Below are 57,671 nucleotides of genomic sequence, written 5' to 3' on the forward strand. Positions count from 1 at the left end.
GCCACCCCCCCCCCCCCCCCCCCCCCCCCCCCCCGCTCCCACATTGGCCTGTGCTAAGCCAGTGGTTCTGACACCACCCAGTTAAACCTGTGGGAGCGGGCTTGCTCGCGAAGAGGCCCTGTCAGGCAATTCATATGCCGACTGACACACCGCCTTCGCGAGCAAGCCCGCTCCCACATTAGCCTGCGCTGAGCCAGTGGTTCTGACACCACCCAATTAAAACTGTGGGAGCGGGCTTGCTCGCGAAGAGGCCGTGTCAGGCACTTCATATGCTGAATGACACACCGCTTTCGCGAGCAAGCCCGCTCCCACATTGGTCGGCGCCGAGCCAGTGGTTCTGACACCACCCAATTAAACCTGTGGGAGCGGGCTTGCTCGCGAAGAGGCCGCGTCAGCCAATTCATATGCTGAAGGACACACCGCCTTCGCGAGCAAGCCCGCTCCCACATTAGCCTGCGCTAAGCCAGTGGCTCTGACACCACTCAATTAAACCTGTGGGAGCGGGCTTGCTCGCGAAGGGGCCGCGTCAGCCAATTCATATGCTGACTGACACACCGCTTTCGCGAGCAAGCCCGCTCCCACATTGGTCTGCGCTCAGCCATTGGCTCTGACACCAATCACAGGGGTTGGGTCTGTGGCTGGCAATAGAAACAGCGCGGGTTATTTGACCAGGCGTTTTTCCTTGGACGGTCGGTAGCCGAAGAACGCGCTGTAGCATTTGCTGAAATGGCTCGGCGAAACGAAACCACACGCCACCAGCACTTCCATCTGCGACAGCTCGGTGTGTTGCAACAGACGCCGGGCTTCGGTGATGCGCAATTCCAGGTAATAGCGCTGCGGCGTGGTGCCCAGTTGCTCCTTGAACAAACGCTCCAGCTGACGCCGCGATCGGCCGGCATACACCGCCAGTTGCTCCAGCTCCAATGGCTCTTCGAGGTTGGCGTCCATCAGTTTCACCACCTCGCGCAAGGGTGCGCTGACGCAGAGGTTTTCGTCCGGTTTGATCCGCCGGTAGCGCGATTCCTCGAACGCCAGAATGTCCTCGATGCCTTCGACCAGCGCCTTGCCGTGCAGGCTCTTGATCCAGTCCAGCGCCATATGAAAAGCCCCCGACGGACTCGACGCCGTGAGCCGGTCGCGATCAATTACATACGGTTCACTGCTGACCTGGGTGGCTTTGGCAATTTCCGTCAGCGCGGGACGATGTTCCGGGTGGATCGCGCAACGATAGCCATCGAGCAATCCGGCGCGGCCGAGAAACCACGCACCATTCCACAATCCGGCCAGACTGACGCCGCGTTCCGCAGCCGCGCGCAGCAGGCTGATCAACTCCTCGCTGGCCTTCAGCTCGGTGCGGTAGCCGCCACACACCACCAGCAGATCCAGCTGCGCAAGACTGCCCAAGTCAATTCGCGCATCCGGACGAATCACCAGCCCCAGATCGCTGATCACCTCCCCCTCGCCCAGCCCGAACGTGCGCGAGCTGAACAACCCGGCGCGCAACAGGTTGGCGGTGATGATGGTGTCCAGCGCCTGAGTGAAGGCCGGCAGCGAAAAGTGTTCCAGCAACAGAAAACCGGTGCGGGTGATGCGGGTCTCGGCAGATTGCTCATTCAGATAGCGGAGGTTTTTGCCCTTCATGCCTCCGCTGAATTGACGTCGTTCGATCAAGGTCTGGCCCATCGGTCATGTTGTTATGCGCCGATAGTTGGCTTGCCGGGCCAAAGAGTCAATCACGCTTGCGGCTGATGACTGGTTACGCAGTGAATCCCGCCGCCACCGGCAGCAATCGCATCGATGTTCAGCAACTCGACTTTGCGCTCCGGATACAGCTTCGACAGCAGGTCGTAAGCCTTCTGGTCGGCGGCCTTGTCGCCGAATTCCGGGGCGATGATCGCGCCGTTGATCACGAAGTAGTTGATGTAACCGGCAGCGAAATCCGGGTTGTCCTGATTGAACTTGCTTGTGCGCGGCTTGAGCGGCGGCGAAATCGTGTGGATCTGCAGTTTGCGACCATCAGCGTCGGTGGCTTTCTTGAGAATCTCCAGGTGCGCCAGCGTGACCTGGTGATCGTAGGATTCAGGGTCGCTGTCGAGGTTGGCGATCACCACACCGGGCTTGATGAACCGCGCATAGAAATCGACGTGAGCGTCGGTGATGTCCTTGCCCTTGATCCCCGGCAGCCAGATGATTTTGCGCAGACCCAGACGCGCCTTCAATTCAGCTTCGACCTCGGCCTTGCTCCAGCCCGGATTGCGGTTGCTGTTGATCCAGCTGCTCTCGGTCATGATCCCGGTGCCGTGACCGTCGACTTCAATGCCGCCGCCCTCGCCCACCAGCTCGCTGCGCAGGTAAGTCGCCTGTGCGTCGGCGGCCACTCGCGCGGCGATTTTTGCATCCTTGCTGTGCCGCTGTTTGTCGCCCCAACCGTTGAAATTGAAGTCCACGGCACCGAGTCCGCCCCTGTCGTCGATGACAAAATTGGCGCCGATGTCACGCATCCAGATGTCGTCGAGCGCGGCGGTCACGTAGGTGACGTTGCGGGTGCCGCAGTACTCTTCGGCGAGACTGCGTTCGCCGCTGCGACAAAACACCGTGAGCGGTTCATAACGGGCAATGGTGCGGGCAATGCGGCCCAGCGCAGCCTGCACATCCGCGGTGAAATCTTCCCAGATCGCATCCTGTGCGCCGAAAGCGATGAAGGCGCGCTCGTGCTTGTCGCCCTCGTCGGGCATGAACCAATCCCCCGCGCTGGCCGCCAGCAATTTGCCCGGCGTCAGGCCAAGGCCCATGACCGCAGCGCTGACACCTGCGGCGACTGATACCTGTTTGATGAACTCTCGACGCGTCGACATATCTGGTTTTCCTGAAAAGGGCCGGCGATCGGGCGCCGGCGGTTGAATCATGGCTGAGTGGCGGTTTTGAATTTGGTCCAGGTGCGCATCCGTGCACGCATATCGGCCTGAGGAATGTCCTTGCCCGGGATCAATCGAGCGTAGGTCACCTCATCGAGGTAGATGTCCGGGTTGTTGCGCATCGCCGCATCGACGCTGGCCCGCGCCTTGACGTTGGAAGTCGGGTAACCGGTGAAGTTACTGATCGCCGCCATGTTCTCCGGGCGCATCACAAAGTTGATGAACGCGTAGGCGTATTCCGGGTGTTTCGCATCGACCGGAATCGCCATCGTGTCCATCCACACCGTGGTGCCTTCGCGGGGGATGCGGTACTCAAATTTCGTGGTCTTGCCAGCGCTGTCCGAGGTGCGCTGGGCCTGGGTCATGTCACCGCTGTAACCCAGCGACAGGCACAGGTTGCCGTTGACCAGATCGGTCACCGGTTGCGACTGGAACTTGCGCACGTAAGGCCGCAGCTTCATCAGCACCTCACTGGCCGCCGCCAGATCCTCCGGTTTCGCGCTGCGCGGATCGCGGCCCAGATAATTCAGCACCACCGCCAGCGCTTCATCCGGCGAGTCAATCAGCGAAATTCCACAGTCGGCGAACTTCGCCGCCAGCTCCGGTTTGAACAGCATGTCCAGGCTGTTGACCGGTGCGTCGGCCATGCGCTGCTGGATCTGCGCCGCGTTGTACGTCAGGCCGATGGTGCCCCAGGTGTAGGGCACGGTGGCCTGGCTGGAGTGTTCGTAATGGCTACGCAATTTCTGCAAACCGGGTTCGATGTCGGCCAGCGCCGTCAGCTTCGATTGATCCAGCGGCAACAGGCTGCCGGCCCGCATCAGGCGCTCGGCCACGGTGTCGCCGGGGAAGATCAGGTCATAGCCGCTGCCACCAGAGAGCATCTTCGCTTCGAGGGTTTCACTGCCGTCCATGACGTCGTAAATCACCTTGATCCCGGTTTCCGCGGTAAAGCGGCTCAGGGTGTCTTCGGCAAAATAATCGGCCCAGTTGTACAGCCGCAGGGTTTTGTCCTCGGCGCGCAGCGACGGGATCACGCATGTCAGCGCCAGACCCAGCGCGCCCAGCAGTCTTTTGTGGTGCGTAGCCATGTTCAAACCCCTTGAGTGTTCCAGCGTGCATGGAGGTGGCGGCCGTCCTGACTGAGCAGCGCGCCGTACATGTCCGGCCGGCGGTCGCGGTAGATGCCCCAGCTCAGGCGCTCTTCGCGCATCGCGTCGAGATCGAGGCGGTGCACCAGCACGCCGCTACTGTCGCGATCGGCTTCGGCGAGCAATCGGCCTTTGTGATCGCTGATAAACGACGAGCCGTAAAAGCTCATTTGCAGCGACGAATCAGTGGTTGCCACTTCTCGCCCGACCCGGTTGGCGGCTACCACCGGCAGCAGGTTGGCGGCAGCATGACCGCGCATGGTCATCTGCCAGTGATCGCGGGAATCCAGCGCCGTGCATCCCGGCTCGGAGCCAATGGCCGTGGGGAACAGCAACACTTCAGCACCCATCAATGCCAGACAGCGTGCGGTCTCGGGGAACCACTGATCCCAGCAGATACCCACGCCGAGGCGACCGAACGCGGTGTCCCAAACGCGGAAACCGCTGTCGCCGGGGCTGAAATATTCCTTCTCCTGATAACCGATGGCGTTGGGGATGTGGGTCTTGCGATACACCCCCGACAGACGCCCGTCGGCATCGGCCACGCTCAACGAATTGAAGAAGGCGTTGCCGGCCCTCTCGAACCAGCTCAGCGGCAACACCACGCCCAGCTCTTTTGCCAGTGCGGCGAAACGCTGCAGCACGCGGCTGTCGCGGTATTCCTCGGCCAGCGCCAGATGCTTGTGGCTCTGTTCGATGCAGAAATACGGCGTGGCGAACAGCTCCTGCAACAGGATCACCTGCGCGCCCTGCGCGGCCGCCTCACGCACCAGTTGCTCGGCCTGATCGAGGTTGCGCGGCAGGTCCCAGGTGCACGGCATCTGGGTGGTGGCGATGGTCAGATGGCTCATCGCTCAACCCTCCACCGGCCAGGCGGGCTGCTGCTGGGTGATGCAATGCACCCCGCCGCCGCCATGGGCCAGATGATTGATGCGCACCGGCACCACTTCGCGTCCGGGGAACGCCTGCGCCAGCACTTTGGCCGCCACCTCGTCGGCCTCGATGCCGTAGGCCGGCATGATGATCGCGCCGTTGGCGATGTAGAAATTGGTGTACGAGGCGCAGAACACTTCGGCTTCGCTGTCCACCGCTTCGCTGGCTTCGAACAGTTCGATCAGCTCGAACTTGCGCCCTTGGGCGTCGGTCGCCAACTCCAATGCGCGGCGATTTTCCCGCACCACTTCGGCGTACACCGAACTCTGATCATGCGTCGCATCCACCAGCAACACGCCGGGACGGGCGAAGGCGCAGACACCATCGACGTGGCCGTCGGTCATGTCGCCGGTGACGTAATCCGGATCGCCCGGCAACCAGATGGTTTTCTTCACGCCCAATAGACGGCGGAAGATTTCTTCCATCTCGACCTTGCCGATCCCCGGGTTGCGATTGGGGTTGAGCAGCACCGATTCGGTGGTGATCAGCGTGCCCTCGCCGTCGACATGAATCGCCCCGCCCTCGTTGCTCAGCGGCGTGCCGAAGCATTCCAGCCCCAGATGATTGAGTGCGCGCCGCGCGAGGCTTTCGTCCAGCTCATGCGCCGACTTGCCGCCCCAGGCATTGAAGCGCCAGCTGACACCGGCCAGCCCTTGTTGCGGGTGGCAGACGAAGCTCGGGCCAGAGTCGCGGCACCAACTGTCGTTGACCGCCAGCGGGATCAGCTCGATGTTCGGCCCGCACAGGGCTTTGGCGCTCGCTAGCGCCGACGGATCAACGACCATTTTCACCGGTTCGAAGCGTGCGATGGCGTTGGCGACCCGGGCGAAATCCTCTTGCACCAGCGGCAAGGTCACGCGCCATCCCGATTCCCACAGCGCCTGGTTATGCGGCCAGACCATCCACGTCGCGGCATGCGTCACCCATTCGGCAGGCATCATCCAAGCGTTGTTGTTATTCTCGTTGCGCGGCATGACAAGCACCTCTCGATTAAGCCATTGTGTTCAATGGAAATTGCCGTGATTTGGCTTGAGATGAATGCTACTGAGCTGAAACCGCGCCAACAAACGATGGATTTAGCGCACAACTGATTAGAGGAACTTATCGATATGCTCAAGCACTGGCCGCCGCTCAGCTCGCTGCGCGGTTTCGAAGCAGCTGCGCGCCTTGGTAGTTTTCACAAGGCGGCCGATGAGTTGAGCCTCACTCAATCGGCGATCAGCCAGCAGATCCGCAGCCTCGAGGCGTACCTCGAACAGCCACTGTTCTTTCGCAACGGTCGCAGCGTCGCACTGACCGACGCCGGCCACGATCTGCTCAGCACCACCCAGGCGATGCTCCAGCAACTGGCGGTCGGCATCCGGCGTCTGGGGCAATATCAGAAGCCCAACCAACTGGTGCTCAACACCACGCCAGCGTTTGCCCGGCACTGGCTGCTGCCGCGTCTGGCGGATTTTCGGCGCCAGCATCCGCAGGTCGATCTGTGGATTTTCAGCACCGATGAAGTGCCGGACATGGCCACGCAAACCATCGATCTGGCGGTGCGCGACGACATCAGCTCCCAGGCTGAATGCAGCTTCAAGGTGCTGCATGCCGACCGCCTGTTTCCGGCGTGTCATCCCAGCGTGTTGGCGCAACCTGCCGCGCAGCGCACCACCCTGCACGGTGAGCGTGAAATGGACTGGAGCCACTGGGCGGTGGAGACCGGCGTCGATGTCGGGCAGCAGGATCAGGGGTTGAATTTTTCCGATCCGGGCTTGTTGCTCGATGCCGCTGCGGCGGGGTTGGGGATTGCGCTGGTCAGTCAGTTGCTCAGCCGTCAGGCGCAGGAAAACGGGCTGCTGCAACCCTTGGTGGAGCAAACCATTCGTGGCCCGAACTGGGCACTGCTGACCCATCGCGACAGCGAGAATGACCCGATGGCGCGATGCTTCAGCGAGTGGCTGATCAAAAAACTCGGCGCTCGATGACCGGTGCATGCTGCGCCATCAGCTCGATGATCCAGTCGATGAACACCCGCAGTTTCAGGCTGACATGCCGGTTCGGCGGATATGCCACATAAAGCGGCATCGGTTCGAGTTGCCAGTCCTCGAACAGCGGCACCAACTCACCCCGGGCCTGATGTGCGTCCGACATATACCTGGGTAACCACAGCACGCCCATGCCGGCCAGACCTGCCGCAAGGTAGGCATTGCCGTCATCGACCGCCAGCACGTGACGCCCCTTGATCTGCAGGTGTTCGCTGTCACGGTGCAAGGCGTATGGCACCGGTTTGCCGGTGCGCGCCCAGAGAAAGCCGACCACCCGATGATGCGAGTCTTCCAGCTCCCGTGGATGCAGCGGCGTGCCGGCGCGGGCCAGATAACTCGGCGCGGCAAATACCCCGAGCTGAAGATCGGCGACCCGCCGCGCCATCAGTGACTGATCGAGCAATTCGCCGCCGCGCACCACGCAATCGACGTTCTCATCGATGATGTCGACGATGCGGTCGCTGACGCCCATGTCGATCTGAATATCCGGGTAACGCGCGTGAAACTCAGGCAACGCCGGCATCAGGATCAGCCTCGCCAGCGGACTTGGCACATCGACGCGTAAGCGCCCTCGGGGTAACGCCGAGGCGCCGGACAGACTGGTTTCAGCGTCGTCCATATCGGCCAATAACTTGATCACTCGCTCGTAGTAAATCGCGCCATCAGCAGTGACGTTGACCTTGCGTGTGGTGCGGTTGAGCAACTTGACCCGCAGCCGTGCCTCCAGTTGCTGCACCAGTTGCGTCACGGTGGTCTTGCTCATGTGCAAGGTCTCGGCAGCCTTGGTGAAGCTGCCCGCCTCGACCACCCGGGCGAACGCCTGCATTGCATCGAAACGGTCCACTTTGCGCCCTCGGATTGTTTGGATTTTGCAAACAGTGAACGCCAAGGTTGCGCGTTTATCGCGGCTGCGCAAGTCCCTAAAGTCACTCCATCGTCAATGACCAAACAATGATGGAGACACCCATGACCCAGCGCGACGTCGTTTTTCCGCCAGCCCGCCATGCGCTTTACGAGCGTCATCGCTATTCGCCGGCGATTCGTTCCAACGGTTTCCTGTTCGTCTCGGGACAAGTCGGTAGCCGTGAAGATGGTTCGCCCGAGCCGGATCTGCAGGACCAGGTGCGCCTGGCCTTCAACAACCTCAATGCGATTCTCGACGCCGCCGGTTGCAGCTTCGCCGACGCGGTCGACGTCACGGTGTTTATGGTCGATCCACAATCGACCTTCGAAACCATCTGGGAAGTGGTGCCGGAGTTCTGGGGCAGCGCGCCGTATCCGACGATCACTGCGGTCGGCGTGACCTGGCTGGCCGGGTTTCAGTTCGAGATCAAGGTAATCGCCAGGCTGCGCGAAACGGCCTGATCGTCTGGCGGATTTGCACCGGGGGTCGGCAGTCTTCAGACTGTCCGACCCGCCTACCCATTTTCCACAACCGCCATGTCAGACCTGTTATTGAAGCCCGCCCTGCCCGGTATCGCCTTGCGACGCTGGCGCCTGCTGCATCGCGTCAAACAGACGCATGCGGCGCAGTTGTTCAACGTCACCCAGTCGACCATTTCTCGCTGGGAAAGCGGTGTGCAGGCGCTGGAGCCTGTCGCGCAGCAACAGCTGGAGCGCTTGCTGGCTGCGCGCCTGGACAGCGCCGCCGATCAGGTATTGGCGCGTCTGGTCGGGGAAAGTCAGCGGCCGATGCACCTGATCTGCGACCTCACCCACCGTTTGCTGGCCTGCTCTCCTGCGCGTGCTGCCGAGTTCACCCAGCCCTTGAGTACGTTGCTGGGACAGTCGCTGTGGCGCTTCGCAACGCCGGAAATTGTGCTTAGAGAGTCGGCCCTGACGAGCAATGGCTGGCACGAGATTCAGGCGCCGCCGGCCGTGGAATTCAGCACCGGCAGCAATGCCTCCGACCTCGTGCCGATTCGTCCCAGCCTGTGCCGCTGGACGCGCATTGCGCTGTCTGACGGTAGCGCCGCGCGTCTGGTGGAAACCCTCTGAACGCATATTTTATGCGTGGACGCCAAGTGTCTTCAGTTCTAGGCTGAGCTTTTCGGCGTATTCAGCCAGGCAGACACATGAACCTCGAAATCATCAAGGGCCGCCTCGAATTTCTGCGCGAAGCAGAAAAACTCAAGGACGTCCTGCGCAGCGCGCACACCTCCAGCGGCCGCACCGAAAGCACCGCCGAACACAGCTGGCGCCTGTGCCTGATGGCGATTGTCTTCGCCGATCAACTGGCCGGCCTCGACCTGCTCAAAGTCCTGAAGATGTGCGTGATTCACGATTTGGGCGAAGCCATCAATGGCGATATTCCTGCGGTCAATCAGGCCGCGTTCCCCGACAAGGGTGAACAGGAGCGCAACGACCTTCTGCTGCTGACCCATTCGCTCGATGAAGCACTGCGCAACGAGATTCTGGCGCTGTGGGACGACTACGAAAATGCGCAGTCCGCCGAAGCCAAAGCGGTCAAGGCACTGGATAAGCTGGAGACCTTGTTGCAGCACAATCAAGGTTTGAACCCGGCGGATTTTGATTACGGTTTCAATCTGGGCTACGGCAAGAAATACACCAGCGCCGACCCGGTTTTCGCCACCCTGCGCGAGCTGATCGACCAAGACACCCGACAGCGCATCAGCGACCGCCAAAGCGGCACCGAGCGATCCTGAATCAGTTGTTTCATCTCAGCCCCATCCGCCGGCATGAAACGTGGAGCAAAACATCCCCGGGCACCCGCGCTGGCCTTTGACTGCCCGGCTGCGTATAACCTCGCCGTTTCGTCTAACCTGATTGAGCGCCCGAGCGCGACACCTCGCGCCCTGGCACTTAGAATGCGACGCTCATGAAACGGAGATTTCCATGCTCAAACGAACCCTGGCACTGACTGCTGGTCTGGCCCTGTCTTTTTCTGCTCTGGTGGCGCATGCCGCCGATGTGTTGCGGGTCAGCGCGATTCCCGATGAAGCCCCGACCGAATTGCTGCGCAAGTTCGAGCCGCTGGGCGCGTATCTGGAGCAGCAGTTGGGCATGAAAGTGCAGTTCGTTCCCGTGGCCGACTATCCGGCGGTGGTTGAAGCGCTGGCGACCGATCGCCTCGACATGGCCTGGCTGGGCGGTTTCACTTTTGTTCAGGCGCGCCTGAAGACCGACGCCACCACCCCGGTTATCCCGCTGGTGCAGCGTGAGCAGGATGCGCAGTTCACCAGCAAGTTCATCACCGCCGACCCGAACGTGAAGAGTCTGGCCGACCTCAAGGGCAAGACCTTTGCCTTCGGCTCGGTGTCGTCGACGTCGGGCAGCCTGATGCCGCGTTATTTCATGCTGAAGAACGACAACATCAAGCCTGAAGCCTATTTCAGCCGCGTCGCCTACTCCGGCGCGCATGACGCCACCGTGGCCTGGGTCCAGGCCGGTAAAGTCGATGCCGGTGTGCTGAATGCCAGCGTCTGGCAGAAACTGGTGGATGCCGGCAAGGTCGACACCAGCAAAGTCCACGTGTTCGCCACCACCCCGGCCTACTTCGATTACAACTGGACCGTGCGCGGCACCCTCGACCCGGCGCTGGCGGCGAAGATCAAGAAAGCCTTCCTCGACCTCGATCCGGCCAACCCTGAGCAGAAGAAGATTCTTGATCTGCAGGCGGCCAGCCGCTTCATCGACACCAAACCCGAGAACTACAAGGGCATCGAGGAAGCCGCTCGCGCTGCCGACCTGCTGAAATGACCCTGAGCCTCAAACACGCCAGCCTGCACCACGCCAACGGGGTCGACGCGTTACGCGGCGTTGACCTGCAGATTGGCGTGGGTGAACAGGTAGCGATCATCGGCCCTTCCGGGGCCGGCAAGTCGAGTCTGTTGAATCTGTTGGCCACTGCGTTGCGCCCCAGCAGCGGTGAAATCGAGGTGCTGGGCGAGCGTCCCTGGCACCTATCCGCCCATCAACGGCAACGCCTGCGTGCGCGCATCGGCCTGGTTCACCAAGCACCGCCGCTGCCGCCGCGCCAACGGGTGGTGACGGCGGTGCTGGCCGGCAAACTCGGGCAGTGGAGTCTGGGCAAAAGCCTGCTGAATCTGCTGCATCCCACGGACATTCCCGGCGCCCGTGCCGCCCTCGCCCGCCTGGATCTGGGCGACAAACTCTTCGCTTACTGCCAGCAATTGTCCGGCGGCCAATTGCAGCGCGTGGGCATTGCCCGGGTGCTGTATCAGGCGCCGGAGGTTCTGCTGGCGGACGAACCGGTGTCGGCGATGGACCCGGTGCTCGCCGGGCACACCCTGTCGATCCTCGCGCAGCACGCGCGGGCGCACAACGTCACACTGGTGGCGAGCCTGCACGCGGTGGAACTGGCGCTGGCGCATTTCCCGCGGGTCATCGGCCTGCGCGACGGCCAGATCCTGTTTGACAGCCCAGCCGGACAGGTCAGCCGCGAAATGCTCGACACGCTGTACGCCAACGAGCAATTGCAAAGCCCGACGACGCCCAGTGCGCCGCTGATTGTGCAGATCCCGCGATGCTGAGGGCTGATTCACGCGACCCGGCCGCCGCGCCGCGATTGTTGCTGACTCTGCTGGCGCTGGCCTTGCTGTGGCCGGGCATCCAGCTCAGCGAACTGGATCTGGGGGTGTTGCTGCACAGCGACAGCCAGACCGAAATGGGCCGTTTCATCTCCGGATTCTGGCCACCGGCGCATGACCACGATTTTCTTCAGTTGCTGTTCAAAGCCACCCTGCAAACCCTGGCCATCGCCACCGCCGGTATGGCGTTGGCGCTGCTGCTGGCGGTGCCGGCGAGCCTGATTGCCAGCCGCGCGCTGTCATTGTCTGCGGCGTCCCGGAGCGGCATTCCCAGTCGGGTCGGGCGCTTGTTGCGCTGGCCGGTGCGCGGGTTGCTGATCTTCTTGCGCAGCGTGCCGGAGATCGTCTGGGCGCTACTGTTTGTGCGTGCCGTGGGCCTCGGCCCGGCAGCCGGTGTGCTGGCGATCGCCATCACCTACAGCGGCATGCTCGGCAAGGTCTACGCGGAAATTTTCGAATCCACCGACCAACGCCCGGCGCACGCCTTGATGCAGGCCGGCAGCGGACGACTCGCGGCGTTCGCCTACGGGATTCTGCCGAATGTCGCGGCCGAGCTGCTGTCGTACACGGTGTATCGCTGGGAGTGCGCGATTCGTGCGTCGGTGGTGATGGGGTTTGTCGGCGCCGGAGGCCTCGGCCAACAGATCGACCTGTCACTGCGCATGTTCGCCAGCGGTGAAGTGGCGAGCATGTTGCTGACGTTCCTGATTCTGGTGCTCGGTGCCGACCAACTCAGCCGCCTGCTGCGCTGGAGGCTGACATGAATCGCCTGATCAATCTGTTGCTGATCGTCGGCATTGGCGTCGCGGTTATCGCCTCGTTCGGTTACCTCGAACTCGATCTCGGTGAACTCGGCAGCGCCACCAGCCTCAAGCAGATGGGTGCCTACGCGCAGCGTTTTCTCAGCCCGGACCTTAGCGCCACGCATTTACAGGCGATCCTCAAGGGCTCGCTGGAAACCCTCGCCATGTCGGCCCTCGGCACCCTGCTCGCGGCGGTGTTCGGCATTATCCTCGCGCTGCCCGCGGCCGGGCGTTTCGGCTGGCCGCTGCAAAGCGCTTCGCGCCTGCTGCTCAACGGTCTGCGGGCGATTCCGGAACTGGTGTGGGCGGCGCTGATGGTGCTCGCCGCCGGCCTCGGCCCGAACGCCGGCACCCTCGCGCTGGCCCTGCACACCACCGGCGTACTCGGCCGGCTGTTCGCCGAAGCGTTGGAAAACACCCCGCCGGAACCGGCCGAAGCGATCCGCTTGCAGGGCGGCAATCCAGTGCTCGCGTTCTGCTACGGCACCCTGCCCAACCTCGCCCCGCAATTGCTCGCGTATTGCCTGTATCGCTGGGAAAACAATATTCGCATGGCCAGTGTGCTGGGGTTTGTCGGTGCCGGTGGTTTGGGGCAGATGCTGTATGTCAGCCTCAGCCTGTTTCAGGAAGCGCAGGCGAGTACGGTGATTGTGGCGATGCTGATTCTGGTGCTGGGCGTGGATTCGCTGAGCGCCTGGAGCCGACAGCGCTGGGTCAAGGCCTGACGGGCAAACCTCACTGCGCCGTCGCCAACCGATACTGGCGCGGGGTAAATCCGGTCGACGCCTTGAACTGTCGGGTGAACGCGCTGTGGTCGGTGTAGCCGCACTGCAGCGCCACTTCGGTGATCGGCAACTCGCCGTGCAACAGCCGATGCGCATGCTCAAGGCGCACTTTCTGGATCATCTGCCGCGGCGTCAGGTGGAACACGCGCTTGCAGTAGCGCTCCAGTTGCGCCACTGAAATCCCGGCGATGCGCGTCAGTTCGCCGAGGCTGACCCGGCGATTGAAATTCGCCCGAATGTATTCATCCACCGCCGCCAGTCGCTGATACGCCGGATGGGTTTCGCTGGCGGTTTGCAGGTCGACGGAAATTCCCGCCAGGCCAATGATCCGATTATCCCGGTCGTACAGCGGCCGCTTGTGCGTCAGGCACCAACCCGGTTCGCGGCTGCCGTACAGATGCAGCTCCAGCTGATCCTCCAACACAAACCCTTCTTCCAGCACGCGCCGATCCTGCTCGGTATAGCCCGGCCCCAATTGCGCCGGAAACACCTCGGCGCTGGTCTTGCCCAGTAACGGTCGCAGGTCTTTCAAACCGCAGCGCTGCACCAGCGTCTGGTTGGCCATGACATAGCGCGCCTGCAGGTCCTTGATGAAGATCGCCGCGTTGGGAATCACGTCGAGCATGGGCAACAGCAGCGCCATGCTGGCGAGCAGATCGTCGAGGCTCTGCGGTCGGCTCGCCTCGTTCTGCTGGCTCAGGATCGCAAACGCGTTCTGCGTCATGACTGTCACTCCCCACGGTGCGCATTGGCTTGCGCGCAGATTGCCCGATGGCCGACAGCCTGTCGAGCCGGGCCTTTGCCGTTGGCCATTGTGCTGATTTCGTCATCGTCACCGGCAAAAAACATCAATCGCGCATCGCCTGATGAGTTCACTGTAGCGCCACTGCACGCCCCTCCAACAACCAACAAGAAGGCGACGCTATGACAGGCCAAGGCAAGTTCAAGAAACAACTTTCACTGATAGACCTCACGTTCATCGGACTGGGGGCGATCTTCGGTTCGGGCTGGTTGTTCGCGGCCAGTCACGTGTCGGCCATCGCCGGCCCGGCAGGGATCTTTTCCTGGTTGCTCGGCGGTTTCGCCGTGTTGCTGCTGGGCATCGTCTACTGCGAACTGGGCGCCGCGCTGCCCCGTGCCGGCGGTGTGGTGCGCTACCCGGTTTACTCCCACGGCCCGCTGCTCGGCTACCTGATGGGCTTCATCACGCTGATCGCGTTTTCCAGTCTGGTGGCGATCGAAGTGGTTGCCTCGCGGCAATATGCGGCAGCGTGGTTTCCCGAGTTGACCAAGGTCGGCTCCAGCGACCCGACCGTGCTTGGCTGGTTCGTGCAGTTCGGGCTGTTGTGCCTGTTTTTCCTGCTCAATTACCGCAGCGTGAAGACCTTCGCCATGGCCAACAATCTGGTCAGCGTGTTCAAGTTCATCGTGCCGCTGCTGGTGATCGGCGTGCTGTTCACCTTCTTCAAACCGGCCAATTTCGAAGTGCATGGCTTTGCGCCGTTTGGCCTGTCCGGCATTGAAATGGCGGTGTCGGCCGGCGGGGTGATCTTCGCTTATCTGGGCCTGACGCCGATCATTTCCGTGGCCAGCGAAGTGAAGAACCCGCAACGCACGATCCCAATTGCGCTGATCCTTTCGGTGCTGCTGTCCACCGCGATTTACGTGTTGCTGCAAACCGCTTTCCTCGGTGGCATTCCGACCGAAATGCTCGCCAATGGCTGGGCCGGCGTCGCCAAGGAACTGGCCCTGCCGTATCGCGACATCGCCCTGGCACTGGGCGTCGGCTGGCTGGCGTATCTGGTGGTGGCCGATGCGGTGATCTCGCCCAGCGGCTGCGGCAACATCTACATGAACGCCACGCCACGGGTGATCTACGGCTGGGCGCAGACCGGGACCTTTTTCAAGATCTTCACCCGCATTGATGAAAAATCCGGCATTCCGCGCCCGGCGCTGTGGCTGACCTTTGGCCTGTCGGTGTTCTGGACCCTGCCGTTCCCGTCGTGGGAAGCGCTGATCAACGTAGTCTCCGCCGCGCTGGTGTTGAGCTACGCAGTGGCTCCGGTGACGGTGGCCGCACTGCGTCGCAATGCGCCGGACATGCCGCGTCCGTTCCGGGTCAAGGGCATGAGTGTGCTCGGGCCGCTGTCGTTCATCATCGCCGCGCTGATCGTCTACTGGTCGGGCTGGGGCACCGTTTCGTGGTTGCTCGGTCTGCAAATCCTGATGTTTGTCATCTACCTGTTGTGCGGGCGCATGGTGCCGACCGCGCACTTGAACCTCGGCCAGCAAGTTCGCTCGTCGGCGTGGCTGATCGGCTTCTACGCGGTGACCATCGTCCTCTCCAAACTCGGCAGCTTCGGCGGTATCGGCGTACTCAGCCATCCGTTCGACACCGTGATCGTCGCGGTCTGCGCACTGGGTATCTATTACTGGGGCGCGGCCACCGGCGTACCGGCACACCTGATTCGTCTGGAAACCGAAGACGACGAAAGCGAAGCCGCTGAATCCTCCACCCATTCGGCACAGGGCCAGCGCCCTGCTCACGCCTGACTTTGATTGAAGGGACGCGTTCATGAAACGACTGCACATCATCGATTCCCATACCGGCGGCGAACCCACGCGCCTGGTAATGAAAGGCTTCCCCGAGCTGCCCGGCAACAGCATCGCCGAGCAGCGCGACGCCCTGCGCGAAAACCACGATCAATGGCGCCGCGCCTGCCTGCTGGAACCGCGTGGCAACGACGTACTGGTCGGCGCGCTGTACTGCGCGCCGGTCTCGCCGGATGCCACTTGCGGGGTGATCTTCTTCAACAACGCCGGCTACCTCGGCATGTGCGGCCACGGCACCATCGGTCTGGTCAACTCGCTGCATTACCTGGGCCGCATCGAACCGGGCGTGCACAAGATCGACACCCCGGTCGGCCCGGTCAACGCCACTCTGCACGAGGACGGCGCGGTAACCCTGGGCAACGTGCCGGCCTGGCGCTACCGCAAACAGGTGCCGGTGGACGTGCCCGGTTACGGTCGCGTGGTCGGCGATATCGCCTGGGGCGGCAACTGGTTTTTCCTCGTCTCCGAGCACGGCCAGGACCTGCAGATGAGCAACGTCGAAGCCCTCACCGATTACACCTGGGCGATGCTCAAGGCCCTGGAAGCCCAAGGCATTCACGGTGAGGACGGCGCGCTGATCGACCACGTCGAGCTGTTTGCCGACGACGCCAAGGCTGACAGCCGCAACTTCGTCATGTGCCCGGGCAAGGCCTACGACCGCTCGCCCTGCGGCACCGGCACCAGCGCCAAACTCGCTTGCCTCGCCGCTGACGGCAAACTCGCTGAAGGCCAGGTCTGGACCCAGGCCAGCATCACCGGCAGCCAGTTCGAAGGCTGCTTCGAATGGCATGGCGAGCGCGTGCGCCCGTTCATTACCGGCCGCGCCTACATGACCGCCGACGCCACTCTGCTGATCGACGAGCAGGACCCTTTCGCCTGGGGCATCTGACCTGCCCCGTTTTTTTTCGACTTGAATGAATGTCCCGAGGAGCTACAACAATGAGCGATAACATCTTCACTGGCTGCATTCCCGCGCTGATGACTCCGTGCACCGCCGCGCGCAAACCTGACTTCGACGCACTGGTGGCCAAGGGTCGCGAGCTGATCGATATCGGCATGAGCGCGGTGGTTTACTGCGGCTCGATGGGCGACTGGCCGCTGCTGACCGAGGCCGAGCGTCAGGAAGGCGTAGCGCGTCTGGTGGCCGCCGGGGTTCCGACCATCGTCGGCACTGGCGCGGTCAACAGCCGTGAAGCGGTGTCCCACGCTGCACATGCGGCGAAAGTCGGCGCCCATGGCCTGATGGTGATTCCACGCGTCTTGTCCCGTGGTGCCTCGGCCACCGCGCAAAAAGCTCACTTCGCCGCGATCCTCAACGCCGCGCCGAACCTGCCGGCAGTGATCTACAACAGCCCTTACTACGGCTTCGCCACCCGCGCCGAGCTGTTCTTCGAACTGCGCCGTGAACACCCGAACCTGATCGGCTTCAAGGAGTTCGGCGGTGGCGCCGATTTGCGCTACGCCGCCGAGAACATCACCTCGCAGGACGATGCCGTGACCCTGATGGTCGGCGTCGATACGCAAGTGGTGCACGGTTTCGTCAACTGCAACGCCACCGGCGCGATCACCGGTATCGGCAACGCCCTGCCCCGCGAAGTGCTGCAACTGGTGGCGCTGAGCAAGCAAGCGGCCAAGGGCGATGCCAAGGCCCGACGTCTGGCGCGCGAACTGGAAGCGGCGCTGGCAGTGCTGTCGTCGTTCGATGAGGGCTGCGACCTGGTGCTGTATTACAAGCACCTGATGGTGCTCAACGGCGACCGCGAATACGCCCTGCATTTCAACGAAACCGACGCCTTGAGCGATGCCCAGCGCCGTTACGCCGAGACCCAGTACGCGCTGTTCCGCCAGTGGTACAAAAACTGGTCCGCCGAACAGAACCTCGCCTGACCGCAGTCCCTGCCCCGGTGTGATGCCGGGGCTTCACCTCTTTTATCAAGGAAGCGCCATGACTCTGACAGGCCACATGCTGATCGGCGGCCAAGCCATTGCCGGCAGCCGTGAAGCGATCCGCGCGATCAATCCCGCCACTGACGCGGTGCTGGAACCGGCCTATGCCGGGGGCAGCAGCGAGCATGTCGAACAGGCCTGCACACTGGCGTGGCAAGCGTTTGATCGTTATCGCGAGACCTCCCTCGACGCTCGCGCCGAATTTCTCGAAACCATCGCCAATGAGATCGAAGCCCTTGGCGATGCGCTGATTGACCGTGCCGTGGCCGAAACCGGCCTGCCACGCGCCCGTATCCAGGGCGAACGCGGACGCACCTGCGGGCAACTGCGCACCTTTGCCCGCACAGTGCGTGCTGGCGAGTGGCTGGACGTTCGCGTCGATCAATCACAACCCCAGCGCCAGCCGCTGCCACGTTCTGATTTGCGCCAGCGGCACATCGCGCTGGGGCCAGTGGCTGTGTTTGGCGCCAGCAACTTTCCGCTGGCGTTCTCGGTGGCGGGCGGCGACACCGCTTCGGCATTGGCCGCCGGTTGCCCGGTGATCGTCAAGGCGCACAGCGCGCATCCCGGCACCAGTGAACTGGTCGGCCAGGCGCTGACGCGTGCAGTGAAAAAATCGGGTTTGCCCGACGGTGTGTTTTCGCTGCTGTTCGGTTCGGGCAATGAGGTCGGCATCGCCCTGGTCAGCGATCCGCGCATCAAGGCGGTGGGCTTCACCGGCTCGCGCAGTGGCGGTCTCGCCCTGAGCCAAGCGGCGCAGGCACGGCCCGAGCCGATTCCGGTGTACGCGGAAATGAGTTCGATCAATCCGGTGTTGCTGTTTCCCGCAGCGCTTGCCGCTCGCAGTGAGGCGTTGGCGCAGGGTTTTGTCGCCTCGCTGACTCAGGGCGCCGGGCAGTTCTGCACCAATCCCGGGCTGGTCATCGCTCGCCAGGGAACGGCACTGGACGCTTTCATCGCAGCGGCCGCCGAGCTGATCCAGCGCAGTCCCGCGCAGACCATGCTCACGCCGGGAATCTTCCGCGCCTATGAAACTGGCGTCGGCGCGCTGGCCGAACATCCGCAAGCGCAACGCGTGGCAAGCGGCCTCGCGGCTGAAGGGCCAAACCAATGTCAGGCGAAATTGTTCGTCACTCCGGCGCAAGACTTCCTCACTGACGTGCGTCTGCAAGGTGAAATCTTCGGCTCGGCGTCGTTGATCGTCCAGTGCGCCAACGACGATGAAATCCGTCAGGTCTGCGAACACCTCGAAGGCCAACTGACCGCCACCCTGCACCTGGATGACGCCGATCTGGATCGCGCCCGGGCCTTGTTGCCGACCCTGGAGCGCAAGGCCGGACGTCTGCTGGTCAACGGCTGGCCGACCGGGGTCGAGGTATGTGATGCGATGGTGCATGGCGGGCCGTTTCCGGCTACCTCGGACTCGCGCAGCACCTCGGTCGGTACGGCGGCGATTCTGCGTTTCCTGCGGCCGGTGTGTTATCAGGACGTCCCCGACAGCCTGTTGCCGCCGCCGCTGAAACAAGCGAATCCGCTGCAATTGCGGCGCTTGCTCGACGGTCAGAGGGAAGCCTGACCATGCCCGACAACCTCACAGCGGACAACGCCGATATCGCGGTGATCGGCGCCGGCATCATCGGTGTCGCCTGCGCCCTGCAACTGGCGCGTCAGGGTCAGCGGGTGGTGGTCATCGACAAGCAGCCGCCCGGTCATGGCGCCTCGTTTGGCAACGCCGGGCATCTGGCCACCGAGCAGGTGTTTCCGATTGCCGATGCGTCGATCCTCAAGCGTCTGCCAGCGATGCTGATGGACCCGATGGGGCCGCTGCGCCTGGACTGGAAGTACATGCCGCGCGCCGTGCCGTGGTTCAGCCGATTGCTGCTGAACCTGCGCCCGGCGCCGTTTCAGCGCACCGTGGCCGGTTTGCGCGCGCTCAACGAAAGCAGCCTCGATGCCTGGAAGCGACTGCTGCAGAGCATCGCCCGCCCCGACCTGCTCAAGGAGGACGGCTCGCTGCTGGTATTCGAGCGCGCCGAATCGCGACAAGCCGTCGAAGCCTTGCAGGCGCGCATGCGTCAGCAACAGGTGCCGGTGGATTTCTGGTCGGCCAGCGCCGTGCGAGAAAGCGCGCCGCAGCTCAGCGAACAGATTCAGGGCGGGTTGTTCTACCCGCGCACCGGGCACTTTCTCGACCCTTACCGGGTGGTGTGTGAACTGGTAAGCGCGGCGAAAGCAGCCGGCGTGCAGTTCCTTCAACAAGAGGTGCAGGACGGCCAGTTGCAGGAGCATGGCGTGTCGCTGCGCACCGATCAGGGCAGTTTTATCACGCGACAAGTGCTGATTGCCTGCGGCGCGCACTCAGCGAAACTTACCGCCGCGCTGACCGGTAAACGCGTGCCGCTGGACACCGAGCGCGGCTATCACCTGATGCTGCCCCATGAGCACGAGCGCCTGCCGTTCGCCGTTACCTCGCTGGAGCGCAAGTTCATCATGACGCCGATGACCGGCGGCCTGCGCCTGGCCGGCACCGTAGAGTTCGCCGGTCTGGAGCGCCCGCCGTTTATGGAACGCGCCTGGCAGTTACACCGTTTGAGCAAGGGTTTGTTCCGCCATGATTTGAACGCTGAAGACACGACGCCGTGGATGGGCTTTCGCCCGTCGCTGCCGGACTCGCTGCCGATCATCGACAAGGTCGGCGACGGCAAGGTGCTACTGGCGTTCGGTCATCAGCATCTGGGGCTGACTCAAGCGGCGGTGACGGCGGAGATGGTCGCGCATCTGGTATCACCCTCAGCGAACTCCGGCTTGCCGGCACTGGATGCCTATCGACTCGGTCGCTTCTGAGATATCGATGAAACGTTTTTGGTTTCATACTGAGCGCCGACCTTGGCCCAGCGCATATGGAACCGACTATGACCTCATCAATGGATACCCAGACACCCGAGCCGCAAGCAATCTGCAACCCGATCACCAGCAGCGCGATCTTCATCGTCGCCACGCTGCTGCCCGGGAGCGACGCCGCCAGCCAGGTGCGCGGCTGGTGCGGCGACATCGCCGCCCTCACCCGTTCGGTTGGCAAACGCGTGCCCAGCGGTAACCTGTCGTGTGTCTGTGGGTTCAGCGCCAACGCCTGGGACGCCCTGTTCGGTAGTCCGCGCCCGGCTTCGCTGCATCCATTCCGCGAATTCGGCGTCGAGGGCCGCCGTGCTGTGGCGACCCCGGGCGACATCCTGCTGCACATCCGTGCCGATCAGATGGACCTGTGTTTCGAACTGGCAACCCAGTTGTGCAGCGCACTCAATGGCGCGATCACGGTAGTGGATGAGGTGCAGGGTTTCCGCTACTTCGACATGCGCAGCATCATCGGTTTTGTCGATGGCACCGAGAACCCGGTGGGCCGCAAGGCAGACCACTTCACCCTGATCGGCAACGAAGACCCGGCGTTCGAATCCGGCAGTTATGTGCTGGTGCAGAAGTACCTGCACAAGATGGACGCTTGGAATGCCTTGAGCGTCGAAGCTCAGGAGAAGGTGATCGGCCGGACCAAACTGGCCGACATCGAATTGGGTGAAGAGGTGAAACCGAGCAATTCCCACAGCGCCCTGACCACCATCACCAAGGACGGCCAGGAGCAGAAAATCCTGCGCGACAACATGCCGTTCGGTCGTCCGGGGGCTGGCGAGTTCGGCACCTATTTCATCGGTTACGCGCGTTCGCCGGAACCGATCGAGCAGATGCTGGAGAACATGTTTGTCGGCAAACCCGTCGGCAACTACGACCGTTTGCTCGACTTCAGCACCGCAGTCACCGGGGGGTTGTTCTTTGTACCGTCAGCCGACCTGCTTGAGGAGCTGGCGGAGCGAGAGCCGGAGCAGGCGTGACACCGTAGCGCCACGCCCGCCCGTCACTCAGTGTGGCGCGCGCGGGATGGTTTTCAGCAGGTCTTCCGGGCTGATGTGGCCGACCACGCTGCCCGGTTGCGGCATGTTGAGGATGTGGCCTTTCATCTTGCCGATGATGTGCATCTCGCACGGCTTGCAGTCGAACTTCAGGGTCAGCACTTCGTCGCCGTGAATCAGCTGCATCGGCGCGACTTTGGTGCGCACGCCGGTCACGCCTTTGGCCTGTTTCGGGCACAGGTTGAACGAGAAACGCAGGCAGTGTTTGGTGATCATCACCGGCACTTCACCAGCCTCTTCGTGCGCCTCGTAGGCCGCATCGATCAGCTTCACGCCGTGACGGTGATAGAAGTCGCGCGCCTTCTGGTTGTAGACGTTGGCCAGGAACGACAGGTGCGACTCCGGGTACACCGGCGGCGGCGTGGTTTCAGCCTTGCGGCTGCCACGCGGATGCGCCGCGACACGGGCGGCGGTCAGCGCTTCGATCACTTCGCGGCGCAGGGCCTTGAGCTGCGAGTTCGGGATGAAGAACGCCTGCGGTGCATCGAGCTTGATGTCGGTGGCGTGGTACTGCGTGGTACCGAGCTGACCGAGCAGATCCTGCAATTGCTCCAGCGCCTGCTCCGGCTTGTTAGCGACACCGAACGGACCGTTCAGGGTAACGCTGGCACTGATCCCCTCTTCACTGGTCGCGGTCACTTCCAGCTGTTCTTCACGCAGACGTGCGACCCAGCTCAGAGCAATGCGACGCTCAGCAGAAGTCTTCTGCAGCGCCTGTTGCCAGTTGTGGTCGAGGTTGCGATTCAGCGGATGATTCGGCCGCAGCTTGTACAGGCCTTCGGGCATCTCGTTTGGCTCGACGCGGTAGCGGTAGCGCTTCTCGCCGTCTTCTTCGAACTCGCCCTTCGGCTCGGCGATGTTGGCGCGGAAACCCACGACTTCACGCTTGACCAGCACGTTGAGGCCATCGCCGTTGGACAGCGGCTCCTGAGTCACCACCTGGATGTCACGCTTGCCGACTTTCTCGACGGTGCCCACCGGCAGACCGGTGAAGGTCGGCGAGTCGAACGCGCCGATGTCGATCTTGCGATCGGTGACGAAGTAGTCGGTGCTGCCACGGTGGAAGGTCTTTTCCGGGTCAGGCAGGAAGAAGTGCGCGGTGCGGCCGCTGGAAGCGCGGGCCAGGTCCGGGCGATCTTCGAGCACGTCGTCGAGGCGCTGGCGGTAATAGGCGGTGATGTTCTTCACATAGCCCATGTCCTTGTAGCGACCTTCGATCTTGAACGAGCGCACACCGGCCTCGACCAGCGCGCGGATGTTGGCGCTCTGGTTGTTGTCCTTCATCGACAGCAGGTGTTTTTCGTAGGCGATCACCCCACCCTTTTCGTCTTTCAGGGTGTACGGCAAACGGCAGGCCTGGGAGCAATCGCCACGGTTGGCGCTGCGCCCGGTCTGCGCGTGGGAAATGTTGCACTGCCCGGAGAACGCCACGCACAGCGCACCGTGAATGAAGAATTCGATGGCGGCATCGGTTTCGTCGGCGATGGCGCGGATTTCTTTCAGGTTCAGCTCGCGGGCCAGTACCAGTTGCGAGAAACCGGCCTGATCGAGGAATTTCGCCCGCTCGAGGGTGCGGATATCGGTCTGGGTACTGGCATGCAGCTCGATCGGCGGGATGTCCAGTTCCATCACGCCCAGATCCTGGACGATCAGCGCGTCGACACCGGCATCGTACAACTGGTGGATCAGCTTGCGCGCCGGCTCCAGTTCGTTGTCGTGCAGGATGGTGTTGATGGTGGTGAAAATGCGCGCGTGATAACGGCGGGCAAATTCCACCAGCTCGGCGATTTCGCTCACCTCGTTGCAGGCGTTGTGGCGCGCGCCGAAGCTCGGGCCTCCGATGTACACGGCATCGGCGCCGTGCAGGATCGCCTCGCGGGCAATCGCCACGTCACGGGCGGGGCTGAGCAGTTCCAGATGATGCTTGGGCAAGGACATAGTTTTTTTAGTCAGGCTGTCACGGTTAAGGCGCGCATTGTAGCCGCGAAACGCCTGGGCGGCACGCCTGTGCTGCCAAGTGGCAGATGACCTCGCTCCAATCCGACACGAGAGTCTCCTGTAGGAGTGAGCCTGCTCGCGATGATGGTGGCACAGTCAACGTTGATGGTGGCTGATTTACCGCTATCGCGAGCAGGCTCACTCCTACAGGGGGCGGTCAGACCTTGGCCGCCATCGCGGTGACTTCCACGCGCATGCCTTCCACTGCCAGCGACGCCACGCCGACCGCAGCGCGCACCGGCCATGGCTTGGCGAAGAAGCGCTTGTAGACTTCGTTGAATGCCGCACGGTCAGCCATGTCGGTGAGGTAGATGGTCAGGTGCATGACCCGATCCATCGAACTGCCGGCCCGCTCCAGCGCCACTTTCAGCGCCTGCAGGGTGCATTCGCTTTGCAGGGTGATGTCGCCCAGCTCCAGGCTGCCGTCGGCGCGGGTCGGGATCTGGGTCGAAACCAGAATGCCGTTGAAACCGACAACGTCGGAGGAAATCGAATCTGCATCCGGATCAGGGGTGAAGCTGAGGTCTTGATTAGCCATGAAAGTCTCTTGTCTGGAGAGATTGAGGGTCGCCGGCCAACGACGCACCGGGACTTTTGCGCGGGCAGTTTACATCAGTCCCTCGCTGCGGCTAAGGCAACTGTCAGCCCCAACCACAAATCGCGCGCATAAAAAAACGCCAGCCCTTTCGGACTGGCGTTTTTTCTGAATATGGCAGGGGCGGCTGGATTCGAACCAACGCATGGCAGGATCAAAACCTGCTGCCTTACCGCTTGGCGACGCCCCTGTATCTCAAGCTCTGTAACAAGCTCTGCGAGAATGGGCCGCAATTTACCAACCTTTTTTTGATCTGGGAAGCCCCGAGTGCAAAAAAATTTGTTTTAAAACAGCCAGTTATTTCTGAGCCGGGGCAAACGGCACGATTCACTTGGACAAATTCAGCTTGATCGCCTCGCGAATCAGCGTTTTCAAGGCCTGCTCATCGACCTCGTCGCCCTCGTGAAAATCAATCGCCCGCCGGGTGTTGCCCTCCAGGCTGGCATTGAACAACCGCGCCGGATCGGCCAGCGCCGCGCCCTTGGCGAAGGTCATCTTCACCGCCGCCTTGTAGGTCTCTCCAGTGCAAATGATGCCGCCGCGGGACCACACCGGAACACCGCGCCACTTCCACTCCTCCACCACCTCGGGATCGGCCTGGTGCATGACCTTGCGAATCTCGCCGAGGATGGCGCCGCGCCAATCGGCCAGTTCGGCGATTCGAGCGTCGATGAGTGCCGAGGCGTCGGTGTCGGGCTTCCCAGGTTTCATGACAGGGGCTCTCCTTGGCATAAGCCTCAATCAGGTAGTCCGTGATCATCAACAAGTTTCTTCGAAAAACTTTACAAACTTATCTTTGATGTCGGGGCAAACTTTTTTGATATAAAAAAGGAAAAACCACAAAGGTGTATCGTCACCCGTATCGTCGCGCAGCCAATCTTCCTCATTTCCGAAACAACAGATGACACAGCGAACAAAATTCGCGAAAGCCGGATCCGATTCCCGGTACTGCCTCTCTATTGGCCAAAGCTCGACAAAAAAAGCCGACCTTTGCTCATGGCTGGACTCAAGCGTACCCGGCGTCACCGCTTTATTCAGGTAGGACGACATCAGATTAAGTTTTTCAGTCGAAATACTACTTAACGAACCATCGTGAATAAGCTGCAGTAAAAATCCAGCGTAGCGGCGCACCAATTGATTAATGGATACGTTTGCAACTAAGAGACGCGCCTCAAGGCCTTCAATTTCTTCAATTTCTTCAATTTCTTTTGGATCGCTCACTCTTTTACTCCATCACATACGCCGAGCTTACCCATCACCTGTGCGCAAGAACGACAAAATTTCAGTGGTTTACCATCATTCCTTACGGTCGTAGATGTTGAACCTTGCGTAATGTCTCTCAATGCTTCTACAGATTTAACATCATTCGCTTTAGCGATTTTGCTTAACGCATCTGCTTCTCCGCAGTGTCCATGAATAAACGGAGAACGTTGATCGTCTGGTATCGACTCATAGAGTTCCTGGACTACAGGATGCTGAATGCCTTCGCCACCCGCTTTAGTGCTAAATCCGACCTCGGGTGCTTGCAGGTTACCCGACTCGATTGTAGTGCGCGTCCCTTTGTTGTTTGGCGTAATGCCTTTTTGACGGGCCAGTCCTAGCGGGTCAATCCATCCGATCGGGTTTGAGACATACTGATAGAGGTTCAGTCCACCCTGATACCCAATAGGGTCCTGACTTATGAAACGTCCCACTGAAGGGTCGTAGTAACGATGTCTATTGTAGTGCAGCCCCGTCTCATGATCATGGTATTGCCCTTGGAATCGAATCGGATTTGCAATGCCCTGCTGTTTCGCACAGGTCGACCGCTCCTCTCGTATTTCGCCCCAAGCCTTGTACTGCGCGCTCCATACGACGTCACCCTTCTGGTCAGTCAGCTCTTGAGGTGTGCCAAGATGATCGCACTGGTACCAGGTCAATACATCAATGCGGGGCGACGTCGCGGAATGATTCCAAAGCGGATCCTCCTCCAGGCTGTAGTACTCGGCATAGCTGGACGACGATCCAGTCAGATTGATGGATTGATTCGAGATAGCCTGCGCCACCGGAATGAACGTACCCGGCTCAAACACATAGTGAATCGTGCGACCCGCCTCGCCATCCTGCTGTGCAGCACGACTCTCCCAAGCCAGGTTATCGCCGTCCCAACCGTACAACGTGAACCCACAACCATGCTCTCGCTGCAACCGGGCGTGCTCAGTGTTATTCCACATTGAGCCCGCTGTGGATCGCTGCTTGTAATGTACCCTTGAGTTCTTCAGCAATCGCCGCCCAAGTGCATCGTAGGCATATTCCACCGATAGCCTGGCGTCTTCGAAATGCACCAACCGATCAAACAGATCCCAACGCATTTGGCTGAAAGCACCATCCCGCCAGCGCTTTATCTGATTTCCGCGCTCGTCGTATTCGTAGTGAGTGCCGGCGTAATCTCGCAGCAGGTTATCCACCAGCTTGCTGCGAGGCGGGGTCAGCTCCAATGGTCGCCGACTCTCAGCGGTCTTTTCATCCAGCAGGTTACCCGCCGGGTCAAAGTCGAACGTCTCAACACCTAAACGACTGACTGCGCTCAACAATCTGCCGACCGGATCATAACGGTAGGACAACTGACCACGACGCGTATCGTTGATTTCGTTCAGTTGTCCTGCTGCGTCGTAGGTGTACTCACGCTTGAGAACAACCGACTTGTCATCACTGTGCCCCAGCAGTTGCTCCTGCAAGCGCCCGGCAGGGTCCCATTTTTGAGTCTGTATCAGTCGATTGCCTTGATGCCGAGCGACTTCGCGGTGCATATCATCGCGCTCGTACCCAAGCAGTTCGTGCTCGTTCAGACGCAGCGCCAAGAGATGGCCGCTGCCGTAGGTCAACCAACTGACCCGATGCCCGTCTGGACGAATCGTAGCGACACGCTGATTGAGCACGTCGTATTCATGTTGCCAAACAGCAGCGAGTGGCTTTTCCACACCAAGATAATGCTGATGCTCACGCACCATGTTGCCTGCCGCATCATGGAACCACTGCACACGGCTATCGGCGTTGCTCGCAAAGATCATCTGACCCCTGCCGTCATAAGCATAACTTTCTGCCTGTGACCGATCGCCAAGCGTCGCAAGACGCTCAGTCACACGTCCCATTTCGTCGTACCCAACCGTCACTATCCGGTCACCGGTAGCTATCTTCGACAGGCGTCCGGAAGCCATGTCGTATTGATACCGAGTCAGACGACCGTCAAAGCCTGTTTCGGTCAACAACCGTCCAACCGGGTCATAAAGGAATTGTGCCGAGCGCTCATTCTGGTTCTCCAAGGCTTGCAAGCGCCCCATGCGATCCCATCGGTAACGCAAGGTATGTTCTGCCGCATCCACCCGTTCAGCGACGAAACCAGCGGCGGTATAGCTCCAGGTTGTACAGCGGTTTAAACCATCGACATGCGTCAACAACCGACCTTCTGCGTCCCGCTCAAAGCGCTCCTCTGTTTTGTCCGGGCGCCTGATCAGCACCACTTGCCCAGACTTGTATTCGTACTCTGTGCTCTGCCCAGCTGCATCGGTTGCACAGATGACCTGCCCACGATCATCGTATTTCCAGGCACTGGTCTTGCCTGAGCAGTCGACGTATTTGAGCAATTGCCCAGCGTCGTTGTACTCAAGTGTTTTCTCGTTGCCGTTGGCATCCTTGATCGCAATCGGCAGCCCGGCCTTGTCGTAGGCGTATTCAGTCTTGTTGTCGAGTGGGTCGACCGTTTCAACCAGATTCCCAGCCTCGTCATAAGCGCGTAACCAGAGGCCGCCCTCCGCATCCATGATCTTGATCAGTTGGTCCTGATCGTCATAGGCAAAGTGCACCACGCTGTTGTCAGCGCGAATGTGTTCAACCCGATTGCCACGCGGGTCGTAGCTGTAGCGATCCGTCGTTCCATCCGGGTGCACATGTCGCACGACGTTTTTCGCTTCGTCACGGAACAGCCATTCGGACAAGCCATCGGCGTGACGAATGCGGTAGGTGTAGCCAAGGCTGTCGTAGTAATGCCAGGTCTCGTTGCCGTGGGCGTCAGTGACGTAGGTCAGGCGAATGTTTTCGTCCCACTCCAGACGCGTGTCGAAACTGCCATCGTCCGCCCATTCGCGCACAGCCTTCGCATCTGCACCTGTGCCCTGCCATTGCAGGTTCATGCCGCGTCCGGTGCGGTCGGTGTATCGAGTCACCAGATGGAACTGATACTGGTAAGCCCAGGCAGCGCCGTTCTCATCTTGTGCCTGAATCAGGTCGCCGTAATCGTCATAGGCATAAGCGCAAAGCTGACGAACCGGCTCACCGTCGCAGATTTCCCATAGTCCTGTCAGACGCCCCAGCTGATCAACCAACGTGCCGAGATGGCGATGCACCTTGGTGATATCGTTTTCCTGGTAGGTGATCAAATCGGATAGAACCGCGCTCTCGCCGTGGCGATGCTCGTGGTGCAGCATGACCCCGGCACCGTTGCGCAGCACAATGCCCACGAGGACATAATGTTGAGCACGACGTATGTAGGTTTCCTTGCGCTCGAAGCCGCGGCACAACAACAGTTGGCCCTCAGCGGCATGCAACAAGGTGATGTTCTCGATCGCGTCGTAGTGGAATTGACCGACCTTCGGTAATGGATAGGCATGGCTACGTCCGTCCGCATCGTGTAACACGAGGCCGTCTTCCACCGCATCTATCCTGGTGGTAAACGCCGTGATCCAGCGGGCGCCAATCGCATCTGCGTCATATGCGTTCAGATCGGAGCAATACGTACGCGTCCATTCGATGGGAAATGCACCGGGCAAACTGAAGTCTGTGTGATTGAACGTCTCTGTACCCATGGCAAAGTTGATGCTTTTGCAGGTCGCTGGGCACACTTCGTTTTTCTCATCATTAGGCCGCGACTTTGGTTTCGACTCGCCCCGACTGACCTCAACTTTGCCGTCGTCTGCAACACGTCTCGACTGGCTGGTTGTTCCTGGTTTGACGTTACCGCCTTGTCCGTGAACATTGCGCATCCGCCAGGCTGCAACTGCACTGGCCAGCACCACCAGCAATGCACCAATGGAGCTTTGAACGGCCGGATCGCTCAACTTGTTCAACTGCGTGCGCAGCTCAGGCCCCATGGCTCGCAAAGATTTCGTATGGACCAGCACCTTCTTCTTGGCCTGCTCTGGCAAAAGATGCTCGGCGGCGCTGTTGGCCACACCTTTCCCAGCGGCCTTGTAAACATTCGCGGCGGCGCCAAAAATATTGCTGATCGCACTCAGGGGGTCATGGAGCAACTGATCGCTGGCAGCACTTGCCATCTGCTCGGCTGCTTTCAAATTGCCTTTGGCATCGAGCTTACCGTTTACGACCCTTTCCAGGCCGTTGGCAATTTCGTTGAGGATTTTCTCACCGAGCTCCCCTGCGTCATTGAGCAACTCTTTGAGTTTGGCTTGGGCCTGCTTAACGAAATCATCAATCACACCCACGATGTCAGCGTTCAGATGGCCGACCACCACGTTGATCAACGCATCACCAAGTACCAACTTTCCGACCTTGGCGACTTCCTGACGCACCAGAAATAGTGTCGGTCGCAAGCTCATGCGCGCTGCTGCCATATTCGGCGGCATGGGCAAAACGCCGATCAGGTTGATTCCCAGGCTGACCCAGTTGAGGGGATCTTGTTTCGGACTATTGGAGAGCGTCACAACATCATTCAGCGCGTCGACCAATGCCATGATGTTACCGACAACAGGCAATGCCCCCGCCACCGTCTTGATCCGCTCCAGGGTGACCAGATCACCACTGATATCCCGCAACCATGCATCGAATTGAGCCGCACTGCGGCCTACGTCTTCCACCATGATCAGATTCAGGGGAACGACGGCGACTTGTGGCTCACGTTTGGTTGCAACAGCGGTATTGGTCGTCATGGGAGCGTCTTACCAGCCAACAGGCTCGCGAATTCAGGGATAACATGAGGCGCATCGCTGGTTGAGGGCTACGACTGGACGTCGCTTCTCATCAGCAATGGAGCCAAGATGTAGTTAGAACGATCAGCTGATCACTGCGCCTTTCGGGCCGCTTGCAATCAGCGCAGCGCCGCAAGCGGTTTTCATACCGTCCAGGGCGATGGGCGTGCCATCAACGGTGTAGGTGCTGCTGCCCTCTGCAATCGGGAAAACCCCTTTGCACAGTGGACAGCTGACCTTGTGACCGACTCCGGCAATAGGCTTGCCGTTGAGATCGGTTTGGGAGAAGGCTTCGAGCACCTTGCCACCGTGGGTGGTGGAGTCGCCCAAGCGAATGGCGTCTTTCATGTTGTCACTCCTTTGACTTGATCCTGGTCTCGTAAACCTGCCGTCTGCTGGTCTATCAGTCAGCTCTGCAACCACCAATTGAGCAGCGTTTCATCATCTTCATCATCAATGTTTTTATAGATATTGGCGTAATACCATTCGAGTCCGGTTTTCTCGCGGAACCGATCAAAAAACTCATTGATGCTGTCCATGCCATTGCTTGACGGCACAGCCAGTGACAGGTTGCCCTCGAAAACACCATCCAGCGTTCCACCCAGTTCATTGCCGACATCAGTTTCCAGTTGTGCAATGACGTCCTCGGGGATGTAGTCGGCGTAGATATGAATACAAAAATTCCCTCCGCGCTTCAGGACTTCAGCGTGGGTGTTTTTGTTTTTTATCGAGATGACATCACCTCGAGCCAAATTCAGCGCAAGACCAGGGGAAGACAACAGCTCATAAGTATCCTGCCCCATCGCAATTGCAGGGAGCTCCTCGAATACAGGGCCACCGTCATCTGATACAAACACCTGAATCAGTACAGGCAATTCTTTATCGTCCATATGGCGCTCCACAACTTCCACGTTCGACACACGACATCCCTTCTTTCACGTAACCGCTATTTCCCGCACTCAGGTTACACGAAGCGCCCTCAAGATCTACGTTGACATCGGCAAGGTTGCCCCCATTTGAGGTAGCCACATTCTTATGCCCCAAGTGCATGTCATCAGGGTTGGTAGAGGTATGTCCGCACCGCCAGCACTTGTAAACGCCCACCGGTTTACTTTTATCGATGAGTTTTTTGCGACATGCCGCCTGCCCTTTTCGACTACCTCCGCCGACCTTACTCGCAGCAATATCTTGTGCTGATGCTCCATCACCGTCCTTCAGCGCGCGCTTGGATGGCGGTTTCTTGACCAGCCCTAAAGGGTCCACCCATTGGGTTGGGTTAGGCGCGTATTGATAAAGGTTGATGCCCCCCATCAGACCTATCGGATCTTTCGAGATGAAGCGACCTACATGGGGGTCGTAGTACCTGTAGCGGTTGTAGTGCAAGCCTGTTTCGTGATCGTGGTACTGGCCCTGGAAACGAATGGGATTAGTCAGCCCGCGCCGCACTGCCGAGGCTGATATCTGTTCTTTCACCTGCCCCCACGCTTTGTATTGAGCGCTCCAGGCGATCTCACCGTCTTGATCGGTAAGTTCTAATGGTGTGCCTAAATGGTCACACTGATACCAGGCCAGGGCATCGAACGGTTGTGCTTCAGGAGCGTGACTCCACAGCGGATCATCTTCAAGATTGTCGCCGCCGACATATTCCGGCTGACTCAACAGATCAATCGAGGCGTGTGTGAGGGCTTGAGCCACCGGTACGAATGTGCCGGGTTCAAAAACGTAATGGACTGTGCGACCTGTCCCCCCATCAATAGGGGCAGGACTGCTCTCCCAGGAGAGGTTGTCCCCGTCCCACCCGTACAAGGTCATGCCACAGCCAAGCAAGCGCTGAATGCGCCCCTGCTCATTTTTATTCCAGTGCGAACCTGCTTCAGGACGGTTCACATAATGGGCTGTCGAGTGCTTATACAACCGGCGACCCAAGGCATCGTAGGCGTATCTGACCGAAAGACGATCATCCTCAAAATGCACCAACCTATCGAACAGGTCCCATTGCAATCGACTGCGTTGACCATTGTGCCAACGCAATGTCTGGTTGCCACGATCGTCGTACTCGTAATGAGTACCGACGTATTCACGTAAAAGATTGTCTACCAACCGACTACGTGTCGGGGCCTGATCAAGAGGCCGGCGCACTTCTGTCACCTTCTCGTCCAGCAGGTTGCTGGCAGGATCGAACGCGAAGTTTTCAACGCCGAGGCGACTTGCTGCGCTGATCAGTCGCCCGACCGGATCATAACGGTAGGTAAGCGGTCCGCGACGAGTATCGTTCAGCTCAGTCAACTGGCCGACCGCATCATATTGGTACTGGCGTTTGAGCAACGTCGAATTGTCATCGCTTCGACCGAGCAGTTGCTCTTGTAGCCGCCCTGTCGGATCCCACTTTTGTGTCTGGCGCAGACGATTGCCTTGATGACGAACGACCTCACGATGTAGATCATCTCGCTCATAACCGACCAGTTCGTGATCATCCAGTTTTAACGCGAGCAAATGCCCACTGCCGTACGTCAACCAACTCACCCGATGACCATCCGGACGAGTCGTGGCGACACACTGATTGAGGGCATCGTACTCATGCCTCCAGATGGCAACGAGCGGTGTATCCAGATTCTGATAATGCTGATGCTCTCTGATCAGATTACCGGCCGAATCATAAAACCACAGCAACCGGCTCTGGTCGTTCGTGGCCAAAACCATGTTGCCATTACCGTCATACGCAAAGGATTCGCTTTGAGTCGCATTGCCCAGGCTCGCATGGCGTTCAACAAGCCGCCCCATTGGGTCAAACACCATCGAAATGATGCGCTCACCGCTGATGGCGCTCGCCAACCGCCCGCTCTCAGAGTCGTATTGATAGCGTGTGGCAAGGCCGTCGAAGCCTTTTTCCTCAAGCAATCTTCCGACAGGATCATAGTGAAACTGGGTGCGCTGCTCGTTTTCGTTTTCGAGTGCTATCAGCCGACCTAGCCGATCCCAACGATAACGAAGCGATTGCTCGCAAGCGTCTACTCGCTCGGCAACCAGACCGGCCGCGTTATAGCTCCACGTCGTACAGCGATCCAGACCGTCAACATGAGCAAGCAGACGCCCTTCGGCATCACGCTCGAATCGTTCCTCGGTTTTATCTGGATGCGTTATCAAAGCGATATGCCCGGTCTTGTACTGATACTCGGTGCTTTGCCCCGCTGCATCGGTAAAGCAGATCATCTGACCGCGATCGTTGTATTCCCACTCGCTGGTCTTGCCAGAGCAATCGGTATATTTGAGAAGCTGACCAGCAACGTTGTACTCAAGCGTTTTCTCGTTGCCAATTGCATCCTTGATAGCGATCAACTGACCTGCTTTGTCATAGGCGTACTCAGTCTTGTTCCCAAGCGGATCGACTGACTCCACCAGATTGCCGGCATCATCGTAAGCTCGTTGCCACTGACCGCCTTCTGCATCACTTACCTTGATCAGTTGGTTGAGATCATCGTAGGCGTAGTGAGCGACACTGCCGTCGGGGCTGATGTGCTCGAGCAAATTACCGCGCTCGTCATAGCTGTAGCGATCAGTGGTGCCATCTGTATGAACGTGACGAATCACGTTCTTCGCATCATCGCGAAAGAACCACTCTGAACGTTCATCGGCATAGCGAATCCGGTAGGTATAGCCCTTGATGTCGTAGTAATGCCAAGTCTCGTTGCCATGGGCATCAGTGACGTAAGTCAGACGGATGTTTTCGTCCCATTCAAGGCGAGTATCGAAACTGCCGTCATCCGCCCACTCGCGCACAGCCCTGGCGTGCGATGTGTGGCCATCCCACTGCAGATTCAAACCGCGGCCGGTGCGATCGGTATACCGAGTCAGGAGGTGATGCTGATACTGATAACTCCAGGCCGCACCGTTTTCATCCTGCGCCTGGATCAAGTCGCCATGGAGGTCGTATTGGTAACGACACAATTGCCGCACAGGCGCGCCGTCACGAATCTCCCAGAGACCGGTCAAGCGTCCTTGATCATCTATCAGCGTTCCGATGTGCAAGTGAACTTGCGTGACGTCACCTTGATAGGTGATCAGATCGGATAATACGAGGGCGTCCCCATGGCGATGCTCGTAATGCAGCATCAGCCCGGATCCACTGCGCATTTTGACATCCGTCAGCCAAAAGGAACGACCACGACGGACATAGGTTTCCTTACGCTCGAAACCGAAGCAAACGAGCAGCTGATCCTCACCGGAACGAACCAGCGTGAGATTTTCAACGGCGTCATAGTGAAAGAGGCCTGGCTTGGGCAGGGGGAAATCGATGCTACGACCATCGGCTCCAAAAAAAACCAGTCCATCGTCCTTGCAGTCGAATCGGGTCGTAAACTCTGTTACCCAACGAGCCCCTAGTTCGCCATTGTCAAAAGCATCAAACCGGGAGCTGTAGGTGCGCACCCACTCGATAGGAAAAGGACCCGACAGGCTAAAATCGGTATGGCTCAGTGACTCGGATCCCAACGCAAAGCTGATGCTGTTGCAAGTACCCGCGCAAGCACCATTTTTTTTGCCATTAGCGTTGGCGTTCGCAGGAGCCTGATGGCTGCTGGCCTCGAGTCGACCTTCACCGGCCTTGTGTTGAGCCTTACTGGTGGCGTTGGGTTTAACGCTAGCACTCTGTCCATGCCCACGACGCTTGCGCCACGTCACCACAGCACCGCTGAGCATTTGCAACAACCAACCAATCGAGTGACGCGTTCCCGGGTCACCCAACTTGCTCAATTGGGTTTTGATCTCAGGCCCCATCGCTCTCAATGAACCGGTGTGCGTCATCACCAGTTTTTTAGCCTGATCCGGCAAAAGATTCTTCGCAGCGCTGTTGGCAACCCCTTTACCTACGGCTTTGTAGGCACTGAATGCAGCCCCGAAGATATTACTGATTGCCGCTTTGGGATCGCTGAGCAGTTGATTGCCCGCCGCCGTGATCTTTTGTCCAGCCGCGCGCGCATCGCCTTTTGAATCAAGCTTGCCATTTACAACGGCCTCAAGACCCTTTGCAATTTCGGTGACTGCGCTTTCGCCGAGTTTTCCTGCATCGGCGAGAATGCCCGAGAGTTTGCCTTGAGCCTGTTTCACGAAGTCATCGATCGTGCCGACGATGGTTGCGTTCAAATGCCCGACCAGCACTTCGATCATCGAATCGCCCAACAGCATCTTGACGCTATTACGCAATTCCTGACGTACCAGAAACAAGGTCGGGCGCAAACTCATACGAGCAGCTGCCATCGTCGGAGGCGCAGGTAAAACACCGATCAGGTTGATCCCCAGGCTGACCCAATCAAGCAACTCCCGCTGCTTGCTTCTGGTAAGCGTGACGATATCGCCAAGCGCATCGACCAGCGCCATGATGTTGCCGACAACCGGCAGCGACCCCGCGACCCCTTTGATTCGGTCGAGCGTGACGACACCACCACTGATGGATCGCAGCCAGGCATCAAACCGGGCAGCCCCACGACCTACGTCCTGCACGTCCAGCGTGTTGAGCGGAACGATAGCGACCTGCGGCTCGCGCTTCTTGGGAACGGCTGCCTCAGTCATGAGAGCACCTCCCCATTCAGCAGGCCAGGCGTCTTAAGCGATGGTTTGGGCAAGGACGGGGCCGGGAGGCTTGGCAGTTTCCCTGCCCTGCTTGCTGCGCCGAGGATGCTCGATGCACTCGGCAGCGCCGCACTGGCAAGTTTCGGCAACCCGGCCGCCCCGCCCTGCACCGCCCCTTTCACCTGCTGCGCGGTTTGCATCGCGCTTTGTGCGGTCTGCGTGGCGCCCCTGCCGCTCTGCGCCAGTTCCTTGCCCTTCTCCAACATGTCCCAGTTCTTGTTCGGCAGAACCTGCGCAACCATCGCCTGCACCTGACTCGGTACGTCTTCAGTGGCTGGCGGTTTCAGCGGCCATTCCGCTTTGCCGATGTAGCTGCCCTCACTCCAGGTGTCCGCTGGATCCTTGCCGAACAACACGCGCGCGGGGCCTGGTGCAGCGCCAGAAACGCTGGCGAAACCCTTGGCGTCGAGCTTGCCCTTGATGCTTTTGCCCAGGGCGTCGATGACTTCGTAGTCGCCTTCCTTGATGCCCTGGCGCCCGGCGTACTGGTTGAACAGTTCCAGATTGCCCTTGCCCGGTTTCGGCGGTTCCGGGAATACCCCGGCCAGACTTTTCGCCCCGGTGTAGGCGAAGTTCGCCGCGTGCGCGGTGTACGGGCCCGTAGTGGCGTGGGTGATGCCGCCGGCGTTGTAGGTGGTCGCGCTGCCGCCGCCCTGAATCACCAGTTCGGTCTTGGCGGTGATGGTGATGCGGTCGGCGTTGGCGGTGATGTTGAGTTTGGCCAGCAGGTTGATGCTGTCCTTGAGGGCCTTGACGTCGATGTCGCCGGAGGCCGCGACCAGGCGCCAGCCCATGCTCTGCACGAACAGACGCATGCCACGGCTGGCACTGGCCAGCAGGCGTTTGCCGATGGAAAAACTGGTGTGCCCGGTGCTACTCAGCGCCAGGTGTTCACCGGTGGCGATATGGCTGGAGCGGGGCGTGGTCAGGGCGATGCCGGCCGGGCTGGCAAGCACCAGATGCGGCTCGGTGAATTCAGGGAATTCATTGGCGGTCATGTTCGCCGGGCCGCTGCCCAGCACACCTTGATGCTGCGCGTGCAACGCCTTGGCCACATCGTCCTGATCGCCGGCCTCTTGGGCTTGAAGCTCTTTGGCCTGAGTGGCAAATCCGTCCTGCTGATCGCTGGCGGTGGCGAGGCGCTCGGCGGTTTCCGGCAGGTCTTTGTGATGCTTGGATTCGTTCGGACGCGGCTCGGTGGTGATCAGCAGACCGGCGCCGGCGCGCACCGCGCCATGGCGGTCGGTGCGCAACTCGAAACCTTCGCCACGCGGCTGCCCGCCGCTCGGGCGCGGGTGGGTCAGGTAGCCGAGGTTGATCGCACTGGCGCCGTGATCACTGCGCAGCGCAATGCTGATCTCGCTGGTGGTGTCGTCGATGCGCAGTTCGTTGGCGCGGCTACCCTTGTATTCCTTGCTCTTGACCGTGGCCAGAGTCTTGAAGTCCGGTAGTTTGTACGGCGGCAGGTTGGCGCCGTGGTACAGGCAACCGGTGATCAGCGGCTGGTCGGGATCGCCTTCGAGAAACGACACCAACACTTCCATGCCGACGCGCGGAATGTTGATCGAGCCAAACGTCTCGGCAGCCCAACTGGAGGCCACGCGCATCCAGCAGGTGGTCTTGTCGTCGCGTTCGCCTTCGCGATCCCAGAAGAACTGCACCTTCACCCGGCCATACTGGTCGCAGAAGATTTCCTCGCCTTCCGGGCCGGTGACCACGGCGCTCTGCGAACCGAGGACTTTGGGTTTCGGGTGATCCAGCGGCGGCCGGTACGGCACGTCCCACGGAATCGCACTGAAGCGGTTGCGATAGCCCTGGTGGAAATCATCCTTGAGGTCAGTGGTGTCGCTGGTCACCGATTCTTCCAGCACCTGCGGCTGCTTGCCTTCGTGGAAGATCTCGGTGAGCAGCCACAAGTCATTCCAAGTCGGGTTGGCGTGGTCGGTCAGGGCGAGAAAATGACCGGTGACGAGGATCGGCTGATCGCTGTTGCCTTCGGCCAGACGGTAGTCGCTGCGATGACGCTCCAGCGCGCGATTGGCCAGGTGCTTACCACGCTCGCGATCAACAAAACGCCCCGGATAATCGTAGTCCTCCAGATCCGGCTGAGCGCTGCTCTTGGCATCGCTTTCCAGCTCGATCTTCGGTTTGACGAAGTCGTAATCGCGCCGCGTGGTGCGGCTGGTGCGGGTCGCCAGGCGCAGGCCGAAACGCTTGACCACCGGCTTGTCCGCCACCAGCCCGGAGTCCTGCTGATAGGCCACGGGCGCGAGTTTCGGGAACACCGTCTGGTCATCGCCGAACATCAGTTTGTGGCCGCTGGCGGTGTGCTGGAAGTGGTAGTGAATCCCCTCCTCCTCACACAGGCGCTGGACGAAATGCAGATCGCTTTCGTCGTACTGCACGCAGTAAATCCGCTCCGGGTAAATCGCGCTCAGCTGGAAGTGATAGTCGCTGGCGAGGATGCCGTGTTCTTCGAGGACCTTGCTGATGATCTGCTGCACGGTCATTTGCTGGAAGATGCGCTGGTTGACCCGATGCGCGAGGTACGACAGCTGCGGGCGCAGGGAGATTTTGTAGCGGGTCAGGCGCTTGCCGGCCTCGCCCTGGGCGATGCTGTAGATCAGCCCGTGAATCCCCGTGCCGCTGGGCGACAGTTGCAGGAACGCAAGTTTGTGCAGCAGGCTTTCGAGATTGATCGAGGCCTTCTCACTGACCAGTTCCAGTTCGAACTCGAAGGGGGTGTTGAGCGCCTCTTTCCCGGTGAACGACAGCACCTGGAAATCGCTGTCCGCGCCATCGATGGTCAAATTGAAATGAGGCTGATTGGCCGGTGAGAACATCCCTTGTTCCTCGCGCAATGCTGCGACGGGCGCCATTCCATGAAGCGTGGCGCACGCAAAAAATTCTGTAGGTCAAAGCCGCCCCGGCCAGCCGCACTGGCCGGGGTGGTACAACAATCAGTCGCGATTAAACGACTGGAGCACGCCAGTCATCGGAACCCGAAGTACCGGAGACTTCGTGGGTCCAGGTGATTTTGCGGTAGGTGAACTGCACTTCTTCCAGGTGGGTGAAGTGGGCGTTCGACGGGTCCTGGCAGTTGTGCATCTTGTTGTTGATGGCGACGATGATCGCGTCTTCCAGTTTGGTGGTGTAGTAGTGCTCTTGAGTACCTTGAGCAGAAGTGCGGTACCACTGGATAACGATTTCGCTCATGCGCTCGCCGGAAGTCAGCGCCGCTTGCAGCAGAGGCGAAGCCTTGTCGTAGACCTTGGTGATGACCACTGGCTTGTGCACGCGCTGGCCGGTTGGCTGACCGGATTGCGGATCACGCGGGATGATCACGTCGTGGGTGAAGGCCTGAACCATGACCTGGTCTTCGTGACCTTCCTGGAAGGTGTTACCCACGGAGTCGGCGGTGAACGCGCCGGCAGTGATCAGACCTTGTTTTTCGCCAGTGACGGACATGTACGCTGGTGTTGCCATGGGGATGCTCTCCTTGCTCGAAAAATACACAACCGACAAGCACCATTGCCTGTCCGGGTGTCTGCTCAGAGATCAAATTCCGTGCCAGCTATCATCTAGCCATTACGGATCAAGGAGTTGGCGGCAATGCCTTTGCGTTTAGGCGTTTAAAATTTCGATAAACAGAAAAAAGTGCGCAAGAAGTTGCGCAGTGCTGTGCAACTTCTTGCGCACTTGGCTGGAGGGCACGGTTTATAAGGGTTTGAAGTAGATTCTCGGGTGAAATCCGTGAAACAACTGCGCAACTTTTTGCGCAGTAGTGATGTTTAGACTTTCGACGCTGACGACGCCACTTGCAGTTGACGATAAGCGTCGACCAACTGCTGAAGATTGAACGCGAGGTTCCTGCCGCTCGGGCTCGGCAACACCCACACGTGCGCGCCGCCGAAGGTCCTTGCCTGCGGCCCCCACGCCACCACCTTCTGCCCCGACAACGCCGCATACGCAGCCTTGCCAAGGAACGCCACAAAGCGCGGCGCATGGCGGCTGATCTTCTGTTCAAAGCCCAGGGCCGCTGCGGCGAACTCTTGCGCCGCCAACTGATCCGCCCGCGCCGTCGGCCGCTCGACCACCGCCGTCAACCCGCAGCCAAATTGCATGATGCTTCGATCCTCCTCCGCCCGCACTTCATGCGGGGTGAACCCGGCCAGATGCAAGGTGCGCCAGAAGCGATTCCCGCGTCCGGCAAAATGATGCCCCTGCGCCGCCGCAAGCAATCCCGGATTGATCCCGCAGAACACTACCGAAAGCCCCGGCGCCAGAATGTCTTCAAGCCCTTCACCCGCCATGCGCGCGCCCCTCGTTCGCAAACATTTGCAACACCACCCACGGCAAACCCTAGAATGGCCATCCCAGCCACAGAGCCAACCACAACGATGGACGTCATTCAGACCCTGCGCTGCTTCGTCGCCGTGGCCCAGAGCGGCAGCTTCACCGCTGCGGCCGACGTGCTCGACACCACCACGACCAACGTCTCCAAAGCCGTCTCCAGCCTCGAAGCCCGGTTGCACACGCGCCTGATCAACCGCACCACCCGCCGCCTCGCCCTGACCGAAGCCGGCGTGCGTTATTTGCAGCGCGCCGAAAAAATCCTCGATGACCTGCGCGAAGCCGATGAAGAAGCCGGCACCGCCCAGACCCTGCCGGTCGGGCGTCTGAAGATTCACGCTATGGCCGCCATCGGCAACCACTACGTGATCAATGCAATCGCCCGTTACCGCGAGATTCACCCGACGGTGATGTTCGACCTGACCCTGAGCAATCGTCTGCCCGATCTGCTCGAAGAAAGCTACGACATGTCGATCGTCCTCGCCCGCGACCTGCCCGATTCCGGCTTCGTCGCGCAACGCCTTGGCACTACTTACAGCATCCTCTGCGCCTCGCCGTCGTACCTGGCCAAACGCGGCCACCCCGCCACACCCGCCGACCTCGCCGCGCACGACTGCCTGCGCATCGTCAACACGGTGATGCCTGCAGAAAACTGGGTGTTCGAAGGGCCTCAAGGCATGGAAACCCAGAATATCCCGGACTCACCCTTCCACATCAACACCGCCGACGGCATGGCCACGGCAATCAGAAATGGCATGGGCATCGGCATTCAACCGCTGGCATCAGCCGTCGAAGGATTGGTCGGAGGCACACTGGTGCGGGTACTGCCGCGGTACCGCCTGGAGGAATACAACCTGTTCGCGATCTACCCGTCGCGCAAATTCGTCGACGCCAAAATCAAGACCTGGGTGGAGTTCCTGAAAACCGCCATCCCGCAACTGCTGGCATCGGATGAAGACATGGCCGGTGCCAAGGAGCTTGCCAACGCTTAGTGCCGCAGACCTGGAGTGTCGACCCTCCAGCGCCGGCATCGACATCAACCGTTGGAACAACCGCTGCCCATCACCTGGTATTGCACGACATGCCGCGCACCGGTCGAGTCTTCATAAGTCATCTGCACCGGCACCGCGCCGCATTGATTGGCCGCTTCGGAGATCGACACCACGTGGGCGATGTCTGCTTGAGCGGCGGCGTTGTACGCCTCGACTTGCGCGGTTTCATCCGCCGCAAAGGCTTGCGCGCCGATACCACCGAGGACCAGAAGAAGAGCGATTTTTGCAAGTTTCATGATGTTCACCGTCTCGTGGGGAACCGTGTTTGTTCACGGAGTGGAGACGATGTTAGGGGGTGAAGCGCACGGCAAAAATCGGTCGTCTGGACAAACACTGTGTCCAAAATAGTGATGAATAAACCCGAGCATCGTGGATACCCAAATCGCGAGCAGGCTCACTCCTACAGGTTTGGTGCCTGCCACAACATTCGCAAACACCGCAAAACCCACTGTAGGAGTGAGCCTGCTCGCGATGGCGTCAGCCCAGTCACCGAAAAGCCCGAAGCTGGCGCAAGCTCAAGAACCGCCCCATCATGGTCGTTGTCAGTCACCAACAGGCAAACCACTCATATCAGGCCGTTATCCCCCCCACATTTGAGGCTACAAGCGCCCGCGCATTTGCCTACAAATCTTGCGGAAGTGGCTGGCTTGTACGTTTTGCCCTTCAGCTTTATCGTTCTGCTCGTCGTTGCCCATCATCGAAAGCGATGGGCGTACAAGATTGAAAGCAAAGCTTGATCAAACCGAGAAGGAGCGGTTGACGCCCGCGTCGCCCGCACCTAATCTGCCCCCATCCCGCCCAAGGCAGTACGCCGTCCTAACCATCCAGGACGTGCCAAACCCTTGGGCGTTTTGTTATCAGGAACAAAGCATGCCCACAGCGGTATTGGTCGATGGCGCATTTTTCATCAAGCGCTTTCGAAGGATTGAACCTCAAAATGCATTCAATGCTGAACGTGCCGCTGATCTTGTCCATCGATGGGCTACTGCCCACCTTCTTGGCAAAATCATTTCTCGCCATAACGGCCAGCCGCAAGAGCTCCAACAACGTCACAGAAGAGAGCTGTACCGAATTTTCTTCTACGACTGTCCCCCGCTAGATACCAAACAGCACAACCCGATCACCAAAAAAGCAGTGGATTTCTCCAAGTCCAGAGAGGCGGTATTTCGCAAGGAGCTCCATGCCAGATTGCGTAATAAACGCAAGCTCGCCCTACGGCTAGGGCATCTATCGAAAGATGTGAAATGGACAATAAAGCCAGCAAAAATAGCGCAGCTTTTAAAGGGTAAAATCCTGATCGCCGACCTTACGGAAAATGACGTCAGCATTGAAACCCGACAAAAAGGGGTTGATATGCGGATAGGTCTCGATGTGGCGTCCTTATCATTCAAGCAACAGGTGGACCAAATTGTGCTCATTGCAGGTGACGCTGATTTTGTTCCTGCGGCAAAAATGGCCCGGCGAGAAGGTGTTGATTTCATACTAGACCCGATGTGGCAGAGCATCCCGGATGGTTTGATGGAACATATCGACGGTCTGCGCTCAACATGTCCCAAGCCTGCGCTCCGCAACCTTGCTCAGAGCGGTATTACTGCATAGTCGTTGTTTCAGTCGGTTTACGTGGTCTCACTCCAGCCCAAGTCCCGCGCGCCCCATCGAATTCAGACTCTCCACAGCAAAACGCTCCACCCACGCCCGCTCATAATCCTCCCGCGGAAAATCATCCGGCGAAGCACCCTGCGCAAACGCCCTGAACACATCCCGCGCATAGCGCAGATTCTTCGCACACATCGGCGCCGCCGGCACGTACATCACGTTGCCCCAGCCCTGCTGGTTCTGCACCGGCGCGACGCTATGGATTACATCGCAATGCCACCACACCGAATCGCCGGCCTGCACATCCGGAATCGGACTTAGCCCCTCGATCAGCAGCGGATGCCATTGCCGCGACACCGGCAGCACCTTGCCCGGCGCCACTCCACACAATTCGTCTTCTGGCACGTCATCGAGCAGCGGCCGCAGCAGCAGGTACGCCATCGCCTTGGGGACCGGCAAGGTGTGCAGCACGCCTTGATCGGCCTGCATATCCGACAGCGCAGTCCAGCCCTGAAACGTGCGAAACGCCGAACACTTCACCGTGTCCTTGTAGGCGTATTCATCCACCTCGGTACGAAACGCCGCATCCCACGGGTCGTAGGCCGCGAAGTCGTTGCTGTAGATTTTGTCGAAGACTTTCAGATACGCCGGATGCAGCCAGCGCTCCAGCGCCCCGGAATCGGTGTGCGGGCCAAGGCCTTTCGAGTGCGTGCCCGGCGGACGCCGACGTACCCGATCCGGATACAGCGCGTTGATGTCCGGATTGAACCACTCCTGACCGTGCGAATGAGTCTTCCACAACCGATTGAGAAACGCCTGCGCCGTGCCCATCCGCTCATGCTGACGCAACTGCATTTGCGCCGCCGACCAGTAGATCGGAAAAATCTCCGGCCGCGACGCCTCGAGATTGCCGAAAAACTGATCGACCGGCCCACGGTAAACCGCATCGAACCGGTTCCTGTCGAGGTAATCCAGCAAGCCCTGGTCCCACTGCAGCACCTGCTCGCGGGGGAAGTGATTGCGGATCACCACGCAACCGCGACGCTTGATCAAAGCCAACTGCTCGGCAGTCACTGTGCCAGCGGCGATATCAGCGAACTCCAGCACCGGCCAGCCCGACCCGGTCTGCGCCTCCTGGGCTTTGACCGACGCAATCTCGCCGGCAATAAACTCACTGACCTCGGCGAACAGCCCCTGCACATCGCCGATCTGCGCGCGCAAGGTGCGTTTCATTTTGACGATACTGTCGCGGTAACTCTCCGGAAGCGTTGCGCTCTCGAATGCCTGGTATTTGCTCATCGGGGGACCTGCAGACCTTGTTGTTGGTGCAGGTATGGGACCACTTCCGATGGTGGCGGCGGCAGCCTGAATTGCCGCGTCGAGTAATACGATTGTGGCGTTGTAGCGGCGCGCTGCTTACTGAAAGTGATGACCGTGCTGACGACGAAACTCCGAAGGCGTCAGCCCCTTCAACGCCTTGAACTGCCGATTGAACAGCGCCAGCGACGAGTACCCTACCTCTTCGGCAATCAGCGAAACCGTCGTATTCCCCTGCATCAACAACGCACAGGCGTGTCCGACTTTTAGCCGTACGATGTAGTCCAACGCCGTGCAGCGCGTATGCCGACGGAACATTCGATGAAACGCCGACACGCTGACGCACGCCATCTCGGCCAACGCCGGAATGCTGATGGCTTCGGCGTAGTGTCCATGCACGTAATCCAGAACCCGATGTATACGGGGATCCTCAACGATCTGACTGCCAATCTGAGAGTCCGGCGCCGACAGGATTTGCCTGGCATCAACGTCCCGTGTCAGTTTGCTCAACACGGTCAGCAGCGCGATCAAACGCTCGGGCAGCTCCTGCTCGACCATCGCCTCAATCAGCGGCCGAATCTCCCGCGACGCCGCCGCACTGAAACTCAATGCCTGCCGCGCCGCCACAAGCAATTGCCGCAGCGACCCCATCTCCGGAAACAACGTCACCAGCGACTCCGCCCACGCCGCCGAAAACCAGATCACCAACGCCACATGCGGTTGCCCGGCGTCGACCCGCTCCGCCGACGACCAGCTATGCGGCACATTCGGCCCGACCAGAATCAGATCGCCGTCATCGTAAGCCGCGACGTCATTGCCGATATAGCGATGGCCACGACTGTTCAAGGTCAGCGTCAGTTCGTACTCGGGGTGGTGGTGCCACTCAAACGGAATTGCCCCTGGCAGGCGCCGGTTCAGCAGCGTCCAGGAGGCAGTGGCTTCGGTGGGGATTTTTTCGAAACTGGGTTTCATGGTGGACGATTCTGCTCTGTGGCGTGGGAGGCACGCCCCGATCGTATCACTCTGTTTACAACGGCAACGGTCGATCCTGCACCACGCGCTTCATCACCAGCGTCGAGGTCAGCCGCTGCACATTCGGCAAAGTCGAAAGGCACTCGTCATACAGGCGCTGAAACGCTGGCAAATCCTGAGCGATGACGTGCAGCAAATAATCCGGTTCGCCGAACAACCGTTGCGCATCCACCACCTGCGGAATCTCCACCAGCGCCGCCTCGAACGCCTCCACCGCTTGCCGGTCGCCTTCGCGCAACGTGGCGAAGACCATCGCGGAAAAGTTCAGGCCCAGCGCGGCGGGGTCGAGTTTTGCCCGGTAGCCGAGCAGCACCCCGGACTCTTCCAGCGCCCGCACGCGGCGGTGGCAGGGTGAAAGGCTCAGGCCCACGCGATCGGCCAGTTCGGTGACCGACAGCCGACCATCCTTTTGCAGCTCAGCAAGAATCTTCCGATCAGTTCTGTCCACGCAATAAAACCTTCTAATCTGATGCGCCATGACGACCATCTTTGGAAAAATATTCTAGCCGAGTTTGCTTATTCTCCCTCAACCAAAAACTGCCGCACCGCTGCAACCGGCGCGGCACTTGATTGATGGAAAACCAACATGAGCAAAGCAACGCCACGTCAACGGCCATGGGTGACGCCATGACCTTCAGCGTATTCGCCGCTTTCTGGGCGGTATCGATTCTGTTTGTGATCACCCCCGGCGCCGACTGGGCCTACGCGATTTCCGCAGGCTTGAAGCACCGCGTCGTACTCCCCGCCGTGGGCGGTCTGCTGTCCGGGCACTTACTCGCGACGCTGATTGTGGCGGCCGGGGTAGGCACGCTGATCGCCGGACATCCGCTGGCCCTGACAGCACTGACCGTAGCCGGCGCCGGTTACCTGCTGTGGCTGGGCGCCAATCTGTTCGCCCGCCCTTCCACTCCGCACGCCGCAGCGAGCCAGACCAGCGACTCATGGGCGCGCTGGGCCTTGAAGGGTCTTTGCGTGAGCGGGCTCAACCCGAAAGTGTTCTTGCTGTTTCTCGCCCTGTTGCCGCAATTCACCGACGCCGGCGCGCCGTGGCCCGTGCCGCTGCAAATGGTCGCGCTCGGCCTGGTGCATACCGCCAGTTGCGCGGTGATCTATCTGCTGGTCGGGTTTGGCTCACAGGTGGTACTGCGCGCCCGGCCTGCAGCGGCACGCAGGGTCAGTCGAGTTTCAGGGCTGATCATGATTGCGATTGCGCTGGGGCTGCTGATCGAACAGCTGCACGCCTGATTCTTCCTCCTGACGAGATCTGCCAATGACCGAACACACCTCACCCTACGACACCACTGCCCTAACCAAGCCGGCAACACGTCTGCGCATCCCGCAGCTCAAACAGATGAAAGTCGAAGGGCGCAAATGGGCGATGCTGACCGCGTACGACATGTACAGCGCAGTAATTTTCGAGGACGCCGGCATTCCCGTCCTGCTGGTCGGCGACTCAGCGTCCAACAACGTGTTTGGCAACGACTCGACCTTGGCCGTGACCGTCGACGAACTGCTCCCGCTGGTGCGCGCCGTCACCCGATCAACCCGGCGGGCCTTGGTCATCGCCGACCTGCCCTTCGGCTCGTACCAGGTTTCACCCGAACAATGCCTGCAAACCGCCGTGCGTTTCATGAAGGAGGCTGGCGCCCATGCGGTGAAGATCGAGGGCGGTGTCGAATTGCTGCCACACATCGCCAAGCTCAGCGTCTCGGGCATCCCGGTCATGGCCCACATCGGTTTCACCCCGCAGATGGAACATCAATTGGGCGGCTATCGTGTACAAGGTCGGGGCGAAGACGGGCAGCGCCTGATCGACAGCGCCAAAGCGCTGGAAGCCGCCGGCGCGTTCGCCCTGCTGATCGAAATGGTGCCCGGCGACGTTGGCGCAGCGATCACTCAAGCGGTGGCGATCCCCACTGTGGGCATCGGCGCCGGCAATCAGTGCGACGCGCAAGTGCTGGTCTGGCAAGACATGGCCGGCCTGCGCCAGGGACGTCTGCCGCGCTTCGTCAAACAGTACGCCGACCTGCGCAGCGTCCTGCAAACGGCGGCCAGAGACTTCGCCGACGACGTACAGGCCGGCACCTTCCCCGGCCCCGAACACACCTTTTAACCAACCGCCAGCAGCAGGAGGCCCCCATGCAAACCCCGAGACAACGCGCCGCCGAAGGCCTCAAGGTGGGCGACCGCTTCAACGTCGTCCGCCGTTTCACACCCGACGACGTCCATCACTTCGCGCAACTGTCCCGCGACTACAACCCCGTCCACTGCGACGCGCACTATGCGCAACTGCGAGCATTCAAAGCGCCGATCACCCACGGCCTGCTCACGGCCAGCCTGATGACCGAAATCGGCGGCCAGATCGGCTGGCTCGCCACCGGCATGAACCTCCAGTTCAAGCGCCCCGTCTATCCCGGCGAAACCATCACCTGCCACTGGCTCATCACCAGCATCGACGAGCGAGGCCACGCAACAGCCGAAGTCAGCGTCTTCAACGAACAACACATCACCGTGCTCGAAGCTATCACCACCGGCGTCCTGCCCGGCGCGCCAGAACGCGAATACATGAAACACATGCTGGCCGAGGGCGACCCTACCAATGGCGCGCGATGACGCGTTTAAACAGAGTTGTTTATATGACACCCGGTGTTACGTCCCCAAGGCTACAACGCCTTGCGCCATTGCCTACGACTACGCCAGAATCCGCCGGCTTGTGCGCCCAGGGTGCGGGTTCTATCGTGGGTCGGTCGCTGAAAAGCAGCGATCGGGTTTGGTAGCCCGGTTTCACACATGGCGCAAAACGTCACCTTACGCAGATGCTTTCTGGCGCCTGTGTTTTATGGTGGCCATGCGCAGGGCGCTTTCGAGCGCGCCGGTTTTTCCATGTGTGCCGGTCTACCAACCTTCGTAATGGCCACCACCCTCGTTTGGTAGCGAATGTGATGGTTCCCTTAGCCACATATGGAGCGTCACTATGTTCAAGGTCACACCAAACCCACCCGAAACCGAAACGGTCTCCCCCTACGAATCCCCCGATTCCCGAAAACTCAGCGAAGCCGCCGAACGCGCCCTCGACCACTACCTGAACCCCGCCAGCCAAATCATGGCCACGCCCTACACACCCAACGCCATGTTCCTCGCCAACCCCAAAATTGCCACCGAGGAATTATTGGCGAACGCCAGTGAATCACTGGGTTCGGCGACGGTGATGTTGGGGGATGTCGCGGCGCTGGTTGAGGGGCCGATTCGCAAGACGCTGCTGGGCATTGCGCAGGTGGTGATGCTGGGGGAATTGGCGGTGAATCAGGCGTTGGATAATGTTGTGCCGATGGCATAACGAACGCTCTCTCCTTGGCGCTCTATGGTGAGCGCCCAAGGAGGGATCTGCCAGAAACCGAAACGCGAGAATCGACTGCTTTCGGCCAGAAACTGCCATCCGCATTTAGAAATAACGGAACAAACCGAAGCCTGACTCAGGCTCCGGTATAGCTGCTCCTTATTGCGTAGCGATGGCTGCGTCACGTTCCAGCTTTTTAGTTTTTTCTTGAGCCTCTGCACTTAACTGCTGTGGCTGGATGTTGATGTCCACTTTTTCGAGAGCGCCGGTAAATGGGAACGGCCCCTCGTAATCGTTGGAGACTGCTTCGCCAGTATCGCGACCAATGTCGAAGGTCTCGGTTGCGCTGTAGCGGATCGGCGGCACGTGGGCAAAATGGGCCCGTCCGACCTCCTTGCCATTGATCAGCAGCACACCAGTACCGCCACCGCCAAAGGTCTTGTCTTCATGCGTGTACTGGAATTCGGCGACCACCTTACCGGCAGGCAGTTTTTCCGGGGATTTGATCTGGTCGCGCTCCTTGCCAAAGAAGTTGTTCTCGTACACCAGGTAACCGTCCTTGACGAACAGCGTGTATCCCGCGCTGCCACCTTGGGCGACGATGACGCCCTCGGTTTTCGCGTCGGCTTCAAACACGGCTGTCACCGTGTGAGAGCGAGCCTTGACGTTCGGCGCTGTCCCTTCCGGCACACGCACAGTGCCAGGATAGAACGTGAACTGATCACGCCCGCGAGAAAGGCTTGGACGGTCGGGAACATTCCCACGCTCTACAAAACGGTCGTCCAGCGGCAGTACGTTGTACTTCCTGGCCTCGGATTCGAACAACGCCTGAAGCTGTTTGAGTTTGGCCGGATTCTTCGCCGCCAGGTCATCCGCCTGACTGAAGTCCTTGCTCAAATCGTAAAGCTCCCACTTGTCGTTCTCGAAGTCACCCTTGCGCCCCAGCAATTCCCACGGCAAACCGTGGCGGGCGGCCGCTACCCAGCCGTCATGGTAGATCGCGCGATTGCCCATGATTTCGAAATATTGGGTGGTGTGCCGGGTCGACGCTTTGGCATCGTTGAAGCTGTAGAGCATGCTGACACCCGCCAGCGGAACCTGTTTCTGCCCGTTGACGGTCTCCGGCATTTTGATACCGGCCGCCTCGTAGATGGTCGGCGCCACATCAATCATGTGATGCCACTGGTCACGCACCTCGCCGTGCGCCTTGATACGGGCAGGCCAACTGACGGTGAAACCGCTGCGCGTGCCGCCGAAGTGACTCGCCACCTGCTTTGTCCACTGAAACGGCGTATCAACAGCCCATGCCCAGCCCACTGAGAAGTGATTCTCATGTTTGGGGCTGCCGATTTCGTCGATGACTTTCAGCATGTTCGGCACGTTGTCCGGGATACCGTTTTGCGTGGCCATGTTGTTGACCGTGCCATTCAATCCGCCTTCGGCAGAGGCACCGTTGTCACCCAGTGCCAGCATGACCAGAGTGTTATCGGCATTCGGGCTTTTAGCCACGGCATCCAGTACTCGCCCTACTTGCTCATCAGTCTGAGTCAGAAAACCGGCGAAGACTTCCATCTGCCGACTGTACAAGCGCTTTTGATCGTCGGATAGCGTGTCCCAGGCCGGCAGTTCTGCGGGGCGCGGGGTGAGCTTGGCTGAAGCCGGAACAATCCCCAGTTTTTTCTGTTGGGCAAACACCATCTCGCGATAGCTGTCCCAGCCCATGTCGAACTGGCCTTTGAACGGTTCTATGTAGGACGCAGGAACTTGATGCGGCGCATGCATGGCACCGGGAGCGTAGTAGACGAACCAAGGTTTTTTGGGGGCTACTGATTGTTGCTCGCGCAGCCAGTTGATCGCGTGATCGGCCAGGTCTTCGTTGAAGCTGTAGCCCTGTTCCGGAGTTTTTGACGGCTCTACCGGCACGGTATTTTCAAAAAGCTGAGGGTAGAACTGACTGGTTTCGCCCCCCTGAAAACCATAGAAATAACCGAAGCCCTTGCCCGTTGGCCAACGATCAAAAGGCCCGGCCGAGCTGGTCTCCCAGTCCGGCGTGTCATGCCACTTGCCGAACGCAGCGGTGGTGTAGCCGTGATCTTTGAGCACTTGACCGATGGCGGCGTTGTTGTCCTCCCAGACGCTGTTGTAGCCCGGGAACCCCGTTGCGCCTTCAGTGATGCCGCCCATCCCGACCTGATGATGATTGCGCCCAGACAATAATGCGGCGCGAGTCGGTGAGCACAACGCGGTGTTGTGCATCTCGTTGTAACGCACGCCTTGCTCGGCCAGTCGATCAAAGTTGGGCGTTGGCGTCAGGCCGCCGTAAGCCGAAGTACCGGCGAACCCGAGATCGTCGATCAGGATGACCAAAACATTCGGTGCATCCTTGGGCGGGGTCACAGGTTGCGGAAAGTCGGACTTGGACGTTTTGTAGGTTTCGCCGACGGTACCACCGAACGGTGCTGTCGGCAGCGGCAGGCTGGCGCCCGCTGTTGCGGGGGCGGCTTGGGCGGTCAGCGAGCCGACACTGCCAAGTAACGCGGTGGCCAGCATGAATGACGGTTTACTCGGTTTGGACATGCATCAACTCCCTTTGCATTCAAAAGTCTCAGGCAATCAGCTGATAAAACTCAGCCAAGCCTGGTAATCATCAACGTGGCACCCACGATCTCGCTGGGTGAACGGCCTTGAGCAATCAATCCGGACATGGCTCGCAGATAAGGCGCTGTATGGGCAAAGAATTGGTAGTAGCCTTTACACAAATAGTTGAGCCCCGGTTCGCCTTCATCTGTTTCGATGAAACGATGTTTTGGGCAGCCGCCCCAACACCCTTTCAACATGTTGCACTGCTGGCACTGCTTGGGGAGTGAGGTCAGCTTGTCCTGGCCGAACTTCTGTTGCTCCGGGGATTGCAGCAAAGTGGACAGGGACTGCTGGGTGAGATTGCCCAAGCGGAATTTTGGATACACGTAGTGATCACAGGAAAAAACATCGCCGTTATGCTCGACGACCACCGCCCGGCCACAGGTGGGCTGGTGGTGACAGGCCGCGCCGGGCTCGCCCATGTAGTTCGCAAGCGCCCACTCGAAATTCATGACGTAAATCCGGCCCACATCACGCTTGATCCAGACATCGAAGATCGCGTTGAGAAACGTGCCGTAGTCTTCCGAGCCAACAGACCAGGAGGTCAGATTTGGTTCGGCCTTGTGCGAAGCACTCAAAACCAGATCACTGTCCGGACCGTGCAAGGTGAAACCCATGGCGGCATCCGCCACGTCGGGAAGCCTTTCGACGATGGGGATGAACTGGATGTACTCGACGCCGAGCTGACGGAAGAACTCGTACACCCTGAGGGGATCCTGGGAGCTGCGTCGGTTGACGCATGCGAGGATGTTGAAACGAACCTTATATTTTTTCAGCGACTCAAGGGCACGCAGGACCAAGGCATGGCTTGCATGACCGCTGGAGGTGACACGGTACTCATCGTGAATATCGGCCGGACCATCTAGTGACAAGCCCACTAAAAAATCATGCTCGGCTAAAAATTGACTCCACTTGTCGTCGATCAATAACCCATTGGTCTGGAAGCTGTTGGTGATCTTGCGGCCAGCGCTATGAACCGCCTGCATTCTTATCGCATGCTGGTAGAACTCCAACCCCATCAGTGTTGGCTCGCCGCCCTGCCAAGTGAACGCTACTTCGGTCTGGTCGGTGTGCGAAGCGATGTAGTTTGCGACGTAACTTTCCAGCACATCCAGATTCATTCGGTGACGACGCTCGTCACGATACAGCGCGGCCTTTTCTAGATAGAAGCAATAATCGCAATCCAGATTGCAATCAGCCCCGCTGGGCTTGGCCATAACATGAAACGCGTAGGGTGGCGCAGGAACATTACGAGCGTAGAAGACTGCTGACATCGACTTGACCTTTCTACCTGTGCGGAATGCAGCATTGACTATAGACTGGTTTCTCGAGTGGGCAATTGACAAGAGTGTCGATCAAACGGACAGATTTGCGAGCAGCAATAGCTGACAGAATCTGATCATGTCCTCTATCCCGTTCGGTGGGAAACCACTGCTGCTACGACGCATTACTTTCAAAGCCGCGGAATTGAGTCCGATCAAAACTTGGCTGAAAGGCTGCTTTTGGCCGAAAGCGTACCTATTTCCAGTGACTCATTTTCGGTCACAAATCTGTCACCCCCAAACTGCTAACATCCCTCCGCCTCCCTTATCCAAGAGCCCCCAACCCAAGGTGCCCCCCAAGGTGTCCCCAAGCCCCCACCAAAAAATCATCCTCCGCTCCGAAAACCTCCACTCCGAAGACTTCGGCGCCCTCTTCTCCCGGCTCTTCGGCAATCGCTACGCCGACACCCCGCCGATCCCCTCCAACATCATCATCAGCGGCGTCTACGGCAGGCACGACGGCGTCAGTTTCCGGCGCATGCATTACCACGGCGATTTCACTGTCACCTTCCCCGACCCGCAGGATGAGATCACGTTCGTGATTCCCACGGCGGGCAAGATTGTGTTCAACCACCGCACCGAGTCCGTCGGCATGGCCCAGGTGGGGTTGGCGATTGATAAGGCGGATATCCGTTCGATGCGGTTTCTCGACAATCATGCGCAGCACGGGATTTCGGTGAATCGGGGGCAGCTCACGGAGCGGTTGGCGGCGTTGTTGGGGCGGCCGATTGTGCAGAAGATTGTGTTTGAGCCGGCGGTGGATCTGCACTCGGCGGCGTTTCAGGGGATCAAGGCGTTGATCGATCTGGCGACGGGGACGGAGTTTGATTTGTTGCTCAACAGCGGCACGCTGATGCCGTCGCGGTTGCGCGAGATGTTGATTGATGCGGTGCTGGAGGCGTGGCCGCACAATTTGACCGAGGCGTTGCGCCAGCCGGCGCCGAGGGTGGCGCCGCGGCATGTGAAGTTGGCGGTGGAGTTTATTCAGGCGCATCCGGAGCAACTGGTGAGTGGGGTTGAGTTGGCGCGGTTGAGCAATGTCAGTCAGCGCGCATTGCAGGATGGGTTTCGGCGGTTTGTCGGGATGTCGATTGTGGCGTATCAGCGGCAGGTGCGATTGGAGCGGGCTTTCGAGGCGCTGGGTCAGCGGCATTCGGCGTCGGTGACGGAGGTGGCGTTGCGCTTTGGCTTCAGTAATGTCGGACGGTTTTGTCAGTATTTTCAGCAGGCGTATGGGGTGAGTCCGGCGGATTTGCGCTCGGGCGCGCGCCCGCGACGCTGACAGGCGTAGGCGGCAGGAGTATTGATCTGCGGCAAGACCGGTCGATGGCGCCGGCGCTAATCTATGGTCGCTGATTAACAGCCGTGCAGCCGCACGTCACGGGCCGTGGGCCAAGGTGGCGTCAAATGAACAAAAAACGCATTGTCTGGGGGAGCATTCTCCTGGGCCTTCCGTGTGTCTTGCTTCCAGTACTTTTGATGGGTTACGTCGCCTGGGTGTTGAACCTGGCAGCGGCGCAGCAACGTCTCGAATCGCTGGCCAGCGTGGCGTCCAGCCGCGCCAACAGTACTTTCCAAGAAGCCGCCGGGGTGCTGAAGAGCGTCGCCGCGTCGAGCCTTGCGCCGTGTACGCCGGAGAGCATCGACGAGATGCGTCTGCTGACCATCAACACGTTTGCGGTGAAGTCGATCGGCTATGTCGAGGAAGAGGTTTACGCCTGCGGTTCGTGGGGGCCGGTGGGCCATCGGGTGACGCCGTGGAAGGAAGATTTTGTCACCGCTGACGGGGTGCGCGTGTCGCTCGGCGTGCAGGCGCGGATCGTGCCGGCCAAGCCGATGATGGCGCTGCAGTATGCGGCGTTCAATGTGCTGGTCGACCCTGAGCAGTTTTTGCAGGTGTTGGTTGAGGACGATGTGCATTTGATGGTCGGCACCGCTGCCGGGAAACTGGTCGGCGTGTCGCGGCCGGGGGCGGAGCGCTTCATGAGTCGCGTGCACCTGGGCCCCGCTTCGGCGCTGGAGGACGGTTATCTGTATACGCGGGTGCACAGCGGTGATTGGGTGGCGATTGCGGCGGTGTCGCGCCATGAGTTGCTGCTGGGTCTGGTGCGCCGGGAGATGCTGTTGCTGCCGATCGGCGGGTTGATTGCCGGGATGCTTGCGCTGGTGATTGTGCGGCGTACGCGCAAGCGTCTGTCGCCACTGGCCGAGCTGGAACTGGCGGTGCGCAATCGTGAGTTCATCGTGCACTATCAGCCGATCATTGATTTGAGCGATGGCGCTTGTGTCGGGGCCGAAGCGCTGGTGCGCTGGCGGCATCCGGACGGCAGCCTGGTGCGGCCCGATCTGTTCATTCCGCTGGCTGAGCAGAGTGGGCTGATTCTGCCGATCACTGATCAGGTGATCGATCACGTCATGCAGGATCTTGGGCCGCTGCTGGTAAAAGAACGCAGCCTGCATGTGGCGATCAATCTGGCGGCGGCGGATATCAGCAGCGGGCGGTTCCTGCCACGGCTCAAGTCGGCCATGAGCAAGGCTGATGTGTGGCCGAGCCAGATCTGGCTGGAGGCCACGGAGCGCGGTTTTGTGCAGATCGAATCGGCGCGGCAGACAGTGAATCAGGCACGCGAGTTGGGGCATCTGGCGGCCATCGATGATTTCGGCACCGGGTTTTCCAGCCTGCAGCATTTGCAGCAGCTGCCGCTGGATGTGTTGAAGATCGATAAGTCGTTTGTCGACACTATCGGGCGTGATCCGGAGGCGAGTTCGGTGACCGCGCATATCATCGACATGGCCAAGAGTTTGCGCCTGAAGCTGGTGGCTGAAGGGATTGAGACGGAGGCGCAGCTGGATTATTTGCGCAGTCGTGGCGTGGATTTCGGGCAGGGGTGGTTGTTTGCCAAGCCGATGCCTGCAGAGGAGTTTGTGGGGTTCGTTGGGGAGCGTTGTGGGAGGGCTGCGGAACTGAATGGTCAGGTCGGTGAGCTGGTTGGGTGTGTTTGACAAGGCTTGTTTTCAGGGCCGCTTCGCGGCCCAGCGGGAGCAAGCTCCCTCGCCACAGGTTCGGGGGGCACCTTCTGTTTTTGGGGTGCCTTGAGGATTGAGGTCATCCCTGACCTGTTAGTCCTCCCCTTCTTTAGAACGCGTAACTGGCCTTCAGGCTGCCACTGAAACCGTGGCTGTCACCACCGCCGCTGGCACCGACTTCCGCGCCGACGCTGACGGCGCCGAGGCTGGCCATCAGGTTGACGCCGCCGCTGAACTGGTCGCGGTTGTCGAAGGCGGCGCGCTGTTCGATGTCGAGGCCCAGCAGATGGCTCTGGCTGTTGACGTCGTTGTTGCCCAGGGTGCGTTCGTAGCCGACTTGTACGCCCGGCACCAGTTGCCAGGCGCCCATCGTGACCGGGGCGAACGCCACGTTGAGGTTGGCGACGGCGCTGCGGCGGGTGGCGGTGTTGTCGTCGACGTCGAGGGACAGTTCGCTACCCTTCTCTTTGAAGCCTTTGAGGTCGAGGTGGCTGACGCGCAAGCCGAGGCTTGGTTCGAGGATCATGCCGTTGACCGGTGCGCGGTAACCCAGCGCCAGCGTCGCGCCGGTGAGGTTGCCGTGGGTGTCGCCCTTGGCGGTGCCGAGGCCGCCGCCCAGTTCGCGTTTGCTGTCGTAATCGACGTAGCCGGCGCTGGCGTTGGCGTCGACGAACAAGCCGCGTTCCAGGCTGGTGAAGCCGTAGCGCGCGCCGAGGTTGAAGAAGGTGAAGTCGGTATCGGCCTCGCCACCCGCGCCGCCGACGGTGCCTTTGCTGTAGCCGAAACCGCCACGCGCGCTGAGTTGTTCGGAGAAGCGCTGGGTGATGCCGACCATCAGGCCCTGGCTGTGTTCGTTGCTGCTCTCGGCGTGGGACGAGCCGTCGGTGCCGAGGTATCCGGCGAGCGCGGTGGTCCACAACCGGTATTGGCCGACTTTTAGATCGGTGCCGCTGGCGTAAGGCGCGGCGGCTTGTTCGATCAGCGCATTCTGCCGCAGCAGGTAGCTGGCGGCGTCAGCGTGAACCTGACCGCCGACCTGGGATTCAACACCGCCGAGGGTACCGGCGTCGATCGCCGATTGCAGGTAGTAGTTGTAGGCGCTGTAGGTGCCGGACAGGCTGGTGTTCTGCAACTCGCGCAACAATTCGGCACCGGCAGCGGCGTTGCCGATCAACCCGGCCTGACCCGGCAGGCTGTTGTACTCAACCAGTTTGCCGCGCAGCACGTAGATAGTTGCCTGCGACAGACCGAGGCCTTGTTTTAGGTAGTTGTCCATGCTGCCGTATTCGGCGGTGACTTCATCAAGCCCGGCCTGCAGATAGCTTGCCTGCACGCCGAGCAACGGCGCATAGACCGAGGCCATGCTTGGCGGCATTGCTTTAAGAGTCGCGGCGACGCGGGCGGCGGTGTAGTCATTGGTCGCCAGATAGTTGGCCATGATGCTCGCGTTATCGACCCCGGCGATGCTCTGCAACACGGCGGCGGTCCAGCCAGTGCGGTCCTTGCCGGCGGTGCAGTGGAACAGCTGCGCACCGTCGGTGGTGGCCAGTTCGTTGAACAGCTTGCCGAACTGGCCGCGCATCCCCGCGTCGCTGACGAAGGCACGGTTGGTCTGTTCCATCATCGCAATGGCGTCGGCGGCGCTTTTGAACGACACGGTGGTGATGTTCGCACCCGAGGTGGTGCTACCGATGATGTCGATGTTCTGGTAGGTCGCGCCGGTCAGCAGGGTGTCCGGGGTGCCAGCGATTTCGCTCGGCGTGCGCAGGTCGTAGACGGCTTTGATGCCCAGGCTGTTGAGCGTCGCCAGATCCGCTGCCGACGGCGTGATCGCGTTGGAACGGTAGAACACGCCGCCACGCATCGTGCCGTCATGGGCCGTGGTATAGGCGGTGGTGAGGCCGGCGACGTCACGGAAGTTGTCGATGCTTTTCAGGCGCGGCGTGTCAAGCGCGACGGGCTCGGCAGCGTGGGCAGCGGCGATGGACAGGCTCAGAACGGACAGCGAACACACAAGACGTTGGAACACAGTGCAGCCTCATTGGAGTTAGCGTTGGGCTGGCTACTATCTGCAATCAACTGATACTGAATATGACAGAACGACTGCGCA

General features: G+C 60.0%; 47 protein-coding genes and 1 tRNA gene. 22 read left to right on the plus strand and 26 right to left on the minus strand.

Translation table 11 applies throughout. The features are described from left to right. Positions 1-660: 660 nt before the first annotated feature. Genes NTD85_RS03385 through NTD85_RS03405 form a run of 5 tightly spaced genes read right to left on the minus strand, consistent with a single transcriptional unit; the run spans position 661 to position 5,973 of the window. Complete coding sequence (locus NTD85_RS03385; protein WP_262141419.1) at positions 661-1,683, minus strand: GlxA family transcriptional regulator; 1,023 nt, start codon at positions 1,681-1,683, stop codon at positions 661-663. A 50-nt stretch (positions 1,684-1,733) separates the two neighbouring features. Then, positions 1,734-2,855: an agmatine/peptidylarginine deiminase gene (locus NTD85_RS03390; protein ID WP_262141420.1), complete on the minus strand. Its 1,122-nt coding sequence runs from the start codon at positions 2,853-2,855 to the stop codon at positions 1,734-1,736. A 47-nt stretch (positions 2,856-2,902) separates the two neighbouring features. Next, the gene (locus tag NTD85_RS03395; RefSeq protein ID WP_262141421.1) at positions 2,903-4,006 is read right to left on the minus strand and encodes an extracellular solute-binding protein; all 1,104 of its coding nucleotides are present in this window, start codon (positions 4,004-4,006) and stop codon (positions 2,903-2,905) included. A gap of 2 nt (positions 4,007-4,008) precedes the next feature. Continuing rightward, positions 4,009-4,917 (minus strand): N-carbamoylputrescine amidase, encoded by a 909-nt coding sequence (gene aguB, locus NTD85_RS03400; RefSeq protein ID WP_262141422.1) that lies wholly within the window; start codon positions 4,915-4,917, stop codon positions 4,009-4,011. 3 nt (positions 4,918-4,920) lie between these two features. Continuing rightward, the gene (locus NTD85_RS03405) at positions 4,921-5,973 is read right to left on the minus strand and encodes an agmatine/peptidylarginine deiminase (protein ID WP_262141423.1); all 1,053 of its coding nucleotides are present in this window, start codon (positions 5,971-5,973) and stop codon (positions 4,921-4,923) included. Between the two features lie 135 nt (positions 5,974-6,108). Between NTD85_RS03405 and NTD85_RS03410 the strand changes: the two genes are divergently transcribed. Continuing rightward, positions 6,109-6,969: a LysR substrate-binding domain-containing protein gene (locus NTD85_RS03410; RefSeq protein ID WP_262141424.1), complete on the plus strand. Its 861-nt coding sequence runs from the start codon at positions 6,109-6,111 to the stop codon at positions 6,967-6,969. Here the strand turns inward: NTD85_RS03410 and NTD85_RS03415 are convergent. Continuing rightward, positions 6,947-7,873, minus strand: a complete 927-nt coding sequence (locus tag NTD85_RS03415) for a LysR family transcriptional regulator (protein ID WP_262141425.1) — start codon at positions 7,871-7,873, stop codon at positions 6,947-6,949. The genes NTD85_RS03410 and NTD85_RS03415 overlap by 23 nt on opposite strands. Before the next feature lie 122 nt (positions 7,874-7,995). Here NTD85_RS03415 and NTD85_RS03420 point away from each other — a divergent pair, with 122 nt between their 5' ends. From NTD85_RS03420 to phnE, 7 genes are all read left to right on the plus strand, one after another. Further along, positions 7,996-8,394 carry a RidA family protein gene (locus tag NTD85_RS03420; protein WP_103485024.1) on the plus strand — a complete coding sequence of 133 codons (399 nt, stop codon included), beginning with the start codon at positions 7,996-7,998 and terminating at the stop codon, positions 8,392-8,394. 75 nt (positions 8,395-8,469) lie between these two features. Continuing rightward, a complete protein-coding gene (locus NTD85_RS03425; protein WP_262141426.1) occupies positions 8,470-9,027 on the plus strand; it encodes a helix-turn-helix domain-containing protein in 558 nt (185 codons plus the stop codon). A 77-nt stretch (positions 9,028-9,104) separates the two neighbouring features. Next, positions 9,105-9,695, plus strand: coding sequence for an HD domain-containing protein (locus NTD85_RS03430; RefSeq protein ID WP_262141427.1), 591 nt, complete (start codon positions 9,105-9,107; stop codon positions 9,693-9,695). Between the two features lie 190 nt (positions 9,696-9,885). Further along, positions 9,886-10,749, plus strand: coding sequence for a putative selenate ABC transporter substrate-binding protein (locus NTD85_RS03435; RefSeq protein ID WP_041072554.1), 864 nt, complete (start codon positions 9,886-9,888; stop codon positions 10,747-10,749). After that, positions 10,746-11,543 (plus strand): phosphonate ABC transporter ATP-binding protein, encoded by a 798-nt coding sequence (locus NTD85_RS03440; protein ID WP_262141428.1) that lies wholly within the window; start codon positions 10,746-10,748, stop codon positions 11,541-11,543. The genes NTD85_RS03435 and NTD85_RS03440 overlap by 4 nt, the downstream gene beginning before the upstream one ends. After that, positions 11,537-12,364, plus strand: coding sequence for a PhnE/PtxC family ABC transporter permease (locus NTD85_RS03445; RefSeq protein WP_103520759.1), 828 nt, complete (start codon positions 11,537-11,539; stop codon positions 12,362-12,364). The genes NTD85_RS03440 and NTD85_RS03445 overlap by 7 nt, the downstream gene beginning before the upstream one ends. Further along, positions 12,361-13,128 (plus strand): phosphonate ABC transporter, permease protein PhnE, encoded by a 768-nt coding sequence (gene phnE / locus NTD85_RS03450; RefSeq protein ID WP_262141429.1) that lies wholly within the window; start codon positions 12,361-12,363, stop codon positions 13,126-13,128. The genes NTD85_RS03445 and phnE overlap by 4 nt, the downstream gene beginning before the upstream one ends. Before the next feature lie 10 nt (positions 13,129-13,138). Here the strand turns inward: phnE and NTD85_RS03455 are convergent, their stop codons facing one another. Further along, positions 13,139-13,912, minus strand: coding sequence for an AraC family transcriptional regulator (locus tag NTD85_RS03455; RefSeq protein ID WP_103520760.1), 774 nt, complete (start codon positions 13,910-13,912; stop codon positions 13,139-13,141). A gap of 200 nt (positions 13,913-14,112) precedes the next feature. Between NTD85_RS03455 and NTD85_RS03460 the strand changes: the two genes are divergently transcribed. The 6 genes from NTD85_RS03460 (at position 14,113) to NTD85_RS03485 (ending at position 21,629) form a co-directional block, all read left to right on the plus strand. After that, positions 14,113-15,741 carry an APC family permease gene (locus NTD85_RS03460; protein ID WP_262141430.1) on the plus strand — a complete coding sequence of 543 codons (1,629 nt, stop codon included), beginning with the start codon at positions 14,113-14,115 and terminating at the stop codon, positions 15,739-15,741. 22 nt (positions 15,742-15,763) lie between these two features. After that, positions 15,764-16,690 carry a 4-hydroxyproline epimerase gene (locus tag NTD85_RS03465; protein WP_262141431.1) on the plus strand — a complete coding sequence of 309 codons (927 nt, stop codon included), beginning with the start codon at positions 15,764-15,766 and terminating at the stop codon, positions 16,688-16,690. A 50-nt stretch (positions 16,691-16,740) separates the two neighbouring features. Further along, positions 16,741-17,688: a dihydrodipicolinate synthase family protein gene (locus NTD85_RS03470; RefSeq protein ID WP_041072540.1), complete on the plus strand. Its 948-nt coding sequence runs from the start codon at positions 16,741-16,743 to the stop codon at positions 17,686-17,688. Between the two features lie 58 nt (positions 17,689-17,746). After that, on the plus strand, positions 17,747-19,324 hold the full coding sequence (locus tag NTD85_RS03475) for an aldehyde dehydrogenase (NADP(+)) (RefSeq protein ID WP_262141432.1): 1,578 nt from the start codon (positions 17,747-17,749) through the stop codon (positions 19,322-19,324). Positions 19,325-19,326: 2 nt separating this feature from the next. Beyond that, positions 19,327-20,592 carry an NAD(P)/FAD-dependent oxidoreductase gene (locus tag NTD85_RS03480; RefSeq protein ID WP_262141433.1) on the plus strand — a complete coding sequence of 422 codons (1,266 nt, stop codon included), beginning with the start codon at positions 19,327-19,329 and terminating at the stop codon, positions 20,590-20,592. Between the two features lie 68 nt (positions 20,593-20,660). Next, complete coding sequence (locus NTD85_RS03485) at positions 20,661-21,629, plus strand: Dyp-type peroxidase (RefSeq protein WP_262141434.1); 969 nt, start codon at positions 20,661-20,663, stop codon at positions 21,627-21,629. Positions 21,630-21,656: 27 nt separating this feature from the next. On the opposite strand, the gene NTD85_RS03490 is transcribed toward NTD85_RS03485, so the two are convergent. The 12 genes from NTD85_RS03490 to mug all read right to left on the minus strand — a co-directional run bounded on the left by NTD85_RS03490 (position 21,657) and on the right by mug (position 40,198). Next, a complete protein-coding gene (locus NTD85_RS03490) occupies positions 21,657-23,645 on the minus strand; it encodes a peptidase U32 family protein (RefSeq protein ID WP_098968376.1) in 1,989 nt (662 codons plus the stop codon). A gap of 217 nt (positions 23,646-23,862) precedes the next feature. Next, positions 23,863-24,243, minus strand: coding sequence for a RidA family protein (locus tag NTD85_RS03495; protein WP_262141435.1), 381 nt, complete (start codon positions 24,241-24,243; stop codon positions 23,863-23,865). A gap of 172 nt (positions 24,244-24,415) precedes the next feature. Further along, a tRNA-Gln gene (locus NTD85_RS03500) sits at positions 24,416-24,490 on the minus strand. Between the two features lie 137 nt (positions 24,491-24,627). Next, complete coding sequence (locus tag NTD85_RS03505; RefSeq protein WP_262141436.1) at positions 24,628-25,011, minus strand: DUF1801 domain-containing protein; 384 nt, start codon at positions 25,009-25,011, stop codon at positions 24,628-24,630. 48 nt (positions 25,012-25,059) lie between these two features. Then, positions 25,060-25,521: a hypothetical protein gene (locus tag NTD85_RS03510; protein ID WP_262141437.1), complete on the minus strand. Its 462-nt coding sequence runs from the start codon at positions 25,519-25,521 to the stop codon at positions 25,060-25,062. Continuing rightward, complete coding sequence (locus NTD85_RS03515; RefSeq protein WP_262141438.1) at positions 25,518-30,221, minus strand: RHS repeat-associated core domain-containing protein; 4,704 nt, start codon at positions 30,219-30,221, stop codon at positions 25,518-25,520. Before NTD85_RS03515 ends, NTD85_RS03510 begins: the two co-directional genes overlap by 4 nt. Before the next feature lie 123 nt (positions 30,222-30,344). Continuing rightward, positions 30,345-30,608, minus strand: coding sequence for a PAAR domain-containing protein (locus tag NTD85_RS03520; RefSeq protein WP_085582987.1), 264 nt, complete (start codon positions 30,606-30,608; stop codon positions 30,345-30,347). Positions 30,609-30,667: 59 nt separating this feature from the next. Then, positions 30,668-31,150 carry a DUF4265 domain-containing protein gene (locus NTD85_RS03525; protein WP_262141439.1) on the minus strand — a complete coding sequence of 161 codons (483 nt, stop codon included), beginning with the start codon at positions 31,148-31,150 and terminating at the stop codon, positions 30,668-30,670. Continuing rightward, entirely contained in the window at positions 31,140-35,825 is a 4,686-nt protein-coding gene (locus NTD85_RS03530) for an RHS repeat-associated core domain-containing protein (protein WP_262141440.1), read from the minus strand. The genes NTD85_RS03525 and NTD85_RS03530 overlap by 11 nt, the downstream gene beginning before the upstream one ends. Continuing rightward, positions 35,822-38,728: a type VI secretion system tip protein VgrG gene (locus tag NTD85_RS03535; protein ID WP_262141441.1), complete on the minus strand. Its 2,907-nt coding sequence runs from the start codon at positions 38,726-38,728 to the stop codon at positions 35,822-35,824. The genes NTD85_RS03530 and NTD85_RS03535 overlap by 4 nt, the downstream gene beginning before the upstream one ends. Before the next feature lie 127 nt (positions 38,729-38,855). Beyond that, complete coding sequence (locus tag NTD85_RS03540) at positions 38,856-39,371, minus strand: Hcp family type VI secretion system effector (RefSeq protein WP_027613808.1); 516 nt, start codon at positions 39,369-39,371, stop codon at positions 38,856-38,858. 305 nt (positions 39,372-39,676) lie between these two features. Beyond that, entirely contained in the window at positions 39,677-40,198 is a 522-nt protein-coding gene (mug, locus tag NTD85_RS03545) for a G/U mismatch-specific DNA glycosylase (protein ID WP_262141442.1), read from the minus strand. Positions 40,199-40,285: 87 nt separating this feature from the next. Here mug and NTD85_RS03550 point away from each other — a divergent pair, with 87 nt between their 5' ends. Beyond that, a complete protein-coding gene (locus tag NTD85_RS03550; RefSeq protein WP_262141443.1) occupies positions 40,286-41,230 on the plus strand; it encodes a LysR family transcriptional regulator in 945 nt (314 codons plus the stop codon). A gap of 44 nt (positions 41,231-41,274) precedes the next feature. Here the strand turns inward: NTD85_RS03550 and NTD85_RS03555 are convergent, their stop codons facing one another. Continuing rightward, on the minus strand, positions 41,275-41,526 hold the full coding sequence (locus NTD85_RS03555) for a DUF2790 domain-containing protein (protein ID WP_103485918.1): 252 nt from the start codon (positions 41,524-41,526) through the stop codon (positions 41,275-41,277). Positions 41,527-42,160: 634 nt separating this feature from the next. Here NTD85_RS03555 and NTD85_RS03560 point away from each other — a divergent pair. Continuing rightward, entirely contained in the window at positions 42,161-42,889 is a 729-nt protein-coding gene (locus NTD85_RS03560) for an NYN domain-containing protein (RefSeq protein ID WP_262141444.1), read from the plus strand. A gap of 27 nt (positions 42,890-42,916) precedes the next feature. Here NTD85_RS03560 and NTD85_RS03565 read toward each other — a convergent pair whose 3' ends face one another. The 3 genes from NTD85_RS03565 to NTD85_RS03575 all read right to left on the minus strand — a co-directional run bounded on the left by NTD85_RS03565 (position 42,917) and on the right by NTD85_RS03575 (position 45,683). Further along, entirely contained in the window at positions 42,917-44,185 is a 1,269-nt protein-coding gene (locus NTD85_RS03565; RefSeq protein WP_262141445.1) for a DUF1479 domain-containing protein, read from the minus strand. Positions 44,186-44,302: 117 nt separating this feature from the next. After that, positions 44,303-45,175, minus strand: coding sequence for a helix-turn-helix domain-containing protein (locus NTD85_RS03570; RefSeq protein WP_262141446.1), 873 nt, complete (start codon positions 45,173-45,175; stop codon positions 44,303-44,305). A 55-nt stretch (positions 45,176-45,230) separates the two neighbouring features. Then, positions 45,231-45,683: an Lrp/AsnC family transcriptional regulator gene (locus NTD85_RS03575; protein WP_045122414.1), complete on the minus strand. Its 453-nt coding sequence runs from the start codon at positions 45,681-45,683 to the stop codon at positions 45,231-45,233. A gap of 179 nt (positions 45,684-45,862) precedes the next feature. Here NTD85_RS03575 and NTD85_RS03580 point away from each other — a divergent pair, with 179 nt between their 5' ends. The 4 genes from NTD85_RS03580 (at position 45,863) to NTD85_RS03595 (ending at position 48,572) form a co-directional block, all read left to right on the plus strand. Further along, a complete protein-coding gene (locus NTD85_RS03580; protein WP_098968506.1) occupies positions 45,863-46,480 on the plus strand; it encodes a LysE family translocator in 618 nt (205 codons plus the stop codon). A 25-nt stretch (positions 46,481-46,505) separates the two neighbouring features. Further along, on the plus strand, positions 46,506-47,348 hold the full coding sequence (gene panB / locus NTD85_RS03585) for a 3-methyl-2-oxobutanoate hydroxymethyltransferase (RefSeq protein WP_003224363.1): 843 nt from the start codon (positions 46,506-46,508) through the stop codon (positions 47,346-47,348). Positions 47,349-47,374: 26 nt separating this feature from the next. Continuing rightward, entirely contained in the window at positions 47,375-47,848 is a 474-nt protein-coding gene (locus NTD85_RS03590; protein WP_098968367.1) for a MaoC family dehydratase, read from the plus strand. Between the two features lie 361 nt (positions 47,849-48,209). Next, on the plus strand, positions 48,210-48,572 hold the full coding sequence (locus tag NTD85_RS03595; RefSeq protein ID WP_123588099.1) for a DUF6124 family protein: 363 nt from the start codon (positions 48,210-48,212) through the stop codon (positions 48,570-48,572). Positions 48,573-48,731: 159 nt separating this feature from the next. Here the strand turns inward: NTD85_RS03595 and NTD85_RS03600 are convergent, their stop codons facing one another. Both NTD85_RS03600 and NTD85_RS03605 read right to left on the minus strand, forming a co-directional pair. Beyond that, positions 48,732-51,149, minus strand: a complete 2,418-nt coding sequence (locus NTD85_RS03600) for an arylsulfatase (RefSeq protein ID WP_262141447.1) — start codon at positions 51,147-51,149, stop codon at positions 48,732-48,734. 50 nt (positions 51,150-51,199) lie between these two features. Beyond that, entirely contained in the window at positions 51,200-52,486 is a 1,287-nt protein-coding gene (locus tag NTD85_RS03605) for an anaerobic sulfatase maturase (protein WP_262141448.1), read from the minus strand. A gap of 349 nt (positions 52,487-52,835) precedes the next feature. Between NTD85_RS03605 and NTD85_RS03610 the strand changes: the two genes are divergently transcribed. Beyond that, the gene (locus NTD85_RS03610; RefSeq protein ID WP_262141451.1) at positions 52,836-53,816 is read left to right on the plus strand and encodes an AraC family transcriptional regulator; all 981 of its coding nucleotides are present in this window, start codon (positions 52,836-52,838) and stop codon (positions 53,814-53,816) included. Between the two features lie 197 nt (positions 53,817-54,013). Next, on the plus strand, positions 54,014-55,537 hold the full coding sequence (locus NTD85_RS03615; RefSeq protein WP_262141449.1) for an EAL domain-containing protein: 1,524 nt from the start codon (positions 54,014-54,016) through the stop codon (positions 55,535-55,537). A 133-nt stretch (positions 55,538-55,670) separates the two neighbouring features. Here the strand turns inward: NTD85_RS03615 and NTD85_RS03620 are convergent, their stop codons facing one another. After that, positions 55,671-57,590 carry a tyrosine-protein phosphatase gene (locus NTD85_RS03620; RefSeq protein ID WP_262141450.1) on the minus strand — a complete coding sequence of 640 codons (1,920 nt, stop codon included), beginning with the start codon at positions 57,588-57,590 and terminating at the stop codon, positions 55,671-55,673. Positions 57,591-57,671 lie beyond the last annotated feature (81 nt).

The sequence above is a fragment of the Pseudomonas sp. 13B_3.2_Bac1 genome, assembly GCF_025466205.1.
GTDB classification, from domain to species: Bacteria; Pseudomonadota; Gammaproteobacteria; order Pseudomonadales; family Pseudomonadaceae; genus Aquipseudomonas; species Aquipseudomonas fluorescens_H.

Bases quoted from the DNA above. Each gene is read 5' to 3' on its own strand.
- NTD85_RS03385 (WP_262141419.1), bottom strand. From the start codon at position 1,683: ATGGGCCAGACCTTGATCGAACGACGTCAATTCAGCGGAGGCATGAAG.
- NTD85_RS03390 (WP_262141420.1), bottom strand. From the start codon at position 2,855: ATGTCGACGCGTCGAGAGTTCATCAAACAGGTATCAGTCGCCGCAGGT.
- NTD85_RS03395 (WP_262141421.1), bottom strand. From the start codon at position 4,006: ATGGCTACGCACCACAAAAGACTGCTGGGCGCGCTGGGTCTGGCGCTG.
- aguB (WP_262141422.1), bottom strand. From the start codon at position 4,917: ATGAGCCATCTGACCATCGCCACCACCCAGATGCCGTGCACCTGGGAC.
- NTD85_RS03405 (WP_262141423.1), bottom strand. From the start codon at position 5,973: ATGCCGCGCAACGAGAATAACAACAACGCTTGGATGATGCCTGCCGAA.
- NTD85_RS03410 (WP_262141424.1), top strand. From the start codon at position 6,109: ATGCTCAAGCACTGGCCGCCGCTCAGCTCGCTGCGCGGTTTCGAAGCA.
- NTD85_RS03420 (WP_103485024.1), top strand. From the start codon at position 7,996: ATGACCCAGCGCGACGTCGTTTTTCCGCCAGCCCGCCATGCGCTTTAC.
- NTD85_RS03425 (WP_262141426.1), top strand. From the start codon at position 8,470: ATGTCAGACCTGTTATTGAAGCCCGCCCTGCCCGGTATCGCCTTGCGA.
- NTD85_RS03430 (WP_262141427.1), top strand. From the start codon at position 9,105: ATGAACCTCGAAATCATCAAGGGCCGCCTCGAATTTCTGCGCGAAGCA.
- NTD85_RS03435 (WP_041072554.1), top strand. From the start codon at position 9,886: ATGCTCAAACGAACCCTGGCACTGACTGCTGGTCTGGCCCTGTCTTTT.
- NTD85_RS03440 (WP_262141428.1), top strand. From the start codon at position 10,746: ATGACCCTGAGCCTCAAACACGCCAGCCTGCACCACGCCAACGGGGTC.
- NTD85_RS03445 (WP_103520759.1), top strand. From the start codon at position 11,537: ATGCTGAGGGCTGATTCACGCGACCCGGCCGCCGCGCCGCGATTGTTG.
- phnE (WP_262141429.1), top strand. From the start codon at position 12,361: ATGAATCGCCTGATCAATCTGTTGCTGATCGTCGGCATTGGCGTCGCG.
- NTD85_RS03455 (WP_103520760.1), bottom strand. From the start codon at position 13,912: ATGACGCAGAACGCGTTTGCGATCCTGAGCCAGCAGAACGAGGCGAGC.
- NTD85_RS03460 (WP_262141430.1), top strand. From the start codon at position 14,113: ATGACAGGCCAAGGCAAGTTCAAGAAACAACTTTCACTGATAGACCTC.
- NTD85_RS03465 (WP_262141431.1), top strand. From the start codon at position 15,764: ATGAAACGACTGCACATCATCGATTCCCATACCGGCGGCGAACCCACG.
- NTD85_RS03470 (WP_041072540.1), top strand. From the start codon at position 16,741: ATGAGCGATAACATCTTCACTGGCTGCATTCCCGCGCTGATGACTCCG.
- NTD85_RS03475 (WP_262141432.1), top strand. From the start codon at position 17,747: ATGACTCTGACAGGCCACATGCTGATCGGCGGCCAAGCCATTGCCGGC.
- NTD85_RS03480 (WP_262141433.1), top strand. From the start codon at position 19,327: ATGCCCGACAACCTCACAGCGGACAACGCCGATATCGCGGTGATCGGC.
- NTD85_RS03485 (WP_262141434.1), top strand. From the start codon at position 20,661: ATGACCTCATCAATGGATACCCAGACACCCGAGCCGCAAGCAATCTGC.
- NTD85_RS03490 (WP_098968376.1), bottom strand. From the start codon at position 23,645: ATGTCCTTGCCCAAGCATCATCTGGAACTGCTCAGCCCCGCCCGTGAC.
- NTD85_RS03495 (WP_262141435.1), bottom strand. From the start codon at position 24,243: ATGGCTAATCAAGACCTCAGCTTCACCCCTGATCCGGATGCAGATTCG.
- NTD85_RS03505 (WP_262141436.1), bottom strand. From the start codon at position 25,011: ATGAAACCTGGGAAGCCCGACACCGACGCCTCGGCACTCATCGACGCT.
- NTD85_RS03515 (WP_262141438.1), bottom strand. From the start codon at position 30,221: ATGACGACCAATACCGCTGTTGCAACCAAACGTGAGCCACAAGTCGCC.
- NTD85_RS03520 (WP_085582987.1), bottom strand. From the start codon at position 30,608: ATGAAAGACGCCATTCGCTTGGGCGACTCCACCACCCACGGTGGCAAG.
- NTD85_RS03525 (WP_262141439.1), bottom strand. From the start codon at position 31,150: ATGGACGATAAAGAATTGCCTGTACTGATTCAGGTGTTTGTATCAGAT.
- NTD85_RS03530 (WP_262141440.1), bottom strand. From the start codon at position 35,825: ATGACTGAGGCAGCCGTTCCCAAGAAGCGCGAGCCGCAGGTCGCTATC.
- NTD85_RS03535 (WP_262141441.1), bottom strand. From the start codon at position 38,728: ATGTTCTCACCGGCCAATCAGCCTCATTTCAATTTGACCATCGATGGC.
- NTD85_RS03540 (WP_027613808.1), bottom strand. From the start codon at position 39,371: ATGGCAACACCAGCGTACATGTCCGTCACTGGCGAAAAACAAGGTCTG.
- mug (WP_262141442.1), bottom strand. From the start codon at position 40,198: ATGGCGGGTGAAGGGCTTGAAGACATTCTGGCGCCGGGGCTTTCGGTA.
- NTD85_RS03550 (WP_262141443.1), top strand. From the start codon at position 40,286: ATGGACGTCATTCAGACCCTGCGCTGCTTCGTCGCCGTGGCCCAGAGC.
- NTD85_RS03555 (WP_103485918.1), bottom strand. From the start codon at position 41,526: ATGAAACTTGCAAAAATCGCTCTTCTTCTGGTCCTCGGTGGTATCGGC.
- NTD85_RS03560 (WP_262141444.1), top strand. From the start codon at position 42,161: ATGCCCACAGCGGTATTGGTCGATGGCGCATTTTTCATCAAGCGCTTT.
- NTD85_RS03565 (WP_262141445.1), bottom strand. From the start codon at position 44,185: ATGAGCAAATACCAGGCATTCGAGAGCGCAACGCTTCCGGAGAGTTAC.
- NTD85_RS03570 (WP_262141446.1), bottom strand. From the start codon at position 45,175: ATGAAACCCAGTTTCGAAAAAATCCCCACCGAAGCCACTGCCTCCTGG.
- NTD85_RS03580 (WP_098968506.1), top strand. From the start codon at position 45,863: ATGACCTTCAGCGTATTCGCCGCTTTCTGGGCGGTATCGATTCTGTTT.
- panB (WP_003224363.1), top strand. From the start codon at position 46,506: ATGACCGAACACACCTCACCCTACGACACCACTGCCCTAACCAAGCCG.
- NTD85_RS03590 (WP_098968367.1), top strand. From the start codon at position 47,375: ATGCAAACCCCGAGACAACGCGCCGCCGAAGGCCTCAAGGTGGGCGAC.
- NTD85_RS03595 (WP_123588099.1), top strand. From the start codon at position 48,210: ATGTTCAAGGTCACACCAAACCCACCCGAAACCGAAACGGTCTCCCCC.
- NTD85_RS03600 (WP_262141447.1), bottom strand. From the start codon at position 51,149: ATGTCCAAACCGAGTAAACCGTCATTCATGCTGGCCACCGCGTTACTT.
- NTD85_RS03605 (WP_262141448.1), bottom strand. From the start codon at position 52,486: ATGTCAGCAGTCTTCTACGCTCGTAATGTTCCTGCGCCACCCTACGCG.
- NTD85_RS03615 (WP_262141449.1), top strand. From the start codon at position 54,014: ATGGGTTACGTCGCCTGGGTGTTGAACCTGGCAGCGGCGCAGCAACGT.